This is a genomic window from Actinoplanes campanulatus (assembly GCF_014647795.1).
GTDB lineage: Bacteria > Actinomycetota > Actinomycetes > Mycobacteriales > Micromonosporaceae > Actinoplanes > Actinoplanes campanulatus.
Map to the genome: position 1 here is coordinate 1 of NZ_BMPW01000038.1, position 57671 is coordinate 57671.

Annotated in this window: 50 protein-coding genes and 3 pseudogenes (1 of these 53 running past the window's edge); 22 read left to right on the forward strand and 31 right to left on the reverse strand. The window is 72.4% G+C overall.

Going from position 1 to position 57671, the window contains the following annotated elements:
* Positions 1-97 precede the first annotated feature (97 nt).
* Together IEZ13_RS43300 and IEZ13_RS43305 are read right to left on the reverse strand one after the other, a co-directional pair.
* Positions 98-583: an ABC transporter permease gene (locus IEZ13_RS43300; protein ID WP_183227823.1), complete on the reverse strand. Its 486-nt coding sequence runs from the start codon at positions 581-583 to the stop codon at positions 98-100.
* 601 nt (positions 584-1184) lie between these two features.
* On the reverse strand, positions 1185-1808 hold the full coding sequence (locus IEZ13_RS43305) for a hypothetical protein (protein ID WP_183227822.1): 624 nt from the start codon (positions 1806-1808) through the stop codon (positions 1185-1187).
* Between the two features lie 285 nt (positions 1809-2093).
* Between IEZ13_RS43305 and IEZ13_RS43310 the strand changes: the two genes are divergently transcribed.
* From IEZ13_RS43310 to IEZ13_RS43320, 4 genes and pseudogenes are all read left to right on the forward strand, one after another.
* Positions 2094-2297, forward strand: a complete 204-nt coding sequence (locus IEZ13_RS43310) for a hypothetical protein (protein WP_183227821.1) — start codon at positions 2094-2096, stop codon at positions 2295-2297.
* Positions 2298-3003: 706 nt separating this feature from the next.
* Positions 3004-3182, forward strand: a pseudogene (locus tag IEZ13_RS43315) (IS1380 family transposase); the annotation flags it as partial.
* 3 nt (positions 3183-3185) lie between these two features.
* Positions 3186-3308 (forward strand): transposase, encoded by a 123-nt coding sequence (locus IEZ13_RS47290; RefSeq protein ID WP_221246386.1) that lies wholly within the window; start codon positions 3186-3188, stop codon positions 3306-3308.
* A 406-nt stretch (positions 3309-3714) separates the two neighbouring features.
* Positions 3715-4032, forward strand: coding sequence for a hypothetical protein (locus IEZ13_RS43320; protein ID WP_183227820.1), 318 nt, complete (start codon positions 3715-3717; stop codon positions 4030-4032).
* Positions 4033-4117: 85 nt separating this feature from the next.
* Here the strand turns inward: IEZ13_RS43320 and IEZ13_RS48085 are convergent, their stop codons facing one another.
* Positions 4118-4447: a DUF2716 domain-containing protein gene (locus IEZ13_RS48085; RefSeq protein ID WP_203834161.1), complete on the reverse strand. Its 330-nt coding sequence runs from the start codon at positions 4445-4447 to the stop codon at positions 4118-4120.
* A gap of 146 nt (positions 4448-4593) precedes the next feature.
* Between IEZ13_RS48085 and IEZ13_RS43330 the strand changes: the two genes are divergently transcribed.
* On the forward strand, positions 4594-5295 hold the full coding sequence (locus IEZ13_RS43330) for a hypothetical protein (protein ID WP_183227819.1): 702 nt from the start codon (positions 4594-4596) through the stop codon (positions 5293-5295).
* Positions 5296-5374: 79 nt separating this feature from the next.
* On the opposite strand, the gene IEZ13_RS43335 is transcribed toward IEZ13_RS43330, so the two are convergent.
* Positions 5375-6766: a WD40 repeat domain-containing protein gene (locus tag IEZ13_RS43335; protein WP_183227818.1), complete on the reverse strand. Its 1392-nt coding sequence runs from the start codon at positions 6764-6766 to the stop codon at positions 5375-5377.
* Positions 6763-7302 carry a SigE family RNA polymerase sigma factor gene (locus tag IEZ13_RS43340; protein ID WP_183227817.1) on the reverse strand — a complete coding sequence of 180 codons (540 nt, stop codon included), beginning with the start codon at positions 7300-7302 and terminating at the stop codon, positions 6763-6765. Before IEZ13_RS43340 ends, IEZ13_RS43335 begins: the two co-directional genes overlap by 4 nt.
* 181 nt (positions 7303-7483) lie before the next feature.
* Between IEZ13_RS43340 and IEZ13_RS43345 the strand changes: the two genes are divergently transcribed.
* Entirely contained in the window at positions 7484-8440 is a 957-nt protein-coding gene (locus IEZ13_RS43345) for a hypothetical protein (RefSeq protein ID WP_183227816.1), read from the forward strand.
* Between the two features lie 43 nt (positions 8441-8483).
* Here the strand turns inward: IEZ13_RS43345 and IEZ13_RS43350 are convergent, their stop codons facing one another.
* Genes IEZ13_RS43350 through IEZ13_RS43370 form a run of 5 tightly spaced genes read right to left on the reverse strand, consistent with a single transcriptional unit; the run spans position 8484 to position 14003 of the window.
* Positions 8484-10082, reverse strand: coding sequence for a beta-N-acetylhexosaminidase (locus IEZ13_RS43350; protein WP_229795745.1), 1599 nt, complete (start codon positions 10080-10082; stop codon positions 8484-8486).
* A gap of 5 nt (positions 10083-10087) precedes the next feature.
* Positions 10088-10894, reverse strand: a complete 807-nt coding sequence (locus IEZ13_RS43355; RefSeq protein ID WP_229795746.1) for a carbohydrate ABC transporter permease — start codon at positions 10892-10894, stop codon at positions 10088-10090.
* Positions 10891-11796 (reverse strand): carbohydrate ABC transporter permease, encoded by a 906-nt coding sequence (locus tag IEZ13_RS43360; protein ID WP_229795747.1) that lies wholly within the window; start codon positions 11794-11796, stop codon positions 10891-10893. Before IEZ13_RS43360 ends, IEZ13_RS43355 begins: the two co-directional genes overlap by 4 nt.
* On the reverse strand, positions 11793-13076 hold the full coding sequence (locus IEZ13_RS43365; RefSeq protein ID WP_183227815.1) for an extracellular solute-binding protein: 1284 nt from the start codon (positions 13074-13076) through the stop codon (positions 11793-11795). The genes IEZ13_RS43360 and IEZ13_RS43365 overlap by 4 nt, the downstream gene beginning before the upstream one ends.
* Positions 13077-13085: 9 nt before the next feature.
* Positions 13086-14003 (reverse strand): MurR/RpiR family transcriptional regulator, encoded by a 918-nt coding sequence (locus tag IEZ13_RS43370; protein WP_183227814.1) that lies wholly within the window; start codon positions 14001-14003, stop codon positions 13086-13088.
* A gap of 95 nt (positions 14004-14098) precedes the next feature.
* Here IEZ13_RS43370 and IEZ13_RS43375 point away from each other — a divergent pair, with 95 nt between their 5' ends.
* Both IEZ13_RS43375 and IEZ13_RS43380 read left to right on the forward strand, forming a co-directional pair.
* The gene (locus IEZ13_RS43375; RefSeq protein ID WP_183227813.1) at positions 14099-14992 is read left to right on the forward strand and encodes an N-acetylglucosamine kinase; all 894 of its coding nucleotides are present in this window, start codon (positions 14099-14101) and stop codon (positions 14990-14992) included.
* A gap of 13 nt (positions 14993-15005) precedes the next feature.
* Entirely contained in the window at positions 15006-16181 is a 1176-nt protein-coding gene (locus tag IEZ13_RS43380; protein WP_183227812.1) for a UDP-N-acetylglucosamine--N-acetylmuramyl-(pentapeptide) pyrophosphoryl-undecaprenol N-acetylglucosamine transferase, read from the forward strand.
* Positions 16182-16190: 9 nt separating this feature from the next.
* Here IEZ13_RS43380 and IEZ13_RS43385 read toward each other — a convergent pair.
* Positions 16191-17009 (reverse strand): annotated as a pseudogene (locus IEZ13_RS43385) (phosphotransferase); the annotation flags it as partial.
* Between the two features lie 164 nt (positions 17010-17173).
* On the opposite strand from IEZ13_RS43385, the gene IEZ13_RS43390 reads away from it, so the two are divergent.
* The gene (locus tag IEZ13_RS43390) at positions 17174-17686 is read left to right on the forward strand and encodes a GNAT family N-acetyltransferase (RefSeq protein ID WP_189285782.1); all 513 of its coding nucleotides are present in this window, start codon (positions 17174-17176) and stop codon (positions 17684-17686) included.
* Positions 17687-17691: 5 nt separating this feature from the next.
* Here IEZ13_RS43390 and IEZ13_RS43395 read toward each other — a convergent pair whose 3' ends face one another.
* Complete coding sequence (locus IEZ13_RS43395) at positions 17692-19815, reverse strand: transglycosylase domain-containing protein (protein ID WP_183227809.1); 2124 nt, start codon at positions 19813-19815, stop codon at positions 17692-17694.
* A gap of 51 nt (positions 19816-19866) precedes the next feature.
* A complete protein-coding gene (locus tag IEZ13_RS43400; protein WP_183227808.1) occupies positions 19867-20367 on the reverse strand; it encodes a GNAT family N-acetyltransferase in 501 nt (166 codons plus the stop codon).
* 62 nt (positions 20368-20429) lie between these two features.
* On the opposite strand from IEZ13_RS43400, the gene IEZ13_RS43405 reads away from it, so the two are divergent.
* From IEZ13_RS43405 to IEZ13_RS43420, 4 genes are all read left to right on the forward strand, one after another.
* Positions 20430-20873: a TetR/AcrR family transcriptional regulator gene (locus tag IEZ13_RS43405; protein ID WP_229795748.1), complete on the forward strand. Its 444-nt coding sequence runs from the start codon at positions 20430-20432 to the stop codon at positions 20871-20873.
* A gap of 78 nt (positions 20874-20951) precedes the next feature.
* The gene (locus IEZ13_RS43410; RefSeq protein WP_183227807.1) at positions 20952-21659 is read left to right on the forward strand and encodes a DedA family protein; all 708 of its coding nucleotides are present in this window, start codon (positions 20952-20954) and stop codon (positions 21657-21659) included.
* 15 nt (positions 21660-21674) lie between these two features.
* Entirely contained in the window at positions 21675-22820 is a 1146-nt protein-coding gene (locus tag IEZ13_RS43415) for a sensor histidine kinase (RefSeq protein ID WP_183227806.1), read from the forward strand.
* Positions 22811-23458, forward strand: a complete 648-nt coding sequence (locus IEZ13_RS43420; protein WP_183227805.1) for a response regulator transcription factor — start codon at positions 22811-22813, stop codon at positions 23456-23458. The genes IEZ13_RS43415 and IEZ13_RS43420 overlap by 10 nt, the downstream gene beginning before the upstream one ends.
* A 404-nt stretch (positions 23459-23862) precedes the next feature.
* Here IEZ13_RS43420 and IEZ13_RS43425 read toward each other — a convergent pair whose 3' ends face one another.
* The 7 genes from IEZ13_RS43425 to IEZ13_RS43455 form a co-directional block, all read right to left on the reverse strand.
* Complete coding sequence (locus tag IEZ13_RS43425) at positions 23863-24267, reverse strand: LuxR C-terminal-related transcriptional regulator (RefSeq protein WP_183227804.1); 405 nt, start codon at positions 24265-24267, stop codon at positions 23863-23865.
* 114 nt (positions 24268-24381) lie between these two features.
* On the reverse strand, positions 24382-26361 hold the full coding sequence (locus IEZ13_RS43430; RefSeq protein ID WP_183227803.1) for a class I SAM-dependent methyltransferase: 1980 nt from the start codon (positions 26359-26361) through the stop codon (positions 24382-24384).
* A complete protein-coding gene (locus tag IEZ13_RS43435; RefSeq protein WP_183227802.1) occupies positions 26358-27515 on the reverse strand; it encodes a glycosyltransferase in 1158 nt (385 codons plus the stop codon). The genes IEZ13_RS43430 and IEZ13_RS43435 overlap by 4 nt, the downstream gene beginning before the upstream one ends.
* Complete coding sequence (locus IEZ13_RS43440) at positions 27512-28324, reverse strand: alpha/beta fold hydrolase (protein WP_183227801.1); 813 nt, start codon at positions 28322-28324, stop codon at positions 27512-27514. Before IEZ13_RS43440 ends, IEZ13_RS43435 begins: the two co-directional genes overlap by 4 nt.
* A 4-nt stretch (positions 28325-28328) precedes the next feature.
* Positions 28329-28610: an acyl carrier protein gene (locus IEZ13_RS43445; protein WP_203834162.1), complete on the reverse strand. Its 282-nt coding sequence runs from the start codon at positions 28608-28610 to the stop codon at positions 28329-28331.
* A complete protein-coding gene (locus tag IEZ13_RS43450) occupies positions 28607-32776 on the reverse strand; it encodes a beta-ketoacyl synthase N-terminal-like domain-containing protein (protein ID WP_221246378.1) in 4170 nt (1389 codons plus the stop codon). The genes IEZ13_RS43445 and IEZ13_RS43450 overlap by 4 nt, the downstream gene beginning before the upstream one ends.
* 2 nt (positions 32777-32778) lie before the next feature.
* Positions 32779-39045: a type I polyketide synthase gene (locus IEZ13_RS43455; protein WP_183227800.1), complete on the reverse strand. Its 6267-nt coding sequence runs from the start codon at positions 39043-39045 to the stop codon at positions 32779-32781.
* Positions 39046-39247: 202 nt separating this feature from the next.
* Here IEZ13_RS43455 and IEZ13_RS43460 point away from each other — a divergent pair, with 202 nt between their 5' ends.
* Positions 39248-40102, forward strand: coding sequence for an alpha/beta hydrolase (locus IEZ13_RS43460; protein WP_183227799.1), 855 nt, complete (start codon positions 39248-39250; stop codon positions 40100-40102).
* A gap of 86 nt (positions 40103-40188) precedes the next feature.
* On the opposite strand, the gene IEZ13_RS43465 is transcribed toward IEZ13_RS43460, so the two are convergent.
* Entirely contained in the window at positions 40189-41364 is a 1176-nt protein-coding gene (locus IEZ13_RS43465) for an endonuclease (protein WP_183227798.1), read from the reverse strand.
* Between the two features lie 96 nt (positions 41365-41460).
* Positions 41461-41817: a hypothetical protein gene (locus IEZ13_RS43470; protein ID WP_183227797.1), complete on the reverse strand. Its 357-nt coding sequence runs from the start codon at positions 41815-41817 to the stop codon at positions 41461-41463.
* Positions 41818-41908: 91 nt separating this feature from the next.
* Between IEZ13_RS43470 and IEZ13_RS43475 the strand changes: the two genes are divergently transcribed.
* Positions 41909-42814 carry a LacI family DNA-binding transcriptional regulator gene (locus tag IEZ13_RS43475; RefSeq protein ID WP_229795749.1) on the forward strand — a complete coding sequence of 302 codons (906 nt, stop codon included), beginning with the start codon at positions 41909-41911 and terminating at the stop codon, positions 42812-42814.
* Between the two features lie 7 nt (positions 42815-42821).
* Here the strand turns inward: IEZ13_RS43475 and IEZ13_RS43480 are convergent, their stop codons facing one another.
* Together IEZ13_RS43480 and IEZ13_RS43485 are read right to left on the reverse strand one after the other, a co-directional pair.
* On the reverse strand, positions 42822-43424 hold the full coding sequence (locus IEZ13_RS43480) for a response regulator transcription factor (RefSeq protein WP_183227796.1): 603 nt from the start codon (positions 43422-43424) through the stop codon (positions 42822-42824).
* On the reverse strand, positions 43421-44506 hold the full coding sequence (locus IEZ13_RS43485) for a sensor histidine kinase (protein WP_203834164.1): 1086 nt from the start codon (positions 44504-44506) through the stop codon (positions 43421-43423). Before IEZ13_RS43485 ends, IEZ13_RS43480 begins: the two co-directional genes overlap by 4 nt.
* A gap of 115 nt (positions 44507-44621) precedes the next feature.
* On the opposite strand from IEZ13_RS43485, the gene IEZ13_RS43490 reads away from it, so the two are divergent.
* From IEZ13_RS43490 to IEZ13_RS43505, 4 genes are all read left to right on the forward strand, one after another.
* A complete protein-coding gene (locus IEZ13_RS43490) occupies positions 44622-45233 on the forward strand; it encodes an ABC transporter ATP-binding protein (RefSeq protein ID WP_183227795.1) in 612 nt (203 codons plus the stop codon).
* Positions 45230-45943, forward strand: a complete 714-nt coding sequence (locus IEZ13_RS43495; RefSeq protein ID WP_183227794.1) for an ABC transporter permease — start codon at positions 45230-45232, stop codon at positions 45941-45943. Before IEZ13_RS43490 ends, IEZ13_RS43495 begins: the two co-directional genes overlap by 4 nt.
* A 103-nt stretch (positions 45944-46046) precedes the next feature.
* Positions 46047-47219, forward strand: a complete 1173-nt coding sequence (locus tag IEZ13_RS43500) for a TIGR04053 family radical SAM/SPASM domain-containing protein (RefSeq protein WP_183227793.1) — start codon at positions 46047-46049, stop codon at positions 47217-47219.
* A gap of 11 nt (positions 47220-47230) precedes the next feature.
* Positions 47231-48025 (forward strand): SAM-dependent methyltransferase, encoded by a 795-nt coding sequence (locus tag IEZ13_RS43505; RefSeq protein ID WP_183227792.1) that lies wholly within the window; start codon positions 47231-47233, stop codon positions 48023-48025.
* 6 nt (positions 48026-48031) lie between these two features.
* Here IEZ13_RS43505 and IEZ13_RS43510 read toward each other — a convergent pair whose 3' ends face one another.
* The 6 genes and pseudogenes from IEZ13_RS43510 to IEZ13_RS48100 all read right to left on the reverse strand — a co-directional run.
* Entirely contained in the window at positions 48032-48571 is a 540-nt protein-coding gene (locus IEZ13_RS43510; RefSeq protein WP_203834170.1) for a tyrosine-protein phosphatase, read from the reverse strand.
* Positions 48546-48734 (reverse strand): tyrosine-protein phosphatase, encoded by a 189-nt coding sequence (locus IEZ13_RS48090; RefSeq protein ID WP_203834165.1) that lies wholly within the window; start codon positions 48732-48734, stop codon positions 48546-48548. The genes IEZ13_RS43510 and IEZ13_RS48090 overlap by 26 nt, the downstream gene beginning before the upstream one ends.
* 397 nt (positions 48735-49131) lie before the next feature.
* Complete coding sequence (locus tag IEZ13_RS43515; RefSeq protein WP_203834166.1) at positions 49132-49638, reverse strand: alpha-L-rhamnosidase-related protein; 507 nt, start codon at positions 49636-49638, stop codon at positions 49132-49134.
* 2 nt (positions 49639-49640) lie between these two features.
* Complete coding sequence (locus tag IEZ13_RS43520) at positions 49641-50246, reverse strand: DivIVA domain-containing protein (protein ID WP_183227791.1); 606 nt, start codon at positions 50244-50246, stop codon at positions 49641-49643.
* Between the two features lie 281 nt (positions 50247-50527).
* Positions 50528-50779: a PP2C family protein-serine/threonine phosphatase gene (locus IEZ13_RS48095; protein WP_372441958.1), complete on the reverse strand. Its 252-nt coding sequence runs from the start codon at positions 50777-50779 to the stop codon at positions 50528-50530.
* Positions 50752-50988, reverse strand: a pseudogene (locus IEZ13_RS48100) (MerR family transcriptional regulator); the annotation flags it as partial. The gene IEZ13_RS48095 and the pseudogene IEZ13_RS48100, both read right to left, overlap by 28 nt.
* Before the next feature lie 128 nt (positions 50989-51116).
* Between IEZ13_RS48100 and IEZ13_RS43530 the strand changes: the two are divergent.
* On the forward strand, positions 51117-53141 hold the full coding sequence (locus tag IEZ13_RS43530; protein ID WP_229795751.1) for a PAS domain-containing sensor histidine kinase: 2025 nt from the start codon (positions 51117-51119) through the stop codon (positions 53139-53141).
* Here the strand turns inward: IEZ13_RS43530 and IEZ13_RS43535 are convergent.
* The gene (locus IEZ13_RS43535; RefSeq protein ID WP_183227790.1) at positions 53122-54057 is read right to left on the reverse strand and encodes an LLM class F420-dependent oxidoreductase; all 936 of its coding nucleotides are present in this window, start codon (positions 54055-54057) and stop codon (positions 53122-53124) included. The genes IEZ13_RS43530 and IEZ13_RS43535 overlap by 20 nt on opposite strands.
* Before the next feature lie 64 nt (positions 54058-54121).
* Here IEZ13_RS43535 and IEZ13_RS43540 point away from each other — a divergent pair, with 64 nt between their 5' ends.
* Positions 54122-54751: a TetR/AcrR family transcriptional regulator gene (locus tag IEZ13_RS43540; protein WP_183227789.1), complete on the forward strand. Its 630-nt coding sequence runs from the start codon at positions 54122-54124 to the stop codon at positions 54749-54751.
* 24 nt (positions 54752-54775) lie between these two features.
* On the forward strand, positions 54776-57671 hold the 5' portion of the coding sequence (locus IEZ13_RS43545; RefSeq protein ID WP_183227788.1) for an NACHT domain-containing protein. 284 nt of this gene lie beyond the right edge of the window; 2896 of the gene's 3180 nt are visible here — the first part of the coding sequence; the start codon lies at positions 54776-54778; its stop codon lies beyond the right edge, outside the window.

Sequence of the window (57671 nt, forward strand, 5' to 3'; positions counted from 1 at the left end):
ACCCCTGCCACCGGCCGGTAGCAGGAAAAACTGCTCCATCGAACCGGGGGAAACTCAGCGCCACAGTGACGCAAGGACGTGCCGGACGGAAGGGTGATCAACGAGTTGGACGGCGTCGTCCACTCGGCCCGCTCGCACCAGGCCAATATAGCCGCGCACTACCGACTCGACATCCGCCATTCTGGGGCGTTCCGACCAGACCTTCACAGGCGATGACACTAACGGCCGACGGCAATACCTGAGCACGACCTGGCAGCTGATTCCGCGCTGAGGCCGAGGCGGCACCGGCCAGCGGTGGCAGGGTGGCGACAAGGCCCCACACCGAGCCGATCATCATCAGCAGTCCGGTCTCGCCGATCGCTACGCCGAGCAACTGCCATCGGGTGCCGCCGGCCGATCTCAGCACCGTGAAACCGATGCGCCGCCCGTATCCCGCCATGGCCATGCTGTTGGCCACGGCACGACCACAACCACAACCACAACCACAACCACAACCACCGAGCATCATGGCCAGGCTGTCGGTCAGCTTGGCGTCGGTGTCGTAGTCCTGCGACGCGAACTGTTCGGCGGGCTGCAGCCGCAACAGCGAGCATCGATACGATACGGACGCGACCGTGTGCCAGCCGCGTCACCACCGCGCCGGACCGGGTAACGCTGCGTCACAGCCAACAGGGCACGGGCCTGTCAGACAAGTTCACGGATCTGCCGATGAGAGGTTATGCTGATGCAATTGTTTCAGCGGAGATTCATGGCAATTCTCCTGCTGACTCAGGCGGGCCGCTATTTCGATTCCTGCCAGCCCTGATGCGCTTCTGGATCAGGTGCACAGATCCGTCGCTGCGAGATTTCAAAGTCCAGCCTTCTGGCCAAATGCTCGGCGCACTGCCAACTTCGGGCGATCTGGCGTCACACAGAAGCGACGTGGGATCGGTGGGCTTTGCCCTATCTCGCAGTCGTTAGCGAAACGCTAAGTAGTGGACTTTCCCGTCTGCCTTCGCCCGGCATGCCCCGCTGAGGCTACCTGGACAGTCGCGTGGCAACGGCGCCGAAATGCCTTTCAAGCAGAATTACTCAACTGCCGCGGAGCGCGCATGCTCCGTCGTATCGTCGTCGTGCAGCGGGAGACGCCGCAGTACGGTCTGCACATCGACTGTGCCCGACTAGGCGTCGACCGGATTCACTGATCAGTCCAAATCGTCGAGCACCAGCTCGATAGCGCCCGGGTGTTTGTCGGGAAAGAAGCCCCAGTACGAGGTGGTCAGTGCCCCCGTCGGAAGCCCAAGAGCCTCGAGAATTTCGTAGTGTTGGTCCTCGGCCATGGTGAACGCGTAGGAGCCCTGGTCTCGCAGAGCGGCGGCGATGGCGTCCAGGTCAGGCGGGCCGACCGCGAACGGGGCGAACACTTCGGGATCGTCGCCTCTCGGCCCCTTCGGGAACTCGTGGTCGGCCGGGTAGACGACGCCGTCCAGCTCCGCAACCATCTCGCCGTTCTCCTCGTACCACTCCACCAGCATGTCCGTGTGGGAGAAGTAGGAGTGGATCTTCTCGCCGTCACGGATCACGTAGCAACTGACGAGGTCTGAGTCGAAGACGTACATGGCCAGCGTCATGCAGTTGAGGGCCACGCTCAGCTCCGCGCCGATCCGATCGACCGGAGCGGTGTCCGAGTTCTCGCCCGGTGGAGGCAGCACCGCCACCCGATTCTCGGTCAGCGGCACCACGAACCCGACGACGCCGAGGTCGCACAGCGCATCCAAGGTCGCGTCGAAATCCGCGGCGACCAGCAGAGTTTCGTAGGTCGTTCCCATCAACAGCGAACCTTAGACGACGGCTGGCGTACGTCCCACAGATGCGTCAGAGGCCCGGTCCGTCCGGGCGTCGCTACTGCAGGCGAAATGGCGGAGAGGCCGCGAGTCAGTGATGCACTGACACCAAGATCGATGATGTCGAAGGGCCGGTACCAACATCCTCTACTGCCGCTGCCCGCACGCCGGCTGGCCTCCACGTTGACGCCGACGTTCGGCGCTGCCGATGATCGCCCCACAGGGTGCGGCATGGTCGTACTCTCAGGAGCCCGATCGCAGGAGGCATGAATGGGATTATCAGGCCGGGACTGCCCTGACTGTGGTCGCAGTGTCCGCGAGCCGTTCGAGAAGACGGTCACTGGGCGCGAGGTGTGCCCGGACTGCGCGAACGCCCTGTTCATGGGCTCGGCCGCAGGCGTGATCACCGGAGACGTCGGGTCCGGCTACGGGGTCTGGGCGATGCTCATGCGCAAGATTCGGCGCTCCGGCTGAGCGGGACGGGATCCTCCCTTGACGGCACAGCCACAACGTGATCGCGAAATGAACTCTCCTGCCGCCGAGCGTGCGCGAACTGATGGGGCGATTCGCTCCGTGTGATCCGCGTCCCGCGCATGGGACAGCGACGACCGTGCTGTACTCGCCGGTCGGGAACCCAGCCGGTTCGATGGCGCAGGCGCTGCCTGCCGCGATACGGACATGGCGAGATGTCATCCCCATCGCCGTTTGCCCGCGTTGCGGTTATCGGGTTTGGGCCTGCTCCTCTGCCTGCTCAAGCCATCCGCGGTACCAGCGAGCGAAACTCGTCGGGCTTCTATCCGGTTCGTGCAGTGGTCGATATCCGCCGTCGTCGGCGCTGTCGTCCGCCCACATCTGACCACGTGCAGGCCCGCTGATCACGAGTGCCTCACGGTAGGCGCAACCGAGGTGACGCCATCGGCCGTCGACACGGCGGAGGGGAAACAGGCCGTATGCGGGTCCCGCGCCAACTCATGCTCGGTGACGGGAGGTTCAAGTCGCCAATGATGGTCGTTGGCTCCGAAGACAGAGTTCGCGTTGGGATGGGTGGACAGTGCGGTCAGGCGATCACGTACGTCCGACCAGTCCGAGATGATCACCACGACACCGTAGACCGCTGCTGTAGCAGCCCGGCTCTCGACCTGCCGTAACGCCCTCTCATGCTTGAGTTCAGTGAATCCGACAAGCCCTCACCAGGCTGCGGCAGCGCAGCGCGGGCACGACCCGGGCCGCATCGCCGTGGATCTGGCGGTGATAATCGCCGACGGCGGTGAGGCCATCGCTGACTTGGCGTACTGCGTAACCAGCAGGCCCTGTTCGGGCCGGTCGCCTCCGATACCACCGCGTGGCGGCTGCTGCCGGCTGTTGCGCGCCGCCGCCCGCATCACCCGCCGAACCCGCCTGGCCATCGCCGCCAGCTGGCCCTGGGCCGACGTTCTGACCAGCGCGTTCAGCAACCTCGCCGCACCGCCCCGGCCCACCGGCTGACCTCACGTCCCACACTCCGGCCAGCGTTCACAGAGGAACCCGGCCCCGCGCCGGGGCCTCCAGCATGCCCACAAACGGAATCGACCGCGCATACCGAATTAGTCGAATGATGATTATGGATGTGCGCGTAAGCGAAAAGACCGAGACTGACAGGAGGCGCGGTGGGCCGGCGGCCGCCCGGACGGCGGACATCGCGTGGAATGCGCTGAGAGTCCATGCATGGGCACATATGTCGATGGATAAATTGATACGCTCTCGGCCTCGCGCAACCGCCGCGAGATCCCGGGGGACGGGCGCGGCCATGGGTCGCGCCTGGTGCGCCGCCACTCACTCAGGGAGTCGGCACACCACCCGGCTGGCGCTCGCGACAGACGTCCGGGCGCCGGTCGACGAGCAAGGAGCAACGTTGCGAAAGACCATCAGCTCTACGCTGGCCGTTCTGGCCATCACCGCCGCCGCGCTGGTCGGCACCGGTTCGCCGGCCGCCGCGGCATCCTGCGAGGGAGTGTCGGTCCACTCAGGCAGCGGCGAAGGAGCCCTTGCCTTCTGCCTTTCCGGCGAGGGCGACATCCGCGTCGTGATCCACTGCCTGAGGGAAGCCGACTTCAAGAAGTACACCAAGTTCGGCGTGTGGCGACACGATCGGCCCCACAGCGAGACCTACAGCAGCGCGTATTGCAACGGGGCAGACGCGCTGCGCAGCCACACCTTCCAGGTCGCCTGAGCAGAAGCCCGGTACGGCCGGGTGGTGACACCCCGCCAGCCAGGTGACTGACAGCCAATGATGGCCGCCTCCGCCGAGGCGGCCATCATGTTCGCGGCTGCGGGAGGCGACCCGAGCCGCGAGGAACTTCGGGGCCATCTCGCAGTAGCTGTCGGTGACCAGTCCGTTCAGCGCGTCCCCCGCCGGCGGAGAAGCCGCCGGCACGTTCGAAGACAGAACTGAGGTCGAACGTCACCGAACCGGCTGGCTCCTTGATCGCTGGCCAGGTGGCGGAGTCCGTGCCCGGCCGGAAGTGGAAGCGGTCATCGAACGGAGTCCAGAATTGTTCGTAGTTTCGGATTTGCTGCCATGCAGCGTTGTCCCACCCTGGCCCGCTCACGCGACAGATCGTCGCATCCTGGCGCGCCTCGGTCACCCAGGTTCGGCCGGGCCCATACGGCAGTCACCATGAGCAAAGCACCCATTTGCCGCTGATCGGGCAGCGTTCAGCGCCCCTGGCTGGCCGCTACCGGTTTGCGCTTCCGAGCCCGGCTCGGGCGAGCGTTTTGTAGCCTGGGCCGCGTGGCTGTGATGCGTACGTTCGAAACCGCCGACTACCATCCGGACTACGGAGTTCTGATCCTCGCGGACACGAACCAGGCGTGGGACCCGGACGAGGACCCACAGATACCGCATCATCGCGATCGTGGAGACATGCCGACCGGGGCATTCGCCGGATCAGGCGCCGGCTGGATCGCCGCTCAGGCTTTCGATCTGTCCGACCACACCGTGCGTATTGAACTGCACGACGTGCTGCCCCCTGCCGAGCACGCCGACTTCGATGACGTCCTGGAGACACCGTTCCGATCAAGCTCGGGCGAATTGACCCTGACTGACCTGACCGGCGGTTACGGCGAGGCCGATCTTCACCTCACCGACACCGAGTGGTTCCGTACACGAATCGCACGCCGACCGGCTGACGGTGACGGATTTTACTGGCTGATCCAATTCTGGCCTGACCCCGTCAGAGAGCTGCCCGCCTGGCTTGCCCGTAGTTCCGAGACGGGAGACCGGCCCTCGGATGTGGCCGGGGATATCGCAGCACTGTTGAGATGGACTTCTCGGCTGCCGCTGGAGACCAGCGTCGACGATCTGACCAAGCGGCTTCTCGTCAGCGACACAGCTGTACGCGACGCGCTGGCAGCCGCTGAGAACGAGGGCTTACTGTATCTCGACGGTGACGACCCGCTGCGGCTATCGCTGAATCGTCGAAGCGACTCCTGAACAGGGCGAACCAGCGGAAACAAATCTGGCCGCCGAGAACGGGGCGATGCGGGTTGGGGGCGGTGGTCGAACGCCGAGCTCAGCGGATGCGGCGGACCAGTTCGAACTGCCACCGCGATGGACCGAACAGGATCTCCCAGCGTCGCCGGAACAGATATACGGATGCCAGGATGACCATCGGCAAGCCGGTCCAGAACCAGAATCGCGGGCCGAACCCTTTCGGTGGGTTGCCGTCCCGCATCCGCCCGGTGACGGCGATGTCGTCGGCGACGTCGATGGCCAGCACCCCGTCCTCGGACGACAGCACCGTCGTCGGCGCGGCGCCACCCGGGGTCAGGGCGAGCAGGTCGACGCGGTGCACCTCGCCGTAGTAGGTCCGCTCGTCCAGCGACAACGACTTGTCGAATCGGGTGGTTGATTCCGGACTCGGCTCGAATGCGGCGATGAGCGCGGACCCGTCCTCGCGCCAGGCGAGCAGCCGGATCCCCGTCCTCCCGGTGACGGCCGGGGTCGCCGGGCCACCCGTCGCGGCGCCGGTCACGGGATCGACGTATCGCAGCGTCCAGTCAGCTCCCTGCCGCTCGACGATCGTCAGCGACCGGCCGTCGGGCGTCCACGCGCCTTTGCCGCCGAGCGCCTGATCGTCCGATACGCTGAACGACGTGCCGGCCGTCGAGCCGTCCAGTGCGGCGACGGTGACTGTCCCCGCGATCTGGTAGGCGAACCGCCGCCCGTCCGGTGCGAACGCGACGCTGAAACCGTCCATCGTCGGGCCGGAGGCCAGTCTTCGCCACTGTCCGCTGTCGAGGTCAACGATGGACAGTATCGACTCGGGGACGCCGTCCTGGTCGGCACTGATCACGTCCCGCACGGCGATCCATCGCCCATCCCGCGACCAGCTGACCGGAAAGGACCCGCCGCTTCCTTCGATCGCGCTCGGCACGTCCCGGGTCTGTCCGGTACGAAGTTCGATGATCCTGACATACGGGTCGTCGATGTAGCCGCCCGAGTGGGCGACGCGCCGTCCGTCGGCCGCCAGGACGACCTCCTGCCCTGCCGGGGCCTCCGGGATGCTGGTGAGAAAGAGGCGGTACCGGTCGGTGTGCGCGTCGACGAGTGTGAGCGCATCACACTCGTCGACGAACGGGCACGTTCCGGCGGAGTAGCCGCCGCTGAACAGCACGGCCGCCTGCTCGAGCCGCGGTCGGTCCGTGACACGGAGCGTCCCGGGTGGCGGCACACCGATGCGGTCGGGCAGCGCGGCGGGCTGCTCCGCGGTCCGGTCCGGTCCCGGCGCCCGATCGATCGGGCTCCACAGCACCAGCAGCACGCCGATCACCGCGACGGCCGCCGTCGCGGCCAGCGTCCGCCGGCGGGTACGCCGCGCTGCTGCCCGGGCCCGGTCGTGGACGGCGTACGTGGGGACGTCCTGCGCCGCCGCCCGCATCACCTCCCGCAGTCGCGCTGTCATCCTGCCCTCCACCCTGTGCTGACATCCGATTCCGCCCGGTCCGTCGCCGCCTCGATGAGTTCCGGCGCGATCGTCCGCAGCCGGCTCAGGCCGTCGTGCCCGTGCCGTTTGACAGTGCCCACGCTGAGCCCCAATTCCCTGGCCACCTGTGCCTCGGTGAGATCCTCGTAGAACCGCAGGACGAGCACAGCCCGCTGACGCGGGGTCAGCCGGCGCAACGCCGCCGCAAGTGTCAGCCGCAACGCGCTCGCTTCGGACGAATCGGCCCCCGCCGGATCCAGCCCCTCCCAGCCCTGGACCTCGACCACCCGCCGGCGCCGCCACCACGAGATGTGCTGGTGGTACATGACCCGCCGGACATAGGCCGCCGGGTCTCCGTCGCGGATCCGCCGCCAGCGCGGAAAGGCCCTGGCCAGAGCGGACTGCAGGAGATCTTCGGCGAGGTGGTGATCCCCGGTGAGCAGGTAGGCGACCCGGGACAACGCCGGCGACCGGTACACCACGAACTCATGGAAGTCGTCGTCGACCTCGCCCATGCATCACCCCTCTCTCGCTATCCATAACGCCGGGCGCCCCCTGAATGGTTGAGACGCCCGTAGCCTTCATCGGGGCGGAGCCTGAGCCGACGTTCGGAGGCGTCGAGGCTTCCGTCCGGGGGTGCGTATGCTGCCCGCCGTGCCGCTGACATCGCCTGTACCACCACTTGACCTCGTACGGATGTTTCCCGGGGTCGAGGCGTTCGCGCGCACGGCGACGCGGCTGCACCCGCGGCCGGGGACGCCCAGCGTTTCGGACAGCCACGTCGGGGGGATGCTGCTGTGGCCGAGGGATGAGCCGTGGCCGGCCTGCCCTGGGCCGCACGTGGTGCGGACCGAGATCCCGGTACCGCCTCACCTCGCCGCCTTGCTGATGAGGCCGAGCGCCGAGGTGATGATGGGGCTGGCGGAGCGGGTTCCCGGGTTCCGCGGGACCATGACGACCGAGGCCGGCACCGTCATTCTCGGCACCGAGGTCGTGTCGGAGCCGACCGCGAGTCCGCTGGTGGCGGTGGCGCAACTCCGGGCCGCCGATGTTCCCGACCTTCGTTGTCCCTCCGGTGCTGATGTGCTGCAGGTGCTGTGGTGCCCCAACGATCACCCCGCCGACGCCCCGACGGGTCTGCCGATGCTGCTGAAATGGCGCACCGCATCGAGTGTGGTCGACCCGCTCGACGTGGCTCCCGCGCCTGTCGTCGCGAGGGACCAGGATCGTCTGCCGCGTCCGTGTGTGCTGCATCCCGAACAGGTCACCGAGTATCCCTGGTGGCAGGAGCTGCCGGACGAGCTCGGACGCCGGATCCGCGACTTCGACGACACCCGGGGCTTCGGTGAGGACAGCTACTTCTCGGTCTCGCAGGCGCCGGGATGGAAGGTCGGCGGCTGTCCGAGTTGGGAGGTCAGCGATCCACGCCCGATGGACTGCCCGCGCTGCCACCGGCCGATGGAACTACTGCTGACGATCGACTCCACCGAAAACCGTGGCGGCGATGCCTGGCTGCCCGTCGAGGAGTCCCATCTGCGGACCTCGCACACCGACCACACGCCCACCGGCGTCACCGTCGGCCGCTTTGCCCGGCTGCGCATCTTCGTCTGCCTGATATGCCCGGACACCCCCATGCGGCAGAGCCTTCAGTAGGTCACACTGGGGCGCCCAGGGCGGGGCGCGTCGGCGTACCGGATCATGGGTTTTGGAAGGCTGTCACCAGGCGGGCTATGTGGGCGGCCCGTTGTTCGCGGGTGGCTGGGCGGCCCGGGATGCCGGGGCGTTGTTGCCAGGGGTGCGGGCCGTCGGGGTGGCGGTATTCGACGCCGAAGGCGGCGAGCCGTGTCTCGTGGTGGGTGAGGCGGCGGTCGAAGTCCGCGTAGTCGCCGCCGGGTGGGCTCCACAGGGCCTCGGCCACCGCGCACAGGCGGGGGAAGAGCAGGTAGTCGACGGTTCGTGGGGAGTCGGCGTGTTCGGTCCACAGGTTGGCCTGGCCGCCGAGGATGTGGCGGGCCTCGTCGGCGTTCAGTGCGGGTGGGACCGGGTCGAAGGCGTAGACGTCGCGCACGGTCAGGGGGATGGAGACCGGGATCGGCTCGGTCGGGAGCTCCGACTGGCGGTAGTCGAGGTAGACCATGTCGTCGGGGCAGGAGACCACGTCGTGGCCGCGGCGGGCGGCGGTCACCGCGCCGGCGGTGCCGCGCCAGGAGGCGATCACGGCGCCGGGGACCGGGTCGCCTTCGAGGAGTTCGTCCCAGCCGAAGGGGCGGCGGCCGGCGGCGGTCAGGTGTGCGCCCAGCCGGCCCACGAACCAGGCCCGCAGGTCGGTGACGCCCAGTTCGGCCATCCGCTGCCGGCTGCGCGGGTCGGCCAGCCACTGGTCCTGCGGGCATTCGTCGCCGCCTACGCCGATGTGGTGGGACGGGAACAGGTCCATGATCTCGTCGAGGACGCCGGTGAAGAACGCGACGGTGGACTCCTCGGCGTTGAGGACGTTGCGGTTGACGCCCCAGCGGGTCCACACCTCCAGCGGCTCGCCGGTCACCCCCAGTGAGGGGTAGGCGGCCAGCGCGGCCTGCACGTGACCCGGCGTTTCGATCTCCGGGACCACGGTGACGAACCGGTCGGCCGCGTAGGCGACGATCTCCCGGATGTCGTCCTGGGTGTAGTAGCCGCCGTGCGGGCGACCGTCGGGCCGGCCGCCGGACGCGCCGGCCTGGCTCTCCCGCCGCCACGACCCGACCTCGGTAAGGCGGGGGTAGCGGCGGATCTCGACCCGCCAGCCCTGGTCGTCGGTGAGGTGCAGGTGCAGGGTGTTGAGGCGGTGCAGGGCCATCAGGTCGATGATCCGCAGCACCTCGTGCTTGGGCAGGAAGTGCCGGGCCACGTCGAGCATCAGGCCGCGCCAGGGGAAGCGCGGGTGGTCGTACACCTGAATCGCCGGAAGCGACCATCGGACGCCGGCCACCGGGGCACGACGGTGGATGGCCGGCGGCAGGAGCTGGAGCAACGCCTGGCAGCCGTGGAAGACGCCGACCGGCGCGCCGCCGGTGACCGTGACCGACGACGGGGTGACCCGCAGCCGGTATGCCTCGGCGCCGAGCGCGCCGTCGAGAGTGAGCCTGATGGTGGCTGAGGAAGCCTCGCGAAGCGGCAATCCGGTGGCCGGGCGCAGCGCCGCCTGCAACGAGGCGAGAACGCCGGCCAGGGAAGCCGGGGCGCCGAGGGTGGTGCGGTGGTCGAGGACGAGCTCGCCCTGACCGGGGACGACGGTGAGCGGACGGGGAAGGAGCAACGGACTCAGCCCTTCACGGCGCCGGCGGACATGCCGGCGACCAGGTTGCGCTGGATGAGCAGGAAGAACACGATCACCGGTACGGAGAAGAGCACCGACGCGGCCATCTGCGCGCCGAAGTCGGTGCCGGTGTGCGGGTTGGTGAACGAGGCCAGCCACACCGGCAGCGTGTAGCGGCTCTCGTCCTGCATGAACGTGTAGGCGATCAGGTAGTCGTTCCACGCGGCGATGAACGCGAAGATGCCGGTGGCGATCACGCCCGGCGCGACCAGCGGGAACAGGACGCTGACCAGGATCCGCCAGGTGCCCGCGCCGTCGATCTGGGCGGCCTCCTCCACCTCCGCCGGGATGGCGACGAAGAAGCCGCGCATCACCCAGATCGAGAACGGCAGCACGGTCGCCACGTAGGCGAGGATCAGGGCGAGGTACGTGCCGAGCAGGTCGAGGCTGTTGAACATGGTGAACAGCGGGATGAGCATGGCGGTGGCCGGCAGCATCTGCACCGCCAGGATCACGACCATGATCGCCCGGCGGCCACGGAACCGGAACCGGGACAGCGCGGCGGCCGCGAAGATGCCGAGCACGATGGACGCCAGCACGGTCGCCGCGACCACGACGACGCTGTTACGCAGATCGGTCAGGAACTGCGGTTGGGTGACGGCGGCGGTGAAGTTGTTCAGGGTCGGCTCGTGCGGCCAGAAGTGCGGGGTCGGCGTCATCACCTCGGGGCGCGGTTTGAGGGCGGTGTTGACCATCCAGTAGACCGGGAAGAGCCACACCAGGCAGAAGACGGCGGCGACGGCGTTCTTCACAGGTCCTCGCCCGCTCTCAGGAGGTTGCGGATGTAGACGGCGGTCAGGGCGAGCAGCAACACGGTGGTCACCACTGAGATCGCGGCGCCGTGTCCGATCTGGAAACCGACGAAAGCCGTCTTGTACGTGTAGACGCCCAGCGTCGACGTGGCGTCACCGGGGCCGCCCCGCGAGATCAGCCAGATCTGGTTGAACACGTTGTAGTCCCAGATCACCGACAGGATGGTCACCAGCAGCAGGGTCGGGCGCAGGAAGTTCAGCACCACGATCCGGTAGACGGCGAACTCGCTCGCGCCGTCGAGGCGGGCCGCCTCCTTGTACTCGTGCGGGACCTGGGTCTCGGCGGCGTACAGGGTGAGCGCGATGAACGGCACCGCCTGCCAGACGATCAACAACCAGATCGAGACGTACGCCAGTGCCGGGTCCTGTGCCCAGTTGAGGCTGGTGGTGTCGCCGAAGATCCGGAGCTGGGCGAGCATCCAGTTGGCTACGCCGTACCCGGGCTGGAAGAGCCAGTTCCAGACCAGCGACGACGCCACGTTGGGCATCGCCCAGGCGACGATCAGGACGACGGTCACCGTGTGCCGCCAGGCTCGCCCCAGGCGGGTGAGCAGGTGGGAGACACCCATGCCGATCAGTACGCTGCCGGCCACCATCGCCGCGGTGAACAGCACGGTCCGTACGAGTGAGGCCCAGAACGCGGGGCTTGCCAGCAGTTTGGCGTACTGGTCGGCGCCGACGAAGGTGTAGACGCCGGTGAACAGGGTGCGCTGGTTGTAGCTGGTGAACGAGGTGAAGACCAGGAAGCCGATCGGTGCGAGCGTCACCACGGCCAGGACCAGGCCCGCCGGGCTGAGCAGCCACAGCGGAGCCAGGTCCCTACGGTCGAGCCGTGCGGTCACTGACCGGTGGCCAGGGTGGATTCGAGGTGGGCGTCGAACTCCTTCGCGGCGGCCTCGGGGGTCTCGGCGCCGGAGGCGACGGCGGAGAACACCTGGTTGATGCTCTTGTCGCCCTCGATGGTGGGCCACTGGGCGGCGGCGGGGGTGGCCTTCGAGGACAGGGCGCCGCCGAAGAAGCCCTGCTGCTGCTCGGTGAGGCCCTTGGCCTGGGCGGCCTGGATGCCCTCGGTGCTGTTCGGGATCCAGCCGTCATTGCCGAAGACGAACTCGTCCTGCACGGCCGGGCTCGCGGCGATCTTCACCCATTGCAGGGCCAGGTCGTGGGCGTCGCTCTTGGCGGCGATGCCCCAGTCGGAGCCGCCGAGCATCACCGGCTGCGTCTTTCCGGAGGTGCCGGGGAACGGGAAGGTGCCGATGTCCTCGTTCTTGATGGCCGGGTTGGCCTTCTGGATCAGGCCGATCGAGCCGCTGGTGGCGAGGATGGCGGAGGTCTTGCCGTCGGCGAACAGTTGCGTCTGGTCGGGCGTGATGGTGTCCAGGGTCCGGGACGCGGGAGTGGAGTAGGTGTTCTGGAAGGTCGTGAACTCGGTCAGGCCCTTCTGCCCGGCCGGGGTGGAGAAGCCGCCCTTCCAGGCGCCGCCCTCGTGGGTGGCGATCTCGCCGCCCGCGTCCCAGAGGAACTGCAGGCCGGCGAACCAGTACTGGCCGGGCAGGTAGAACGGGGCGAAGTCGGCGGCCGGGTTCCCGGCTTCGATTTTGTCGAGGGCGGCGGTGAGCTCGGCGTACGTCTTCGGCGTGGCCGTGATCCCGGCGGCGGTCCACGTCTTCTTGTTGTAGATGACCGCCCGCGCTCCGGCGAAGCCCGGCGCCGCGTAGAGCGCGCCGTCCACCGTGGCCGGGTCCTCCAAGCCGGCCAGCCAGGTCCGCCCTTGTTTCAGATCATTCCGGTACGGGGTGAGGTCGAGCAGCCCACCGCTGGCCGCGAAGCCGGGCACCTGGGTGTTGCCGAGGTCGAGGATGTCCGGGGTGCCGGTGGTCGACAACGCCGTACTGATCTTGGTGGTGATGCCTTCCCACTGCTGGATCTGGAGGTCCACCGACGCCCCCGTGGCCTCGGTGAACCTCTTGTTGATCGCCTGGAGGGTGGTGTCGGTGTAGTCACCGTCCATCACCCACACGGTGATCGTCTTGCCCTCGCCTCCGCTGTTTCCGCCGTTACCGGAACAGGCGGCCAGGCTCAGCACGGTGGCGACGGCGACGGCGATCCTTTTATGTGACATGCGCGCTCCTCATGAGGGGTTCTGCCGGCGCGGCCGCCGTCGCGTGGGCGACTTCTCGGGGAGGCGGTGGGCCTCGACCGCGCGGACGGTGAGTTCGAGGGCTTCGGCGGTGCGCTCGTAGGTGCGCTGGGCGACCGCCACGTAGATCAGGTCGAGGATCAGGAGCTGGGAGTGCACCGAGGAGAGGGCCGCCAGGCGGAAGGTGGTCTCCTGCACGACCGTGGAGAAGACGACGTCGGCCACCTCGGCCAGCGGTGAACGGCTGAAGCTGGTGACCGCCACGGTGAGCGCGCCGTGGTCGGCGGCTTCGGCGAGGGTCTCGATGACCTCCCGGGTGCGGCCGGAGTGCGACAGCCCGATCGCCACGTCACCCGGCCCGAGCAGGGCGGCGTTGGTCAGCGCGGTGTGCGAGTCGGTGCGGTGCCACACCGGGACGCGGATGCGCTCCAGCCGGAACGCCATCTCCCGGGCCGACGTGCCGCTGCTGCCCAGGCCGAAGATCTCCACCCGGCCGGCGGCGGCGATGGCGCCGGCGACCCGTTCGACGGCGGCCACGTCGATGCCGGCCGCGGTGTCCTGGATGGCCCGGGTGTCGGCCGCGGTGACGACCCCGAGCACGTCGGTGAGCGCGTCGCCGGGGGCGATGTCGCCGCTGATGTCGGTGTCCCACCGGGCCTGCTCGGCCCGGCCGGTCTCGGTGGCGACGGCCACGCGCAGGTTGGCGTAGCCCCGGAACCCGAGCGTCCGGCTGAACCGGGTCACCGTCGCCGTCGAGGTCCCGGAACGCTCGGCCAGGTCGACGATGCTCAGGTGGGCGGTCGTCTCCGGGTCGGCCAGGATCGTCTCGGCGATCCGGGCGAGCGCCTCGGGCATGCCGGGTCCCTCGATGCGCAGTCGTCCGAGCAGTCCGCCGCTCTCACCCGTCACGTCGATCGTCCTTTTCATCGATTGCTGTTGCCGATGAAAATTACGACCACCACGAGGGCTAGTCAATAACTGTTGCCTATGTTTCGATTTCCGCCATGGAGCTGGTGGCAGGGGTCGACGCGGGCGGCACGTCGTCGCGCGCCGTGGTCGCGACCGTCCACGGCGAGATCGTCGGCCGTGGACGGGCCGGGCCCGGCAATCCGCTGGCCCACGGGCCGGAACGGGCCGCCGCCGAGGTCGCCGCTGCCGTCCGGCAAGCGCTCGGCGGGCACTCCCCCGCACTCGTCCGGGCCGCCACGCTCGGCATCGCGGGACCCGCGGCGGCCTGCGCGTTCGGGGCGGCGCTCGGCGTCGGCGGGCCGGTCACCGTGGTCGGCGACGCGGTCACCGCATTCGCCTCCGGCACACCCGCGCCGGCCGGGGCGGTGCTCATCGCGGGGACCGGCGCGATCGCTGCCGCGATCAAGGACGATCAGGTGGTACGGACGAGCGACGGGCTCGGCTGGCTGCTCGGTGACGAGGGATCCGGGCGGTGGCTGGGGCTGCGGGCGGTCCGTGTCGCGGTGCGGAACTGGGACACGCCGTTCGCCGCGCTGATCGCCGCGCAGGCCGGGGTGGGCAGCGCCGACGACCTGGTCTACTGGGCGCAGGCGCTGCCGTTCCCCGCGATCGACGGGCTCGCGCCGGTGGTGTGCGCGGCCGCGCGGGACGCCGACCCGCATGCCACGGCCATCGTCAGCGAGGCCGTCGCCTGTCTGGTGCGCACCCTCGACGACCTGGCCGAACCGGGGCCCGTCGTGCTCGCGGGCGGGCTGCTGGCGGCGGGCACACCCGTACGCGATGGGGTCCTGAAGGTTTTGTCGGAACGTGGGCGAGAGCCGCGGACGAGCCTGGACCCGGCAGCCGGCGCGGCGTGGCTGGCCGCCCGGCCGATCAGCCCCCTGAATCCGGCCGACCTGCACCGTGCCATGCTCGGCGGTGTCGCATAGGGTAGGCGGCCTGATGTCTCTCTACAGCACCCAGCGCCTGCAACGGTTCCGCATGATCGTCACCGGTGGTGGCACCGGCGGGCACACCTACCCTGCCCTCACCACGGTCAACACGCTCCAGGCCCGCCTCGCCGAGACCGGCACCGCACCCGAGCTGCTCTGGGTCGGGGTCGCCGACGGCCTCGAAGCCAGGATCGCGGAGCGTAACCAGATCCCCTTCAAAGCCGTCACCACCGGCAAACTGCGGCGCTCACCGAACCCGCGTGAGCTGGCCCGCAACGTCGTCGACGCGTTCCGGATCCCGCTCGGCATCCTCCAGGCCGTGTTCACGGTCGCCCGCACCCGGCCGGCCGTCGTGTTCAGCACCGGCGGGTACGTGTCGGTGCCGATCGGGCTCGCGGCGTGGTGCCTGCGGGTGCCCTATCTGATGCACGAGCAGACCCTCGCGGTCGGGCTGGCCAACCGGATCCTGGCCCGGTTCGCCAGCCGGATCCTGCTCAGCCACGAGGCGTCCCTCGAACACCTGCCGGAGTCGGCCCGGCGCCGGGCCGTGGTCACCGGCAACCCGGTGCGCTCGGCCATGCTCCAGGGTGATCCGGCGAAGGGCCTCGCGGCGTACGGGCTGGACCCGGCCCTCCCGGTCGTGCTCGTCACCGGCGGCGCGACCGGCGCCCAGCAGGTCAACCGGATGCTCATCGGCGCGCTGGCCGACCTGCTGCCGCACTGCCAGATCGTGCACCAGTGCGGCAGTCACGGGTACGCGGAGATGCAGGAGGCCGCCGGTCAGCTGCCGCCGCATCTGGTGCAGCGCTACCGGCTCGTCGAGTTCATCCACGAGGAGCTGCCCGACGTGATCGCGGCCGCGACCGTGGTGGTGGCCCGCAGCGGCGCCGGGACGGTGGCCGAGCTGACCGCTCTCGGCAAGGTCTGCGTGCTCATCCCGTACCCGCACTCGGCCGGGGACGAGCAGCGCATCACCGCCCGGCATCTGGCCGCACAGGGCGCGGCCGTGATGCTCGACGGTGACACGGCCGTGCCGCAGCGGCTGCACGCCGAGGTCGTCGGGCTGCTCGCCGACCCGCACCGGCGGGCCGCCATGGCGCAGGCCGCGGCGGCACACGGAAAGCCGGGCGCCGCCCAGCACGTGGTCACCGAGATCCTCACCGTGGCCGCAGACCGGGGCCGTTGACCCGCGGCCTCACGCTGCGGTGATCGCGGCGTCCAGGTCGGCGCGGTGGGTGGTCCACCAGCGCAGCAGGCGGGACGAGCGGTGGAACAGGTGGTCGAAGGTGTGGTCGCCGTGGTCGTGGTGGCGGCGCAGGAAGAACGTGTCGGTGGCGTAGTCCCACCAGCGGCGGTGGGCGGCGGCGTGCAGGGCGGCGTCGGAGATCGTCGCGCGGGAGCGGTAACCGGTGAGGAAGGCGGTCACCCGGGGCAGGTCGAGGCCGTCTCCGGTGTCGAAGAGGATCGCGGCGGTGCGGATCAGCTCGAAACCGTAGGGGCGGACGGCGAGGCGGTCCCAGTCGAGGATGCCGGTGAGCCGGTCGCCGGTGAACAGCAGGTTCAGGTCGGTCAGGTCGCCGTGGGTCCAGCCGGACGGGCCGGGCGTCGCGGCCGGTGGGCGGTCGGCCGCGATCTCCGGGAGCAGGCGCAGCCGGTGGGCTATCTCGGTCGCTCCGAACCCGTCCGCGGGGAGGCGCGACAGCACGGCGAATGCGGTGGGGACGTCCGCGGGGGCCGGCAATGAGGACGGTTCCTCCGGCAGGATCTCGCGCAGACGGGCGTGCATGTCGGCGAGCACGGCGCCGAGGTCGTGGCAGGTGGGTGGGGGCAGGTCCGTACCGGTGCGGTGGGTGCCGGGGAGCAACGGTGCTTTCGCGTACCAATGATGATCGAACTCGGTCAGGTCGATGGGTGACGGGACCGGAAGGCCGTGGGCCGCCAGGATCGGGAGGATTCGCCGCTGGCGGCGGACCGCCGCCGGGGTGACGTCGCGCAGGCGCTTGACCACGAACGTGCCGGACGGGGTCCCAGCGCCAGTTCGGGTTCATCAGGCCGTGCGTGAGCGGCGTGCAGGAGCTGATCGGCCCGAGGCCGAAGCGGTCGGCGAGCGCTGAGTGGTCGATCGATTGAGGGTACGGGTTAACGCGGCCTAATGTTGCGGGCGTGCCTGGATCATCGTTGACCGCCGTCGTCCGTCCCGCCGTCGAGGCCGATGTGGCCCGCATCGCCGCGATATGCTCCAGCGGGTATCGGGACGCCTACCGTGAGCTGCTGCCCGAGGGTTACATCGAGCGCAGCGTCGTCGAGTTCTACAGCGCGGAGCGGGTGGCGAAGGAGATCGCGCCCGCCCTGCCGGGGTGGTTCGGTTATCAGGTCGTCGAGGAGGACGGCCTGGTGCTGGGGGCGGCCGGCGGCGGGATGACCGGGCCGGCGGCCGGCGAGCTGTCCCGGGTCTATCTGGACGCCGCCGTGCGGGAGGGTGAGCTGGGCACGCTGCTGCTGGACCGGATCATCGAGCAGATCCGGGCGGCGGGCGGCACCGAGCTGTGGGTGTCGGTGTTCCTCGGGGACCGGGCCGGGATCGGGTTCTACCGGGCTCGCGGCTTCCAGCCGGTGGAGACCGTGCGGGCCGCCCTGTCCCGGGTCGACGACCACATCTCCAGCCTGCGGATGTGCCGCAGGCTGGAGTGAGCTTGTCACGGGGTGGGGAACTCCTCCTCCGGCTTGCCCTCCATGTAGTCGGCGAGCGTCTCGTACACCGCCGGGTTGACGATGCTGTGTGACATCCGGTCGGTGTGGCCGGCCCAGTCGGGGTTGGCCAGGTAGCCGGCCACCACCAGGGAGCGGGTGCCGACCACCAGGGCGGCGGTCTTGTCGTTGTCGGTAGTGCCGGTCTTGCCGAAGACCGGGTGGCCGACCACGTCGCGCACCTGCGGGGCCGTCGCGCCGGCGCAGTCGCCGAGCTGGGCCTGGTCGCCGACCGGGCAGCGGGCCGCGTCGAGCGCCTTGCGGGCCACCTCCTTGGTGGTCGCCTTCGTGCAGTCCGGCTGACCGGCGTCGATCTTCGTGCCGTCGGCGGTGGTGATGCTCTCGATCGGTGTCGGCGCGCAGTACTCGCCGTCGGCGGCCAGCGTTGCGTAGGCGCTGGCGATGTCCAGCGGGGTGGACATCGAGACGCCGAGGGTGAAGGCGCCCCACTCGTGGGCCTGGTCGGGGTCGTTGGCCCGGGTGGAGTCGTCGGCCGAGCGGAACTGGATGCCGAACCGCTTGGCGACGTCGACCACCTTCTCCGCGCCGACCTGCTCCTGCAGCGGGACGAAGTAGGTGTTGACCGACCGGCCGAACGCGGTCCACATGTTGAAGTTGCCGGACTCACCGGCCGAGGCGTTGCTCGGGCAGTAGTAGCCGTCGCAGCCCTCCGACGAGGAGTCCAGGTAGCCGGACTTGTAGCGCTGCGGCGAGTTGATGGTGGTGTCCAGCTCCTCGCCGTTCTCCAGGGCGGCCACCAGGGTGAACATCTTGAACACCGAGCCGGCCTGGTAGCCGGGGACGTCCGCGCTGCCGGTGATGATCGGGTTGGTGGTGTTCGGGTAGGTGCCGCGGATGCCCTTGCTCGCCGACTCCGGGTTCGAGGACAGCTCGTTGCGGGGATCGTCGGCGTCGTCGATCCTGTACTTGCGGTTGGCGGCCAACGCCCGGACCGCGCCGGTGCCGGGCTCGACGGCGGCCAGCATCAGGGCGTTCCTGTTGTCGTCGCTCTGCCGGTCGGTGATCTCCTTGCGAGCGTCCGACTGGGCGTCCAGGTCCAGGGTGGTGACGATGCGGTAGCCGCCGTTCTTGAGCAGGCGCTCCCGGTCGTACGAGGTCTCGCCGAAGGCGCTCTGGCTCAGCCACCACCGGTAGAAGTAGTCGCAGAAGAAGCCCCAGTGGTTCTTCGCCACCGACACGCAGCCCCGCGACGGGCGGGTCGCGGTCTTCGGTACCTTCGCCTTCTTGGCGGCGGTGGCCTCGGCCGCGGTGATCTGTTTGAGCTCCCGCATGTTGTCGATGATGTAGTCGCGCCGGTCCACCGCCTGCGGGTAGCCGGTGGCGGTGGTCGGGTCGAACGCGGTCGGGGCCTTCACCATGCCGGCCAGCAGCGCCGACTCGGCCACCGACAGGTTCGCCGGGGACTTGCCGAAGTAGACCTGGCTGGCGGCGCTGATGCCGTACGCGCCGTTGCCGAACGGCGCCATGTTCAGGTAGCGCTCCAGGATCTCCTGTTTGGTGAGCTGCTTCTCGACCTGGACCGCGTACTTCATCTCGGACACCTTGCGCTGCACGGTGTCGTTGGTGGCGTCGACGACCTGCTGCGGGTCGGTCGCCGAGTAGGCCAGCGCCATCCGCACGTACTGCATGGTGAGGGTGGAGGCGCCCTGCTTGCCGCCGCCCTGGTTGTTGTTGACGAAGGCGCGCGCCACACCCTTGAGGTCGACGCCCCGGTGCTCGAAGAACTTGTGGTCCTCGGCGGCCACGATGGCGTCCTGCATGTTCTGCGAGACCTTCGCCAGGGGTACGTCGCTGCGGAACTCGTCGTACATCAGCGCGATCTGGGTCTTACCGTCGGACGCGTAGACCCTCGTCACCTGTGGTGACGCCTGCACGGTCAACTCGGTCGGGAGCTCCTGCAGCTCCTCGGACCCGACCTTGGCGGCAAGGCCGGCCATCGCGACGGCCGGGAAGGCGGCGGAGGCGACGGCAAGGCCCGCGAGCAGGCCACATAGGCCGAGCACGCCGGCGCTGCGGATGGTCCGATGGTCACCGAGAGGCTTGCCATTCACTCTGACCAGGTTAACCAGCGAGATCGCAAGCTACACCGTTCGCGAGTTTCGTCACACCAGGTAACCCAGAGGTTTGACCCAGGTCTGGCCGGTGACCTGCTCCGCTCCGCCGAATCCGGGGTGCGGTTCCTGCGCCCGCAGCGTGAAACCGGCCGCCTCGTAGATGCGCCGGGCCGAGACGCACAGATCCACGGTCCAGAGTGTGATCTCGCGGTAGCCGGCCTTTTCGGCGAACGCCAGGCACTCCCCCACCAGGCGGGAGCCGGCACCACCGCCACGGGCCGCCCCGGTCACCAGCAGGACGCGCAGCTTCGCCGTGCCCGGCTCGTCGCCGGCCGCCAGCATGACGCAACCGCTGCGCTCGCCGCCGGTCTCGGCGATCCAGGCCGCCTCGCGGTCCGGGTCGTGGCCCGCGGCGTAGTCGGCCACGATGCGGGCGACCAGTGCCTCGAACCCGGCGCCCCAGCCGAACTGGCGCTGGTACTCCTCGCCGTGGGCCATCACGATCCAGCCCAGATCGCCCGGCCGGTCGGCCCTGCGCAGCACGGTCATCCCACTTCCCCTCTCACCTGTCCCTGCGGCCGCTCGCGGCGGCGATCGGCTCCAGCCCGCGGGTGCTGCTGTTCCTCTTCGGCAGCAAGGACGGGCTCGTACGGGCGCTGCTGGCCCGCGCCCGCACCGACGAACTGGCACTGCTGGAGGGCGCCGGAGACGATCTCGGCGACGTCTTCGCCCGGGTGTGGACCTGGCTGGCGGCCGAGGAGCACCGGCCGCTGCTCCGGCTGTGGACCGAGGCGTACGCCCGCTCGCTCACCGAACCGGACGGGCCGTGGGCGGGCTTCGCGCGGGCGACCGTCGACGACTGGCTCGGCGTGCTGGCGGCCGGGCAGCCGGCGGCCGAACGCGACAGTCCGGACGGCCTGGCCCGCCGCACCCTGGCCCTGGCCGTGCTGCGCGGGGCACTGCTCGACCTGCTGGCCACCGGTGACACCGAACGGGTCGGCGCCGCCGTCCGGCAGCAGCTCGCCGTACTCCGGGGGTGTGGTTCTCCGCAGTAGCGGCACTGCGGAAACGTCCGTCCAGGTCGGAGGGCCGTCCTCATGGTCGCCGGGCCCGCGGATTCATAGCGTCGGGGCATGACTTTCGGTGACGTGGAAAGTGGTGTCGTCGGCCTGGTGGAGACCCTCGGCGCACCCGGGGCGGGTCTCGCGGTGGCCCTGGAGAACCTGTTTCCGCCCATTCCCAGTGAGGTGATCCTGCCGTTGGCCGGGTTCGCGGCCGGGCAGGGGCGGATGAGCCTGCTCGCGGCGATCCTCTGGACGACGCTCGGCTCGGTGGCCGGCGCCCTGGCGCTCTACCGGGTGGGTGCCCTGCTCGGGCGGGACCGGTTGCGGCAGATCGTCGTACGGCTGCCGCTCATGAAGGTGGAGGACTTCGACCGGACCGAGGCGTGGTTCGCGCGGCACGGGGCGAAGGCGGTGTTCCTCGGGCGGATGATCCCGATCTTCCGCAGCCTCATCTCGGTCCCGGCCGGGGTGGAGCGCATGCCGGTGGGCCGCTTCCTGCTGTATACGACGGCGGGCAGCGCGATCTGGAACGTCGTGTTCGTGCTGGCCGGCTACCAGCTCGGGGAGAACTGGCATCGCGTCGAGGAGTACGCGGGGCTCCTCCAGAAGGCCGTCATCGTCGTGTGCGCGATCGCCGCCGCGATCTTCGTGGCACTCCGGCTGCGGCGAATCCGGCGCGAGCGGGCGGCCGGGCAGGTGGCGCGGCCGGCGGCGGACCCGGCTTTCGGCGAGCGTGGCACCGTGTACCGAACCGCTCGCCGGCCCGGCGAGCGCTGACGCCGAGGGGGACGGATGTCGATCGCCGTGCTGCGGAAGTGGGCGCGGGTGCCGGCCGCTGTCACGGCCGGGGCCTTCACCGGCCTCGCGGAGCTGGCCTTCCTGCTGGTCACCGGCCTGACGTTGGGCCTGGCCGCGGTCGCGCCGGTCGCGCGTCGCCGAGTGGCCGCGGCGTCCACCCGCGCGGCGCGGTGGATCGCCGGCCGGGAACGGCGCCGGCTGGCGTGGGCTGGCGGCGAACCCGCTCCCCCACCCCTGCCGCCGGCCGGGCCGCGGGTGTTCGGCTATCTCGCGGCCCGGGCCCTGCCCGCGCTTCTCGGCGGCCTCGTCACCGCCCTGCTGGCCACCGGCGTGGCGCTCGCCGGGATCGTGGCCCGCTCGGTCCTGGCCGGGACCATGACCGTGCCGCACCTGCTGGGTCAGGTGCTGCTCGGCGCCGCACTGCTCACGCTCAACCTCCAGGGCTTCGTCACGGTCGCCGGGATCGACGCCCGGCTGGCCCGGACCCTGCTCGAGTCGAGCACCCGCGAGGAGCTGGAACGGCGGATCGGCGAGCTGGCGGCCAGCCGGGCCGAGGTGGTCGCGGCCGTCGACGTCGAACGGCAGCGCATCGAACGCGACCTGCACGACGGGTTGCAGCAGCGGCTGGTCGCGCTCGGCATGCTGCTCGGCCGGGCCCGCCGCAGCGCCGACCCGGAGCGGACGCGGGCGCTGCTGGACCAGGCGCACGCCGACGCCCAGCGGGCCGTCGAGGAGATGCGCGAGGTGGCGTGGCGGGTGTATCCGTCGGCGCTGGCGCACAGCTCCCTCGACGAGGTGCTGGCCATGGTGGCGCAACGGTCCGCCGTACCGGTGCGGATCGACTTCGCGCCACACCCGCGACCGAGCCGGCCAGTCGAGACCGCGCTCTACTTCGTGGCGTGCGAGGCCGTGACCAACACCGCCAAGCACGCCGCGGCTACCGTGATCACCATCTCGGTCGGGCCGAACGCCACGGGGGTGGAGATGGTGATTACCGACGACGGGGTGGGCGGCGCCGACCCGGACGGCTCCGGCCTGCACGGGCTCGCCCGCCGGGTCGCCGCCCTGGACGGCCGCTTCGAGGTGCGCAGCCCGTCCGGCGGGGGCACCACGATCCGGGTGGAGCTGCCGTGCGGATAGTCCTCGCCGAAGACTCCACCCTCCTGCGGGAGGGCCTGGTCCGGCTGCTGGCCGAGGAGGGGTACGACGTGGTGGCCGCGGTGCCCGACGCCGACCGGTTGCTGGCGGCGGTCGCCGAGCACCGGCCCGGCATGGTGGTCACCGACGTCCGGATGCCGCCGGGCGGCACCGACGACGGACTGCGGGCCGCCGTCGAGATCCGCCGCCGGTGGCCGGGCACCGCCGTCGTGGTGCTGTCCCAGTACGTCGAGAAGCGGTATGCCGCGCACCTGCTCGCCGACCGTTCCGACGGCGTCGGCTACCTGCTCAAGGACCGGGTGGCACACGTCGGCGACTTCCTCGACGCGCTGGAACGGGTCGCGGGCGGGGCCACCGCGCTCGACCCGGAGGTGGTCCAGCAGCTGATGTCCACGACCACACACGGCGACCCGCTGCGCGCCCTCACCCCACGCGAGCGGGAGGTGCTGCACGAGATGGCGCAGGGCCACACGAACGCGTCCGTCGCGGCCCGGCTGCACATCTCGCAGAGCGCCGTCGAGAAGCACGTGAACACCATCTTCGACCGGCTCGGCCTGTCCCACGTCACCGGCTACAGCCGCCGGGTGCTGGCCATCCTGCGCTATCTGGGCGCGGGCTGAGGGGTCCTTCTCCGCGTTTCGCTTCCGCTCCCTTCTTCTTGTACGCGTGTCCTCGTCCCGTCGCTATCAGGGCCGTCCCGTCCGCTCGGCGCGCGCTTACTGCCCACTCCGGCCTGTGCCGCGCCCGCCGGGCGTAGATCGGTGGCCGGGCAGGCCGGGCAGACCGCCGCTACCTCAAGTGCCGCCGCCCCTGCTCTCGGTCGGCTGGCCGCCGTGCTTTCGGTCGCCCTGGGCGGATGGCCGCGGTTCCACATGGGTGGGGTGGGCGCGCACGGTGGCGGTGTCGTGGTCACCCACGTGGCCCATAGCCGGCGTGGCCGCGCACGCGGAGTCTTGGGTGGGCGGCCACCCCGGCTTTGGCCGCCCGAACGTGTGCACCCGCCCGGGCCTCGACCACAAGTTCTCTAGGGGTCGGCCAGGCCGGCACGCCATGCCCAGGCGGCGACGGCGACCCGGTTGTGCAGGCCGAGTTTCGTCTGGATGTTGGCGATGTGGGTCTTGGCTGTGCCGGGCGAGATGAACAGCTCGGCGCCGATCTGGGCGTTCGTCAGGCCCCGGGCGACCAGCCGGACGATGTCGGTCTCGCGGTTCGTCAACGGGTTGGGCGCGTCCGGCCGGGGCGCCGCCGTCACGGCCCGCAGCAGCCGGACGGTGACCTCCGGGCTGATCAGGGCGTCGCCGGCGACCGCCGCGCGGACACCCTCGACCAGCAGCGCCGGGCCCGACCGTTTGAGCAGGAAACCGCACGCGCCGTTGCGCAGCGCGCCGTCGACGTACGCGTCGTGGTCGAAGGTCGTCACCACGACCACGCGCCGGCCGCCTCCGGACGGCCGGACGCCTGCCGCGCCTGCGGCCGCGGTGGATGGCCGAAACCCGTCGAGGGTACGCGCGGCGGCGCGCCCGTCACGGCCGCCGGCTGACGGTCAGCCCACCGCTGGTTTGCGGGCCAGCAGGCGGTAGCAGTTGCCGCCGGAGGTGGGCGCGATCGCGGCGCCCAGCAGCCGGTCCGCCACGGCGGCGAGGACCATGGCCGGGCCGGCCACGCACCAGGCCACGGCGTGCCGGGCGCGGGCCAGGCGGGTCGCGGGCCGCGGCGCCCACGGCCGGTCCGGGTCGGGGAAGTTGGTGTTCACCCAGAGCAGGACCGCGGCGGACAGATCGCACGGCTGGTGGGCCCGGCCGGTGTCGGTGGCGACCACGGTCAGGCCCCGGGCGGTGATCGCCTCGGCGAGCCGGGGCAGCGAGATGAGGTTCAGATGCTGTGGCTGGAAGTACGGCATCCACAGGCTGCGCATCAGACGGGCCGGGCCGAACCGCGGGTTCGGGACCTCGATGAGCAGGTGGCCGCCGGGTGGCAGGGCACGGGCCGCGGCCTCGATCTCGGCCCGCGGATCGAGGGTGTGCTCCAGGTAATGGTGCATGCTGATCACGTCGTAGCGGCCGACGAGACGGTCCGCCGACTCGGGGAACATGCCCTGGTGGGCGGTGTCGATCCAGCCGCGGCGCTGGGCTTCCAGGACGCCGTCGCCCATGTCGAGGCCGTCGAACACGGTGCCGGGGGACGCGGGCGCCGCGTACCGGCAGAAGTGGCCCCAACCGGTGCCGACGTCCAGCCACCCGCGCGGGGTGGTGTGGGCGCGAACCATGTCGACCCGGCCACGGTAGGAGTCGGCGTGGCCGGCCAGGAGCTTCTCGGCGGAGGATTCGCCCAGTCCGTCGTAGACGTCACGGTAGTAGAACTCCAGGCCGGCGGCGTTCAGCCGGGGGTTCTGGAAGATGTGCCCGCAGTCTGCGCACCGGTCGAGCGAGAAGGACCCGGGCTTGCCCACCATCCGGTCCGGGGAGGTGAGACGGCGCCGCAGGCTGGTGCCGCCGCACCAGGGGCAGTCGTCGCGGCGGGGCTCGAAGAAGCGGCCGGTTCCGTCGGCCAGATCCCGGGCGTAGCCGATCCGGGCGCGGGCGCGGCGTTCGTCCATCTCCCGGTCGTACGGTGACCGCCACCTTCCCCGGGCGCATCGCCACCAGCGCAGCGGATCGCGGACCGGGCGCAGCCAGGCGGCCCGGAGGCGGTCGGCCGGGCGCAGGGCGGTGCCGGCCGTCACCAGGTAGGGCTGGGCCGCGTAGGCGGTCAGGGCGAGCAGTCCCCACGCCGGGTCGAGAGCGACAACGGCGGCCAGCAGCAGGTAGCCGTACAGGCGGACGGCCAGGGTGGCGTGCACCGACGTGGTGGAGGCGCGCAGCCGGGCGGGGAACGTCGCCGGGCCGGCGGGAACGGCGGTGACCGCCGGGGTCACGAGCAGGCCGGCGCCATCCGCGGCGTACTTCTTCAGCCGGTCGGTGATCCGGATCATGGTGGCCGGGTCGTGGCCGTCACCGGCGTCCACACCGGCGCGGGCGGCCAGGGCCGCGTCGACCAGCAGGGCCTGACCGGCGCCGCGGCCGGGCGCCAGCGGGTCGGTCCGGTAGGTGGCCGGGTCGACCTGGCGGACCAGGGTGAACGTCTCGGACATCGGCAGGTCGGCGGGGACCAGGTCCAGTACGGCGAGGCCCTCCCGCTCGGCATGTGCCACCGCCTCCCGGCGGGTCCGCTCGTCGACGGCGACCCCGGCGGCGGTGATCAGGAGGAAGCGGTCGGCCGCGTCCTCCGGCGCGGCGTCGGCGCCGGGCCGGATGCCCGGTTCCCGCGCGGCCGGAACGTAGATGGCCTCGCCTGATGGCGGCTTTCCATCGGATGAGGCGGGCACGGCGACCGGCATCCGGGCGGGCCTGGCCGGCACGGTGACCGGATTCCTGGCGGGGACCGGGGGCAGGGACGGGATGGCGCGCAGACGGGCGCGCAGGCGCAGCCCGTCCAGCAGCAGGACGGCGGCCGCGACGGCGGCGGGCAGCATCGACCCGTTCAACGGGTGGCCTCCGGGATCAGAGTCGTGGAGCGTGCGAGAGATTCCAGGTGGGTGACCGCCTCGTCCGCGCCACCGGCGGCGTGGAAGGCCGTGCGGATCCGGGCCGCCGCGTGGGCGTACCCCGGATCGCTGTGGATCGTGTCGACGGCCGCGCCGATGTGGGCGGCGGTGGCGTGCGCGAACCGCAGCCGGACGCCCGCGCCGGCGCTCACCACCTGGCCGGCGACGATCATCTGGTCGTCGCGGATCGGGGCCACCACCAGCGGCCGGCCATGCCACAGCGACTCGGTGACGGTGTTGTGCCCGGCGTGACAGATCACCAGGCCGGCCCGTTTCAGGACGGCCTGCTGCGGCACCCACGGTGTCACGTGGATGTTCTCGGGGCACGGCCCGACCACCCCGCCGGGGTCGACGATCACCGCGTGCAGTTCGGGGCGCGCGGCCAGGGCCTCGGCGCAGGCCCGCAGGAAACGGGCCCCGGTCTCGGTGGACTGGGTGCCGAGCGTGACCAGGACCAGCGGCCGGCGGGCGGGCCAGGGTGGGGTCCAGGCGCCGGGGTCGTCCTGCGGGGCCGGGCCGACCCAGCGCACCGAGGCCGGCGCGGCGATGGCGGGGCCGGTGAGCTCCGGGGTGGTGAACGCCAGGATCAGGTGCGGTGACAGGCGTGGATCGGCGACCGGCCGCGGATGGGCGATCGCGGCGAGACAGCCGGACAGCCAGTCGTGCAGGGCCGGCGGGTACGGGTCGAGCAGCTCCGCCGATGTGGAGGCGGAGGTGGCCCAGGGCAGTCCGGCCTCGGCGGCCGCGTAGGCGCCGGCCCACGCCTGCTGGTCGGCGACGACGACGTCGGGGCGGTGCCGGACGATCGCGGCGCGGAGCCCGGGCAGCATCGCGGTCGCCAGCGGCAGCAGGAAGTCCTCGACGAGGAACCGCAGCGCGGCGAGCCCGCGCAGGCCGGGTTCGCGCTCGCCGACGGTGAAGGACGCCGGGACGCAGTCGTGGACCTCGGCGGTGGGCCCGAGACGTTCCCGCAGCCACGGGCCCATCCCGGCCCACACCACGTGGTGGCCGCGGGCGGCGAGGCGGGCGGCGACCGGCCGCAGCGGGGTGAGGTGGCCGGTCAACGGCGGCACCACGATCAGGAAACGGCTCACGGCGCCACGGCCCCGGCGAGGGCGCCCCGGCGGGCGGCCAGCCACGGCAGGACGGCGGCGGCCACCTCCTGCGGCGCGAAGGCGAGCAACTGGTGGTGCTGGCCGGGCACCACCACGACGTCGCACGGCGGCAGCAGGCCGACGATGCTGTCCAGGCGGGAGTGCAGGCGGGAATCGCCACCGACGATCAGCAGCAGCGGGCATCGCAGCCAGCCGTCCGGATAGACGTCGACCAGACCGGTACGGTCGATGATGTCCTCGACGAGGGTGGTCGCGACGGCGAGTTCGCGGGCCCTGCTGGTGAGCCGCCGGGCCATGGCGGGCACGAGAGCCCCGAGTTCGGCCCGCGCGATCTCCTCGGCGTCGGAGAGGTGAGCGGACAGTTCGCGCAGTCCGTCGGTGGCCCGGTCGGCCCACGCCACGGTCGGCGGCTCGGATTCGATGACGATCAGGGAGGCGACACCGTCCGGGAAGCGGTGGGCGTACCGGAAGGCGACGGTGCCGCCCCAGGAGAAGCCGATCAGGTGCACCGGGCCGGCGACGCCGAGTTCCGTCAGCAGTCCGGTGAGGTCGTCGGTGGCGTCGTCCACCCGGTACCCCCGCGGGGGCCGTTCGCTGCGGCCGTGACCGCGCAGGTCGTAGGCGATGACGTCGAACCCGAGGCCGGCGATCGCCGCCGCGATGCTGAAGTAGTAGCTGGCCATCGTGTCGAGCAGGCCGTGGATGAGAACCAGCGGCGGCGCGCCGGGATCGGCCGGCCGCATCCGCTGGACGTGCAGGCGTACCCCGTTGGTGGTGATGTGGGCCATCGGCTCAGGCGTGTTCCAACCGGGCCGTCACGTACCCGGCGAGGTCGCCGACCCGCAACGTGATGATCTCCGGGAGCGTCCGGGTGGAGAGGAATCCGGCCACGTCGATGCCGGGTCCGTAGCGTTCGGTGAGCAGGGTGCCGAGCACCACCAGGTCGATGCTCTCGAAGGCGAGGTCGGCGTCGAACGACGTGTCCGGGGTGATCGGCACGGCGCCGAGGTCGTACCCGTCGAGGACCTCGCGGATCAGGTCACCGATCTCGGCGAGAACGGTTTCGGTGGTCACGGCAGCACCTCTCGGTCGGTGGTCCAGGCGACGACGTGCCGTCGTCCTTCGTGATGCAGATCGGTCAGGCGTACGCGCAGATCGCCCGCCGTGGTCGCGACGGTCGCCTCCGTGTCGCTCGCGGCGATGACGCGCAGCGTGTGCGGGTTGCCGCCGAGGCCGGTGCCGAGCGCCTTGCCGGCGGCCTCCTTGGCGGCGAAGAAGCGGGTGAACCCGACGGCCCGGTCGGCGCCGAGCAGCTCCCGTTCGGCCGGGGTGAGCGCCGCGGCCACGGTGGCGTCGTCGCGGTCGGCGACCTCGAGGACGTCGATGCCGACCGGTCCGTACGGGCGGGCCAGGGCGACGCCGATCGATCCGTGGTGGGCGATGGACACGGCCAGTGGCGGCAGCCGGCGCCCGTGCCGTCCGGTGATCCACGGCCGTCCGGCCTCGTCGTTGCCGGTGTCGAGTTCGATCGGGAAGACCTCGGGGTCGGTGAGCATGGTGCGGACCGCGTCCTTGAGGGCGATCCGGCCGAGCAGCCACGCGTTCCGGCCGCGGGCCGGGCGCCGCTGGTAGAGGGCCCATTCGGCGGGAGTGAGATAGGTGCGGGCGATCAGGTCGCGGCTGGCCTGGTCGGCCCAGTGGGTGGTGGCCCAGTGCCAGCCGGCCTCGTGGCGGCGGGCCAGCCGGGCGGTGCCGGGCGAGCGGTCCACGGCCCGGACCGCGTCGTCGCTGGTGAACCGGTGCAGCCGCCAGCCGTGCATCTCGGCCCACACCGTGCCGTCGTGGACCAGCTGGAGGTCGGCGGTGACCGTGCCGCCGGTGACGGCGACGATCCGGACGTGGCAGGTGAGCGTCTCGCCGGGGGCCGGGTCGGGGCCGTACAGGCGCAGCGCGGTGAGGGCGACCGGGAAGGCGCGGTTGTCGCCGTCCAGCTCCTCCGTCATCCAGTAGCCGACGAGTTGGGCGGCGCTGTCGAGCAGGGCGCCGCCGGCGGCCGGGGTGGTCAGGGTGCCGTGCACGTGCCGGGCGCCGATCCCGTCGATGCCGGTCACGCCCTGGTAGGCGGGGCCGTGGAACATCCAGCGACCGGCGTACATCTCGGTGGCGGTCAGGCGTGGCGCGCGGCCCGGTTCGGCGGGTTGCGGCCACACCGGCGGAGCCGGCGGGTAGGCGCCGCTGAACGCGACGGTGGCGCGGGCGTACCCCTGTGCCGTGACGCGGCGGCGGTCCGACGTGTCGGTGTCGACCGCGAAGGTGACGGTGACCGGCGGCGCGACCGCGAGCCAGCGGTCGAACCCGGCGTCGTGCACGCCGGTCACCACGCCGCTCGCGGTGGGCCGGGCCGCGTCGCACAGGTGCCGGATCAGGTCGGTGGCGGGGACCACCGGAAAGCCGTCGCCGGGTTCCGGCCAGCCGGGCGGCAGCTGCACGAACGTGTGGTCGCGCAGGTAGGGCAGCCGCTCCAGGGACAGGTGGCGGCGCGTCGTGGTGGTGGCGGGGGCGGCACGCCGCCGGACGGCGGCGACGACGTCGGCCGCGGCCCGGGCGGTCTCGGCGGCGACGGCGGCGGCCCGGTGGTCACCGGATCCGGCGGGTACGGCGGTGCGGCCCAGAAGTGCGGCGGCGTCCTCGCCGAGCGACACCACGGGGTTGCCCAGCGACAGCCGGACCGTCGCCCCGGAGGACGACCGCGGGTTCCGTGGCGCGAGCAGGTCCCCGCCGGGCTCGGCGCCCTCGGCCCACAGCGCGGCGAGCACCCGGGTGAGCCGCCCGAGCCCGGTCTGCCGGGGGGTGGTGGCGGCGATCGCCAGGTGGTCGTGGCCGCGCAGGACGTCGTGCACCAGCGAGGCGAGCCCGCCCGGACCGACTTGGACGAAGGCGCGGACCCCGTCGGCGTGCAGCCGTTCGACGAGCGCCCGGAACCGGACCGGTTCGAGCAGGTGACGGACGAACAGCTCGCGGATCGCGCCGGGCTCGTCCGGGTAGGGCGCCAGCGTCGTCGCCGACCACAGCGGCGTCCGCCACGGCCGCGTGTCGAGCAGTTCGGCGGCCGCGGTGAGCCGGTGCACGTACGGCCGCAGCCGGGGCGTGTGGAACCCGGACCGGAACGGCAGCACCTGCCCGGTGATCCCGTTCCCGGCCAGGGCGAGCAGCAGTTTGCCGACCTCGCCGGACGGGCCGCAGACCACACACTGGTGGGGCGCGTTGTCGTGCGAGACGGTGACGCCGGTCCCGGCCAGGAACGGTTCCACGGTGCCGGTGCCGGCGCCGATCGCGGCGAACACCACGTCGGGCACCTGCCGGACGGCGTCGGCGAACTCCTCCAGCACGGGTTCCAGTTCGCCGTCGTGGTAGCCGGCCGCCACCGCCATGGCGGTCCACTCGCCCAGCGAGTGCCCCGCCAGCACGTCCGGGCGTACCCCCTGGTCGCGCAGCGCGGCGTCGAGCAGCCGGCTGACCCGGTAGACCGACACGCCGTGTGCGTGCAGGCCGTCGGCGCCGGGCAGCGGCAGGTCCCGGCCCATCCGGGCGGCGACGTCGGCGACCCGCGGCTCGAACTCACCCTCCAGGCCCGGGTAGAGGAACGCGATCCGGCCCTGCCCGCCGGCCAGCAGCGGCCGTGGGCTGAACCAGATGTCCTGGCGTCCCCGCCACGGTTGCCCGGCGGCGACCACCCGGCGGGCGGTGGCCAGGGTGCGGGCGGTGGGCGCGACGATCGCGAGCCGCATCCGGCCGGTCCCGGACGGCACGGCCGGCGGCCGGTCCAGCAGCGCCGCCAGTTCGTCGGTGGTGTCGGCGGCCAGCCGCAGCACCGGCAGCGGCTCCCGGACCCGTGGCGGGCGGCCGGCGGCCGGGGCCGCTTCCAGGACGGCGTGGGCGTTGACGCCACCGAACCCGAACGCGTTGACGGCGGCCCGCCGGGTGTGGCCGAACCAGGCCCGGGCCACCGGGATCGGCCGGAACCGGGTGGCGGCCAGCCCGGGGTGCGGGTCGTCGCAGGCGGGCATCGGCGGCAGCACTCCGTGGTGGACGGCCAGGGCGGCCTTGACGAATCCGGCGATCCCGGCGGCCGGCATGGTGTGGCCGATCAGCGCCTTCACCGAACCCAGCACGGCCGGGTTGCCGGGCCCGAACACGTCGCGCAGGGTGGCCAGCTCGCAGGCGTCGCCGGCCGCCGTGGCGGTGCCGTGCGCCTCGATCAGGCCGACCGCGTCCGGGTCGGTGGGGTCGAGTCCGGCGGCCGACCAGGCCTGGCGCAGCGCGGCGGCCTGACCGGCGGAGACCGGGTTCATCAGGCTGGCCGCGCCGGCGTCGCCGGACACCCCGGTGCCGCGGACCACGGCGTAGACCCGGTCGCCGTCGCGGCGCGCGTCGGCCAGCCGTTTGAGCACCACGATGCCGCTGCCCTCGCCGATGACCAGGCCGTCGGTGGCGCCGGTGAAGGGGCGGCTGCGGCCGGTCGGGCTGACCGCGCCGAGCCCGGCGAAGACGCTCCACAGGGTGGCGTCGTGGGCGTGGTGGACGCCGCCGGCGAGGACCACGTCGCAGCGGTCACGGGCGAGTTCGGCGACGGCCTGGTCGACGGCGAGCAGCGACGAGGCGCAGGCGCCGTCGACGGTGTACGCGGGGCCGCCGAACCCGTGCCGGTGGGCGATCCGGGCGGCCGCGAGGTTGGGCACCAGGCCGATCTCGGCGCCCGGCGACACCGGGCCGAGCCGGTCGGCGAACGCGTCCCGGATCCGGGCCGCGGTGTCCGGGTCCAGGTCGGGCAGCAGCTCGGTGAGGGTGTGGGCGAGCTGGTGGGCGCCGCGTACCCGCTGGTCGAACCGGGACAGGGCGGGGGTGAGGTAGCCGCCTCGGCCGAGGATCACCCCGATCCGGCCGGGGTCGCACGTGCCGGGTTCGAGGCCGGCGTCGGCGAGCGCCGCGTTCGCGACGTGCAGGGCGATCAGCTGATCGGGTTCGGTCAGCGGCAGCGCGGCCGGCATCACCCCGAGGGCGGCCGGGTCGACGGTGCCCAGGTCGCCGAGGAAGCCGCCGCGACGGCTGGCGGGCAGCCCGTACCCGGGTGGGGCCTCGGTGACGCTGTCGGTGCCGGTGACGATGTTGCGCCAGTAGGTGTCCAGGTCGGGGGCGCCGGGGAACAGCACCGCCATGCCGACGACGGCGACCGGTTCCACGGTCACCAGCCCGGGGCCGCGTAGACGACGCTGGTCAGCACCGGGTCGCCGTGGGTCAGTTCGTCCAGCAGGGCGGCGGCGCCGGCGGCCGGATCGATGAGCTGGACGCCCTGTGCGGCGTACCGGCCGGCCAGCTCGGCGGTCACCATGCCACCGTGCCGGCGGGCCGGCGCCCACGGCCCCCAGTGCACGGTGAGGCAGCGCCGTCCGGTGCGGGCCGCCCAGCGGCGGCCGCAGTCGTCGAGGGCGTCGTTGGCGGCCGCGTAGTCGCACTGGCCCCGGCTGCCGCGGACAGCCGCGACGCTGCCGAACAGGGCCACGAACCCGGGGGCGTCCGGCAGGTGGTCGAGGGCGTCCAGGACGTTGCGGGCGCCGTCGACCTTGGTGCCGAAGACGCGCCGGAACGAGTCGGTGGTCTTGTCGGCCAGCAGCCGGTCCTCGATCACCCCGGCCGCGAACACCACCCCGTCGAGCCGCCGGTACGCGGCGTGCACCGATTTCACCAGCGCGTGCACCGCGTCGGCGTCGGTCACGTCGAGGGTGTGGTACTCGACGGTCCGGCTCACGGCGCGCAGCTCGGCGACGGTGGCGGCCACCTCCCGCCGGGCCAGCACGGCCCGGGCCCGCTGGTCGACGCTGGCCGGGTCGCGGCCGGCCAGGACGCGCCGCAGCGCGTTCAGGTCGGTGGCGGCGGCCAGTTCGGCGTCCTCGGGCTCGGCGTCCGGCGCGGTCCGCCCGGCCAGCACGATCCGGCAGCCGGTACGGGCCGCGAACTCGCCGGCCACGGTCGCGGTGATCCCGCGCCCGCCGCCGACCAGCAGCACCACGGATTCCCGGTTCAGTTCGGTGGTGGCCCGTCCCCGGGGCGGTGGCACCGGCCGTACCGACGGCGCCAGCCGGTTCGCGCCGTGCCGGACGACCGGCTCACCGTCGCGGTCGCCGAGTTCGGCGGTCAGCAGCGCGGCGACGGTGGCCGGGTCCGCCCCGGACGGCACGCTGACCAGCCGGGTCAGGACGCCGGGCCGTTCCTGCCGCATCGACCGGATGAAGCCGGGCAGCCCGTCGGCGCGGGGGTCGCCGTCGACCGCGGCGACCAGCACCCCCCGGCCGGTCGCGGCGGCCGCCCGCAGCTTCTCGAACAGCACCGGCAGCCACGGCTGCTCGTCGTCGCCGTCGCCCAGCGCCCCGGCCAGGAGCAGGTCGTCGCCGCCGTCGGCCACGACCGGGACGCCCCGCTCGCGTAGTGCCCGGGCCAGCTCGTCCGGCCCGTCGACGGTGACCGTGCGCCCGGCCGGTACGGCGTCCGCGGCCGGCGGGGCCGGCGTCCACTCGCGGAGGAACCGTTGCGGTGCGGCGGCCGGCGGCCCGCCGTCGAGCAGCGCCGCCATCTCCCCCGCGGTCCGGGCGCGGCCCAGCCGCTCCAGGGCGGGCCCGGCGCCGCCGGTCAGCTCGCCGACGATCTCGGTGCGTTTGATCGAGTCGATGGAGAGGTCGGCTTCCAGGTCGACGTCCGGGCCGATCAGGTCGACCGGGTAGCCGGTGCGGGCGCTGATCACCGCCCGGACCCGGTCGAGGGTGTCCACCGGCTCGATCGCGGCCGGGGCGGCGGCCGCGACCGCCGGTCCCGTCGTGGGCTCCGGGGTGTGGGCCGGCTCGATCGCGGCCGGCGGTGGCGCGCCCAGGTAGGCGAGCATGACGTCGCGCTGGGTGGCCACGAACTCCCGGGTGGTGCGCAGGTAGTCCTCGATGAGCCGGTCGGCGTCGGCGGCCGGGGCGGCGACCGGAACCTGCCGGGCGGCGGCGATCCCGCCGGTCAGGTAGGCGCCGTCGCCGGTCCGGACCGCGTGCCCGTCGACGGTCCAGCGCGGCGGTGGCGCCGGGACGGTGTCGGTGAGGTCGGCGGCGTCCCGGCCCCGATAGAGCGGGTCGAGGTGCACCGGCACCCCGGCCAGGGCGAGTTCGGCGACCGCGGACAGGGCGCCGGCCAGGCCCCCGCCGGCCTGCTCGAAGTTCACCACCCGGTGCGGTCGGTCGGCCAGGATGGCGCCGACCAGGTTGCTGAGGGTGGTTCCGGGGCCGCATTCGGCGAAGACGCGGGCGCCGGCGGCGTACATCGCCTCGATCTGGTCGGCGAAGCGGACCGGGGATCCGATCTGGTCGCCCAGTTCGACGGCGATCAGGGCGGGCCGGTCCGGGTACGGCCGGGCGGTGCGGTTGGCGTAGACCGGGATCCGCGGCGCCCGCGGTGACAGTCCGGCGACCGCCGCGGTGAACCCGGGCCCGGCCGCGGTCACGAGCGGGCTGTGGAAGGCGCAGGCCACGTCCAGGGCGGTGACGGTGTGGCCGAGCGCCCGCAGCCGGGCGCCGGCCTGTTCGACGGCACCGGGAACGCCCGCGATGACCGTCTGGTCGGGGCTGTTGTGGTTGGCCAGCACCACCCCGTCGACGGCGGCGATCTCGGCGGCGATCTCGGCGGGCGGGCCGGTGACCGCGGCCATCGTGCCGGGCTGGGATCCGGCGGCCGCGAGGATCTCCTCGGCCCGCCGCAGGCTCAGCGCGGACAGGGCGGTGTCCGGCAGCGCACCGGCGGCGGTGAGGGCGACGAGCTCGCCGTAGCTGTGCCCGGCGGCCATGTCGGCGGTGATGCCGAGCATCGTGAGGAAGCGGTGCGCGGCCAGGCCGGTGAGCCCGAGGGCGGGCTGGGCGTTGCGGGTGTCGCGCAGCCGGTTGCGCTGGCGGTGGGCGCTGTCCGGGTCGAAGGCCGCGCCGGGGTAGAGGGCCCGCACCCAGTCGCCGCCGTGCTCGGCCGGTTCCCGCAGCTCGGGGAAGGTGATGAGCAGCGACGCGAACATGTCGACGCGCTGGCTGCCCTGGCCGGGGAAGAGCAGTGCGAGTTTCGGGCGCTCGGCCGCCCGTACCCCGTCGTGGTCGAGGTTCTCCAGGCGGGACCGCAGGTCGTCGATCGAGGTGGCGAGCACCGAGAGGGTGGGCGCCGCCGCGGTGCGCGACAGCCGGGCGGCCGCGGTCCGGGCCAGGTCCCGCAGCCGGGCCTGTGGGTGGGTGTCGAGCAGTCCGCGCAGCCAGGCGGCGTCGGCCCGGCCGGTGAACAGGAACAGCTCCACCGGCCACTGGTCGAGGCCGTGCCGTGGTTCCGGCCCGCGGTGGCCGGTCAGCACGGCGTGGAAGTTGGTGCCGCCGAACCCGAATCCGCTGACCGCGCCCACCCGTCGTTCCATGGTGTCCGGCCAGGGTCGCGCCACCCTGTCGAAGGCGAACGGGCTGTCCTCCGACCAGTCGTCGTGCGGGCGGGTGAGGTGCGTGGTGGGCGGGCGGATGCCGGTGTGGATGGCCAGTGCCGTCTTGATCAGACCGGCCATGCCCGCCGCGCACTTGGTGTGGCCGATCTGCGACTTCACCGAGCCGAGCGCCGCCGTGCCGGGAGCCGCGCCGGCCTCGGTGTACACCACGGTGAGGGTGGCCAGTTCGGTGCGGTCGCCGACCACCGTGCCGGTGCCGTGCGCCTCGACGAGCCCCACCTCGGCCGGTGACACCCCGGCCTGCCGGTAGGCGCGCAGCAGCGCCGCCCGCTGGCCCTCCGGGCGGGGCGCGGTCAGCCCGCGGGCCCGGCCGTCGCTGGCGCTGCCGACGCCGCTGATCACCGCGTACACCCGGTCGCCGTCGCGTTCGGCGTCGGCCAGCCGTTTCAGCACCAGGCAGCCGACGCCCTCGCCGAGCGCGATGCCGTCGGCCGCGGCGTCGAACGGGCGGGACCGGCCGGTCGGCGACAGTGCACCGGCGGCCGCGAAGTGCCGGTAGTCGAGCAGGCTGTTGTGGGTGTCGGCGCCGCCGCACAGCACCAGGTCGGCGCTGCCGGTGATCAGTTCGCGGCAGGCGGCGTCGAGGGCGGCCAGCGAGGAGGCGCAGGCGGCGTCCACGATGTAGTTGGCGCCGCCGAGGTCCATCCGGTTGGCGATCCGGCCGGTGATCACGTTGGCGAGCACGCCGGGAAAGGTGTCCTCGGTGAAGCCGGGCAGTTGCGCGTCCAGGGTCTCGGGCACCCGGTCCAGGTAGGCGGGCAGCACGGCCCGCAGGGTGAGCGCGTGCGCCAGTTCCCCGCCGGACTCGGCGCCGAAGACCACCGCGGTACGGGACCGGTCGAACGCCCGCCCGCTGCCGGCGGCGTCCGGGAACGGCTGGTATCCGGCGTCGGCGAGGGCCCGGCCGGCCGCCTCCAGGGCGAGCAGCTGCACCGGCTCGATCGCGGCCAGCGACGCCGGCGGAATGCCCCAGGCGACCGGGTCGACCGGCACCCGGGGCAGGAATCCGCCCCACCGCGACGGCACGTCGTGCCGCTCCGGGTCCCACCGGTCGGCCGGCACCTCGGTGATCGCGTCGGCGCCGGCGACCACCCGCGACCAGAAGGCGGCGGTGTCCCCGGCGCCGGGGAAGATGCCGGCCAGGCCGACGATCGCCACGTCCAGCGGTGCGGCGACGCGCTCCGGTTCCGGCCGCGCCCCGGCGTCGGCCGATGGCACGGCCAGCCACGCGGCGGCGCCGGCCGTCACCTCGGCGTGCAGCTCGGCCACGGTGGTGACGGCGTCGCGCAGCACCGCCACCTGACCGGCCATGAACAGACCACCGTCGCGCTGCACCCGCTCGTCGACCGGTTCCAGATCCCCGCCGGTACGCCGCAGGCCCTTGCTGGCCAGTCGCAGCCGGCCCAGGTTGAGCCGTTCCAGCGCGTCCCAGATCTCCCGGTCCGGTGTTCCGGCGGCACGCAGCCGGTCCCGGGCCGCGGTGAACTCGGCGGCGTACGGGCTGTCCACGCAGCGGGTCAGGTGGCCGGGCGCGGTCTCCAGGACGGTGGTGGCCCGGGCCCGCAGGATCTCCTGCTGGAACACCGGCCCGATCGCGCCCGAGCCGACCGCCTCCGCGGTGAACAGGTACGCCGTGCCCATGAGCAGCCCCACTCCGGCGCCGCGGGCGGTCAGCGGCGCCGCGGCGGCGGTCGCCATGGCCGCCGAGCGGGCGTCGTGCACGCCACCGGCGAACAGCACGTCGAGGTGGTCGCCGGGGTGCTCGTCCAGCCAGTCGAGCAGCACCGGGATCTGCGCCTGCCAGAGCGCGAAACTGCTGGCCGGGCCGATGTGCCCGCCGCATTCGGCGCCCTCGAAGACGAACCGGCGGGCCCCGGCGCCGAGGAACTGCCGCAGCAGGCCGGGCGACGGCACGTGCAGGAACGCGGCGACACCGGCCGACTCCAGCCGGTCCGCCTGGTCGGGGCGGCCACCGGCGATGATCACGGCGGCCGGGCGGGCCGCGAGGATGGCGTCGAGCTGGGCGGCGCGGGTCTCCTCCGGGGCGAAGCCGAGGATGCCGGCCGCCCACGGCCGCCCGGCCACCGCCCGCGCCGTCGCCCGCAGCAGGGATTGGCTGGTCTTGCCGTCGGCGAGCGACAGCGCGACACAGGGCAGCCCGCCGCCGGCGGCGACGGCGGCGGCCAGTTCGGGACGGTCGCTGACCCGGGTCATCGGTCCCTGGACCACCGGGAGGGTGGTGCCGAGCCGCCGGGCGAGCGGGGCGCCCGGGCCGAGGGCGGGCGCGGTGCGCCCGGATTCGACGGCCGCCCGGATCGCCCGGATCACGCCGGGCACGTCGCGGTGGCGGCGAGCGAGATCGGCGGCCAGGTACGCGTCCAGGCCGGCGCCCGAGGTGGGCCGGGTCAGCGCGGCGGCCATCGCCGGCGGCGGGCAGGCTTCCGGCAGCAGCGCCAGAGCCGTGTCGAGGACGACGCCGGCCGCTCCCCCGGCGACCGCGGCCGCCGCGGTGTGCGGGCCGATGCCGCCCCACGCCCACACCGGCACGCCCAGTTCGGCGAGCAGTTGCTGGAGCAGGACGAAAACCGACAGTCCGGCGTCCGGGTCGCCGGTCTCAGCTCCCCGGGCGAGCAGGCCGTCGGCGCCGTCGGTGATCGCGGCGCGGGCCTGGACGAGGCCGGTCACCTCGGCCAGCACGGTCCGGCCGCCCCAGGCCGCGGCGCTGATCCCGGCCGGCACGACCACGGTGTCCACCTGTTCCGGCAGGTCCGCCGCCGTCAGGGTGGCGTTCACCCGTACCCCGAACCGGCCCGGCACCCACCGCGCCGCCCGCCGCAGTTCGGCGACCGCCGGGCCGTCGTGTCCGCTGAGATCCAGCACGCCCTGCACCCCGGCCCGGCAGCAGGCGGCCAGCAGCCGCCCGTCCGGGAGCCCGAAGGGGGTGACGGCCATGATCGTTGCAGTGTTCACTCGGTGCAGTCCCCCCGGCTCACCCGGTGGTGCCGCCCACGACCACCGATACTGCACTCAACGATCTTAATTTTGTCCAGTTATGCCCCGATTTGACATGGTTTCTGATTACGGGTAGCCGCAGGCCACCGGCGCGGCCTAGGTTCGATGCACGCAACGACGTACGTCGAAGGGGAAGCGCCGGATGTCGAAACAGGTCACGTTCACCGCCGACGGGATCACCCTGGCCGGAAACCTGTCGGTCGCCGCGGACGGAGCGCCCGGCGTGGTCCTCACCGGACCGTTCACCGGGGTGAAGGAGCAGGTCGTGGGTACCTACGCGGCACTGCTGCGGGAACGCGGGTTCACCACGCTGGCGTTCGACCACCGCGGGTTCGGGGAGAGCGGCGGCCGCCGGGCGCATGAGGACAGCCAGGGCAAACTGTCCGACCTGCGGGCGGCCGTGAGCCTGCTCGGCGAGCACACCGACCGGGTGGCGGTGGTCGGGGTGTGCCTCGGCGGCGGCTACGCGGTGCGGGCCGCCGCCACCGATCCGCGCATCCGGGCGGTGGCGGGGATCGCCGGGGCGTACAACAGCCCGGCCCGGTTCAGCGCCGGGACTCCGGAGGGCTACCGCGCGGCGATCCGGTCCTTCATCGACCGGTACGACGAGGAGCTGCCCGCCGTCGCCCCGGACGGTGGGACGGCGGCGATGGGCGGCGACGAACCGTACGCCTACTACGGCACCGCCCGGGGCGCCGCCGAGCGCTGGGAGAACCGGGTCACCTACGGCTCACTGCACTCGCTGATGACCCTGGACGCCCTCGGCGCCGCCCCGCTGCTGGGGACGGTCCCGCTGCTGATCGTGCACGGCCGCGCCGACGCCTACTGCTCCCCGGAACTGGCCGAGGCGGCGTACGACGCGGCGCCCGGCCCGAAGGAGCTGGTCTGGCTGGACGCGGCGGAGCACATCGATCTGTACGACGTGGAGCCGCACGTCACCCGGGCGGCCGAGGCGGCGGCGGCGTTCCTGCACCGGCATCTTTCCTCCCCGGCATGATCGGGAAGCGGCCACCGCCGGGGCACGACGGTGGCCGCTCGGGGGCCGGGCTCAGCTCTCGGATCAGCTCTCGGCCAGCTCTCGGCTCAGCCGAAGATCGAGGCCGCCCACTCGGGGTGGTCGATGAACGGGTTCCGGTTGTGCTGGTAGCTCGCGTAGATGACCTGGTTGCGGGCGCGCTCGGCCGCCGTCGGCGGGTCCTGCGTGTGCCACGCCAGCAGGGTGGAGAGCTTTCCGAGGTACGGGTTGGAGCCGTTCGCGGTCGAGTTGTTGAGCTCCAGGTTCGCCCAGGAGTCGCCGCCCTCGTAGCGCACCGCCATGTAGAACACCATCCGGGCCACGTCGCCCTTGATCGCGGCGCGGGGCTCCCACGAGTCGGCGTCGGTGTAGTTGCCGGTGGCGCCGGAGACCGCGGTTCCGCCGGTGTCGAAGTCCTTGTTGCCGCGCAGCGCGTTGATCGTGACGTCCTCGGGCCGCAGGTGGTGCAGGTCGGTGCCGGGGCCGTTGGCGGTGCCGAAGTCACCGTGCGACTGCGGCCACACGTGCTCCCGGTTCCAGTTGCCGGTCGCCCCACCGTTGAGCGTCTTCGACCGGCTGATCCCGGAGTACAGCAGGATCACGTTCGCCGAGTTCGCCGGGTCCTGGTCGGTGACCTTCAGGGCGTTCCACACCGCGTCGTACGAGATCGTGGTGACCCCGGTCGAGATGATCGTGTGCAGCGCCGACTTGAGGCTGGACCCGGATTTGCCGAGTGCCGCCGCGTAGTAGGTGTCGGTGGTGCTGGAGGCCGTGGGGCCGGCCGTGGCGGTCGGGCTGGTCGTGGCCGTGCCGCCGAACGTCATGGCGGTCGGCGACTTGAGCCCGGTGTGCGAGAAGTAGGCGGTCAGCGTGCCGGTGACCGTCAGCGCCCGGCCGACGTTCGACGGGTTGCCGGCCAGCCCGAACGCCGAGCGGTAGGAGCTGGTGATCTGGACGTACAGCATCCGGCTCGTGCTGGTCTCGGCCGCGCTGTCGGCGATGGCCAGTGCCGTGTCGCCGGTGAAGGAGCTGAACCGGACGGTGTCGGTGGCGGTGGGTTCGCCGACGATGTAGCCGACGACGGTCCCGGTGCCGCTCTGGCTGCTGATCGCCTGGGCGACCGTCAGCGGCGCGGCGGCCGCCGCCGACGGGGCCCGCAGCACCGTGACGGAGGCGACCAGCAGGCCGGCGAGGACCGGTATCAGCAGCGCCAGGAGGCGCCGATGGACTGTGGGAGCGGGCATGGGGGGAGCTCCGTTCACCAGGCTGTATAGACAGCTTTAATTGTGAACGAACGGGCGCCCGGCGGAGTCATACCACTTCGGTCATCCTTCGCGCCGCTACCCGAACACCCGGGTGAGGATCAGAGCGACGGTCACCCACACGAAACCGGCGATCAGGCCGGGGCGGCGCAACGGGCGACCCGCGGCGGAACCGGCCAGTCCCGCCAGCAGGCCCAGCAGCACGGCCCACCCGGGGACCGGGCGAATCCAGTCCGGACCGTCGATCGGGCAGACGATCTGGTCGGTGGCGTCGAAGCAGTGGTTCGACATCATGTGGCTGCCCTCGAACAGCGTGAAGCCGGCGAAGATCAGCAAGCCGAGGAAGGCCAGCGCGGAGACCCCCACCGCCGCGGGGGTGCCGTAGCGCTCTCGGGTGAACCAGCCGGGCTGCGCCGGTGCGGTCGGTGTCGTCACAGCCCGGGATCCAACCACACATGATCAACACAGCCGGGCGAGCGTGACCAGAACTTCGCTGATACGAATAAGTGACCGGTACGGTAGCCCGGTGACCGGGAAGACGCGAGTGACGATGCGGGACGTGGCCGCGGCCAGCGGGGTGTCCCAGGCGACCGTGAGCTTCGTGCTCAACGACGCGCCCGGCCAGACCATCCCGGCTGCCACCCGCGAGCGGGTGCGGCGGGCCGCCGACGAGCTGGGGTACCGGCCACACTCCATCGCGCGGGCGCTGCGCGAGGGCGCGTCCCGGATCGTGGTGCTGGAGGCGGGCGGGCTGCCCCGCGGTCACCACCTGTCCAGCTTCATCGCCGGGCTCGACGAGGAGCTGGGGGCGGCGGGCTTCGGCCTGCTCGTGTCGTACGGCGAAGGGGTGTCGGCGCGAGCCGCGATCACCGCGATCGAACCCCGCGCGGTGATCGACCTCCCGGCCGTCTGTGCCGGCCCGGACCACGACGTCGCCGACGGCGGCTGGATCGACGGCATGGTCGCGCACCGCCTCGTCCAGTTGCGGCACCTGGTGGCGCGCGGGCACCGGGCCGTCGCGGTGGCCGTGCCCGCCGGCGACGATCCGTTCCTGGCGCTGATGGCCGGGCAGGTGCGCGACGCCGCCGAGGAACTGGGCCTGCCCGAACCACTCCCCCTGGTCGTCGACGGCGACCCGGAGAAGCCGGTCGGTGCCCTGAAAGCCGGGGTCACGGCGGTGGCCGCGCTCACCGACGACCTGGCCCTCGGCGTGCTGGCGGTCCTCGCCGACACCGGCCTCAGCGCCCCCGGCGACCTCGCGGTGATCGGTTTCGACGACACCCCGCACGGCGCCCTGTGGCGGCCCGCGCTGACCACCGTCCGGCTGGACGCCCGCGCCTACGGCCGCCGCACCGCCCGCACCCTTCTCGGCCTCCCGGTCGGCGACGCCCGGCCGGCCCCCGCCCGCGTCATCGAACGCGCCTCCGCCTGAAGCGGCTTCAGATCCAGCCCTGCTGCCAGGCGTGGTGGGCGGCCGCGTGGCGGGTGTCGGCGCCGAGCTTGGCCATCGCCGCGGAGAGGTAGTTGCGGACCGTGCCGGGAGCCAGGTGCACGGTGGCGGCCACCTCGGCGATCGGCGCGCCACCGCGGACCACGGCCAGGATCTCCAGCTCACGGTCGGTCAGGGGGCACTCGTCCTCGGTGAGGGCGCTCGCCGCGATCTCCGGGTCCACGTAGCGGCGGCCGGAGTGCACCGTCCGGATGATCTCGGCGAGGCGAGCGGCCGGGGTGGTCTTCGGGACGAACCCGGCGACCCCGGCGGCCAGGGCGCGGCGCAGCACGGCCGGGCGGGCGTGGCGGGTCACCAGGACCACCGGGACGCCGAGTCTCGACCGGATCTCGGTGGCCGCCCGTAGACCGTCACCGGGCGGCATCTCCAGGTCCAGGACCGCCAGGTCGGGGCGCTCACGCAGGGCCACCTGGACGGCGGTCACGCTGTCGGCGGCCTCACCCACCACGGTCAGGTCCGGTTCCAGGGCGAGCAGGGCGGCGAGAGCACCCCGGATCAGGCTCTCATCGTCGGCGAGAAGCAGGCGGATCACCGGGCCGCCACCGGGAGGGCCGCCGTCACGGTGAACTCGCCGTCCGTACGCCGGAATCGCAGGCTGCCACCGGCGGCCGTGAGCCGGTCGCGGAGCCCGGCCAGGCCACCGGCCGGTCCGTCCGGGCCGTCGAACGGGTTGTCGTTGACGAAACGCAGCGCCCCTTCGCCGGTCAGCGTGATCTCGCAGCGGGCGGCCGTGCTGTGCCGCAGCACGTTGGTCGTGCACTCGCGCACGACCAGGCCGAACAGGTTCTCCACGGCCGGCGGGAGAACCGGCGGATCCGGCGGCAGCGAGATCGACGACCGGATCCCGGCCGCGCCGAGGACCCGGGCCGCGTTGGCGATCTCGGTGTCCAGGGACACCGACCGGTAGCCGCGGACCAGCTCCCGGGTGTCGCCCAGCGCCTGCCGGGCCAGCTCCTGCACCTCGCGCATCTGTGCGGCGGCGCGGGCCGGATCGGTGGCGGCGAGCCGTTCGGCCAGTTCGCTCTTCAGCGCGATGACCTGGAGGTTGTGGCCCTGGATGTCGCGCAGCTCGGCGGCGAACCGGCGCCGCTCGCCGGTGACCGCGGTGGTCCGCTCGGTGTGGCGGGCCCGGTCGAGGCGTTCCGCGACGACGCAGATCCAGATCTGGGCGTAGACCGAGGCCGTGCACAGGGCCGTGATCGCGGTGTCGGAGAGGGCGCCGCCGGGGTCGTGCTGGCCGCCGGCCAGGGAGGCGGCGAACGCCAGCGCCAGGCCGGCCGGCCACAGCTTCCGGGGAACGCCGGCGAGCACGACGGCCAACGGCAGCACCCACGGGAATCCGCCATCGCCGTCGATCCGCTCGCCGTCGATCCGTGAGTACAGCAGAAGGCCCGCCGCGGCCGCCGCGGCCGCGATCGTCAGGGCGGCCGGAGGCGGTGGCGTGCCGAGGACCGGTACGGCCAGGAGCCGGCCGGCGACCAGGCACACCGGCGCCACCACGGCGAACACGGCGGCCCGGGCCGTGGCGCCCGGCGGTTGGACGGCGACGATCAGCACGACGCCGGCCAGGCAGACGAGCAGGGTGTACCAGGTGAAGCGGCGCAGCGATGTCACGCCACCATGATGCGGTTCGATCCGGCCGGGACGCGAAAGTCGATGACATCTGTCATGCGGGCTCGTGTGCGCCTGACACTACGAACCCGGCGGGCCGGCGCTGATAGTCGACGGCATGAATGCTGTTTCGTGCCGGGGGCTGCGGTTCGCGTACGGCCCTCGCGGTGTTGATCTCGAAGTCGCCGCCGGGGAGATGGTCGCGCTGGTGGGCGTGAACGGCGCCGGGAAGACCACCACCATGGAGCTGCTGATCGGGCACCGGCGGCCGGCCGGTGGCACGATTCGGGTGCTGGGCCGGGATCCGTACGCCGAACGCCGCCGTCTCGCCACCGAGGTGGGCGTGGTGCCGCAGGACAGCGGCCTGGCGCCGGACCTCACGGTGGCCCAGACGCTGCGGCTGTGGCTGCGCCTGCACCGCCGCCCGGTCGGCGGGGACCTGCTCGGCGCGGTGGGCCTGGAGCACCGGGCCGGGATGCGGGTGCGGCAGTTGTCCGGAGGCGAGCGGCGGCGCCTGGATCTGGCCGTCGCCCTGTGCGGACGGCCGCGGCTGCTGCTGCTCGACGAGCCGACCTCCGGGCTCGACCCGGATGCCCGGGCCCGGACCTGGAAGCTGCTCCGGGAACACCGCGACGCGGGCACCTCGATCCTGGTCAGCACCCACTACCCGGAGGAGGCGGCGGGGCTCGCCGACCGGATCGTGGTGATGGACGGCGGGGCGCTGCGATGAGGGCCTGGCTGCTGATCGCCGGCGCCGAGTTCACCATGCTGCGCCGCAGCGCGTTCACGCTGTCGATGGGTGCGGTGCTGCCGCTGGCGCTCGGCGGGCTGATCCTCCTCGCGGAGGCGGACACCGGGCGGGCCGGTCCGGGAACGGCCGCCGGGTTGCTGCTGGTCACGCTGGTGACGCTCACCGCGTACGTCTCCGGCACCACCACCCTGGCATCCCGCCGCCAGCAGAACGTGCTGCGCCGGTTGCGCGGCAGCGGCGCCTCCGACGCGGCGATCCTGACCGCCGTCCTGACCCCGCCCGCGGTGCTGACCCTGGCCCAGGCGCTGCTGCTGTCCGTCGCCCTCGACCTGCGCGGGATCCGGCCCGGCCCGCTGCTGCCGGCCGTCCTGGCCGGAGTCGTGACGGCCTGCGCGCTCGCCGCCCTGACCGCGGCCTTCACCTCGGCGCCCGAGCTGGCGCAGCTGACGACCACGCCGATCGCGCTGGCGTTCCTCGGTGGCGCGTTGTGGGTGGCCCGTACCCCACCGGCCGGGGTCGACCGGGCGATGCTGCTGCTGCCCGGAGCCGCGATCACCCAGCTGACCCGGATCGCCTGGCGGGTTCCCGGCGCGGACGGGTCACCGGTGGCGGTGGCGCTGCTGCTCGTCACGGCGGTGGCGGCGGTCGCGGCGGCCACCCGGGTCTTCGTCTGGGATCCGCGCCGCTGAGCCCGGCGGGTCCCGGCCGGAATGTGACCTCCGGCCCTGACCGGACCGGCGGCGCCCGGCGCAGAGTGCACCGGAGCCGGTCATCAACCCCGGGGAGTCACTCATGCGGCCGAGCACGGCAACCGGTGTCCGGATTCCCCGGCAGGACAGCACCGACCGCCCCTTCATCGTGATCTGGGAGGCCACCCAGGCCTGTCCGCTGGCCTGCCGGCACTGCCGCGCCGAGGCCCGGCCGCAACGCGACACCGGGGAGCTGTCCACCGCCGAGGCCGTCGGCCTGATGCGCCAGGTGGCCGCCTTCGGCCGCCCGTCACCGCTGTTCGTCATCACCGGCGGCGACCCGTTCCAGCGCCCGGACCTGAACACCCTGGTCCGCGAGGGCACCGCCCTGGGCCTGGCCGTGTCGGTGTCGCCGTCCGGAACCCCGACCCTGACCCGCGACGCCCTGGCCGGTCTGCGCGAGGCGGGCGCCCGGGCGATCTCGCTCAGCGTCGACGCGGCCGGGGCAGGCGGCCACGACGGTTTCCGGGGCGTGCCCGGCGTCTTCGCCTCGACGCTGCGCGCCTGGGAGGACGCCCGGGAGCTCGGGCTCAAGGTGCAGATCAACACCACGGTCACCGCGGACACGGTGACCGACCTGCCGGGCGTCGCCGCCCTGGTACGCGACCGCGGCGCCCTGCTCTGGAGCGTGTTCTTCCTGGTCCAGACGGGCCGCGGAGCCACCCTGCGGGCCCTGGGCGCGGACGCCACCGAGGACGTCCTGCACGCGCTGTACGACATCGGCGAGACCGTGCCGGTCAAGACCACCGAGGCACACCACTTCCGCCGGGTCTGCATCCAGCGTGGCGGCGGTCAGGGCCCGGACGGTCGTGGCGACCTCTACCGGCGGCTGCACCGCGATCTGGCCGCCCTCGGCCTGCTCGACGGCGGCCGCCGGTCCCGCCGCCCACCGCTGCGGGTGAGCGCCGCCAACGGTTTCGTCTTCGTCTCGCACCGCGGCGACGTGTTCCCGAGCGGCTTCCTGCCGATGGCCGCCGGCAACGTCCGCGATCAGCCGCTGACCGACATCTACCGCTCATCGTCGCTGTTCACGGCCCTGCGCGACCCGGACCGGCTGGGCGGCCGGTGCGGGGTGTGCGAGTTCCGCACGGTCTGCGGCGGCTCGCGGGCCCGGGCGTACGCGATGACCGGTGACGTCTTCGCCGAGGAACCCACATGTTCGTACCGGCCGGAATCCTGGCATGATGGGAATCCTTCGATGATCACTGTGGACTGAAGGAGCCGCTCGTGGCGGACAGGGCCGGGCAGAACCTGGACACCAGCACCCCGCACTCGGCACGGCTGTGGAACTACTGGCTCGGCGGCAAGGACAACTTCCAGCCGGACCGGGAGGCCGGTGACGCCATCGCCGGGATGCTGCCGTCGATCGTCACCCTGGCCCGGGAGGACCGCCGGTTCCTGCGCCGCTCCGTCGAGCACATGGTCCGCGACGGTGGCATCCGCCAGATCCTGGACATCGGCACCGGCCTGCCGACCGCCGACAACACCCATCAGGTGGCGCAGGAGGTCGCGGCGGAGACCAAGGTGGTCTACGTCGACAACGATCCGCTGGTGCTGGTGCACGCCCGGGCGCTGCTGTCCGGCACGCCGGAGGGTGAGACCAACTACGTCGAGGCCGATCTGAACGACCCGGAGTCGATCCTGCGGGCCGCCGAGCAGACCCTCGACTTCTCCCGGCCCATCGCGCTGACCCTGCTCGGCATCGTGCACTTCCTGCGCGACGACGACCACGCGTATGAGGTGGTCCGCCGCCTGGTCGACGCTCTGGCGCCCGGCAGCTACCTGGCGATCGCGCACGGCTGCTACGACATCAACACGGCCGAGGCGAACCGCATCGTCGAGTTCTGGAACGAGCGCGGCACCCCGAAGATCAAGTACCGCAGCGCCAAGGAGATCACCGCCTTCTTCGACGGCCTGGAGCTGCTGGAGCCGGGCGTCGTCCCGTGCAACCGGTGGCGCCCGGACGCACACACCGGCGACGTCGACGTGAACCAGTACTGCGGCGTCGCCGTCAAGAAATGACCGCACTCAATCGGTGAGCAGGCGCTCCCGGAGTGCCGTGAGGTCGCCGGGCCTGAGCCCGGCGGCCAGCAGGCACGCCTCCACGTCGACGTCGCCGAGCAGCTCGTTCAGTGCCTCGGCGATGGTCGTGCCGCGCAGCGCCAGCCGGGCCGCCACCGGATCGTCGTCGGCCTCGAAATACCGCCGCAGCCGCTCCTCACTGACCGTGTAGTCGGCGATGATCGCCTCGGCGCCGACCCCGGCCAGCGCGAGCAGCAGCAGCGAGACGAGCCCGGTCCGGTCGCGCCCGATCCCGCAGTGCACCACCACCCCGCCGGGGGCGGCCCGCGCCACCGCGGTCACCGCGGCCACGCAGCGTGCCGCCTTGCGCTCGAGGAACGGCCGGTAGTAGAGCGGCGTCCCGTCCACGTCATCGTCGAGGATGCTGTACCAGAACGCGGCGTCGTCGTTGTCGTCCAGCGGCACCCGGATCACCGTGATCCCCTGCGGACGGGTCACCGCCGCCGTCCACTCGTCGGGCTCACGGAGGTCGACGACCGTACGAATGCCGTGGTCGTGGGGGGGAGGCCCACCCGGCGGGAGAGAGCCGGTCGAGGCTGTCGGCCCGGACGACGGCGCCGTGCCGGACGGCGCGGCCGCCGCGGGCCGGAAGTCCGCCTAGGTCACGGACGTTGCAGCAGCCGTCCCAGTCCAGGTGCCGATCGATCATCGCCACAGTCTGCCACCTATGCGGCGGCCGGAATCGCCGCCGACATCACTGAGGGCCTGAACGTGTGCGCCCGCCGTTCTGTGGTCGAGGTCCGCGTTTCGCTTCCGCTCCTTCTTCCGGTACGCGTGTCCTCGTCTCGCCTTTCAGGGCCGTTCCGCCCGCTCGGCCCCCTCGCTGCCCACTCCCACCTGTGCCGCCCCCGCCGGGCGTAGATCGGTTGGACACCCCCGCATCTGCTGCCTCTCACTCCAGGTGGATGGTCGCGGTGGTGCTCGCGAGGCATCCGGGATGGTGTTCCCGGCCGTCACCCCGACTCGCCGCCGATCTTGGGTGATTGCAGCCGTCGGGCCGATCTTGATTCCCGGTCGCCACTCGGCAGGAGGCCATCACCCATGATCTATTTCCCCTGATACGGGGTGCCGACGTGGGCGCGCACCCACTCGACACCGCACGAAAGGTCGGGGTCGATCGTCACGGTGCGGTAGCCGGGTGAGGTGGGCCGGATGCCGGCCACCCGCCGGTACAGCCAGTCGTCGACGCAGCCGAAGGCGTAGTGGTTGAGCGACACCGGCCGGACCGTCCCGTCCGGGGCCATCGCGTCCCACGACTCCCGGACGGTGGTGGCGCCGCGGTCCACCTCGTACAGCCAGGACGGCATCTCGGACTGCCACAGCACCCGCCGGGCGAGGTCGCGGTAGCCGTGGTCCCAGAGCACGTCGAGCAGGTACGGCACGGACAGGAACCCGGTGTCCAGGCGGCCGCCGCGGGCCTCGACGAGGGTGGCGAGCCGGGCCGCCGCCCCGGTCCGCAACGGTGGGGGGAGCATGTCGAAGGCGAGGGCGAGCACGTACATGCCCTGGAGGTCGAAAACCGAGAAGACAAGGTTTTTGTACGGGCGGCGCACGGTCAGTGAGTGCCGTCCATTCGCCGCATCCGATAGGCGACGTCCCCGGCCAGATCCTCGCGCCGTCGCCGGGCCTCCTCGCCGAGCTCCTCGATCCGGGCCAGCGCCTTGGCCCGCTTGTCGTCCAGGCTGTTCACCCGTTCGGCGTACGCGTGCCGGGCGTCGGCGACCACCGTGGAGGCCCGCAGCTCCGCATCGCTGACCAGCAGGCTCGCCTCGACGGATGCCTTCTTCAGCAGTTCGTCCGCCTCCTGCCGGGCCTCGGCCAGGCGCTCGTCGGCGGTGCGCTGGGCCAGCCGCAGCAACTGCGGCGAGACCGGGGTGGGCGACGCCCGTGCGGCCGCGGCCCGCGCCTGCTCCAGTTCGGCTCGCAGGGCGGCGGCCCGCTCCTGCGCCCGGGCGCACTTGCGTTCCAGTTTGCGCAGGTGCCCGGCCAGGTCGTCGTATTCGAGCCGTTCCGCGAGCGCCCGATTCTCGGCGGCGAGCCGCTGCATCTCCCCGGCCACGTCGTCGAGGAACCGGTTGACCTCACCCTCGTGATATCCGCGCGCGCCGGCCGGTGGCTCCCGGAACTCGACCTTGCCGACATCGGCGGGAGTGAATGACACGGAGGGGTCCACCTTTCTCACCGGAAGCACGTGGACGACAGTCAGATGCGGGGTGTGCACGTTCCCATAGGACCTTTGAACGGTCGCTTCAGGTCGTGCGCAACTCATGCCTCCGGAGGGGCGCCAAGGTGTCCGAACGACGCGTAGTGACGAATCCCACCACAACGCGTCGTCAGGAAGTAGACGCGACCCTCCCATCAATGTCAACACCACGTATCCGGAAGAGCTCCTCACAGTGATCGCGGGCCGAACCGGTTCCGCCCTTCGGGCCAGAACGGAGGTCAGCGGGTCAGATCGGCCACCACGCAGGCGATGTTGTCGGACGCGCCGGCCGCGTACGCCAGCTCGATCAGCCGGTCCACCGCCGGCCCGCAGCCGGGCTCCGCGGCCAGGGTGTCGCGCAGCGCGGCCGGGGACACGACGCTGGACAGGCCGTCGGAGCAGAGCAGATAGCGGTCGCCGGGCAGAGCGGTCAGTGTGGTGGCCGGCCGGTCGTCGCCGACGCCGAGCCCGCGTACCGGTCCCGGTCGCACACCGTGCGGATGGCGGCCAGGGGCATGCCCAGCCGGCGCAACCGGGCGATCAGCAGCGCCCGTTCCCGCTGGTCCGGGTGGTAGAACCGGTAGCCGGACTCGGGGTCGACCGCGGCCGGCGGCAGCAGGCCCAGCTCGTCGTAGAGCCGCAGCGCCTTCGGCGTCATCCGGACCGTACGGGCGAACGCCCCGATCGTCAGCAGGCCCACCCGTCCTCCTCTGCACAGCGGCCCTTCCCGGCCATCTTTTTCCCTCTCCCGGCGCTTCCGCTTTGACAAGATTGTCGTGGACACTCGTGCGCCCGCCGCGAGTGCCGAGACGACAGAGGTGAGCTGCGGTGGCGGACCGGAACGACGACCTCCCCCCGCTCACGATCCTGGACAGCGCGGCTCTGCTGGACAGCGTTCAGGAGGCGTTCTTCGCCATCGATCCGGAGGGCGTGGTGCGCGGTTTCAACCGGGCCGCCGAGGAACTGCTCGGGATGACCGCGGCCGAGGTGTGCGGCCGCCGCCTGGACGACACCCCGTTCCGGCCGGAGTACGGTGACCAGCCGATCAGCGCCGCCCTGGGCCGGCTCTTCAGCGCCCGGCCGAAACGCCCGGTGGTCCGCAAGCTCACCGTCCGGCACAGCGACGGGCGCCGTCTGGAGACCCGGGCCGCGATGTCCGTGGTGCATGGTTCGGCCGGACCGCTGGCCTGCGTCTTCGTGACGGATCTGTCGTCGCTGGCGGCCGCCGAGGACGCCGTGGAACGGCACAACGCGTTCCTGACCGCCCTGCTCGACAGCCTCTCGGTCGGGGTGGTCGCCTGCGACGACATCGGCCGGGTCATCCTGGTCAACCGGGAGATGCGCCGGGTGCACAACGACCCCGAGGACGGTCCGGTGCCCGCCGATGTGTCGGTGACCCACCCGAAACACCTCTTCGACATGGACCTGAATCCGGTGGTCTGGGAGCAGACGCCGCTCATGCGTGCCTGGCGCGGCGAACGGCTCGCCGCCGAGGACGTCGTGATCCGGGTTCCGGGCCGGCGCAGCCGCGTCTTTGCCACCACCGCCCAGCCGATCACCGGCCGCGACGGCCGCCGGCTCGGCGCGGTCACCGTCGCGCACGAGATCACCGAACAACGGCACGCCGATCGGTTCCGCGTCTGCCACCGCGAGGTGGAGCAGGCGCTACGCCGCTCGACGTCGATCGCCGAGGCGGCGCCCGCCATCCTGCGGGCCGTCACCGGCGCGCTCGGCTGGCCCCGGGCCGAGCTGTTCCTGATCGACGAGCCGTCCGGCAGCCTGCGGTCGGTGGGCGGCTACAGCACCACCGGCACGGACACCGACGGCTTCTTCGGGCACGACCCGGTGCGTGGCCGCGGCATCACCGGCCGGGTCTGGGAGTCCGGCGAGGCTCTCTGGGTCGCCGACATCAGCCGGTCTGCCGACCTGGTCACCGCCCGGGAGCGGGAGCTGGTCGAGATCTGCGTACGGCACGGCATCCGTACCGTCCTGGCCGTCCCGGTCCGCGACGGCGGCATCGTGCTCGGCGTGCTGACCTGCTACGCCGTGTCGCCGGAGGTGCACGAGGACCTGTTCACCCTGCTGCTCGACGGCATCGCCGCGCAGATCGGCGTCTACGTGGCCCTGCGCCGCGCCGAGGAGCTGGCCCGGCAGCTCACCCGCTCGCAGAACGACTTCCTCGACCTGGTCGGCCACGAGCTGCGGACCCCGCTCACCTCGATCACCGCCAACGCCACGATGCTGGCCGAGGAGGCGACCGGGCTCGACGACGAGCAGCGGCAGATGCTGGCCGTCGTCGCCCGCAACACCACGGTGCTCCAGCACATCGTCGACACCCTGCTCGACCTGGCCGCGCTGGACTCCGGCCATCACGAACTCCACCGGGCGGCGATCGACCTGGTGACGGTGGTGACCGAGGCGGTGGCGGCGTACCGGCCGCGCGCCGTCGGCACCGGGGTCCGGCTGTACGCCGACCTGCCGGAGCGGCTGCGGGCCGACGGTGACGCCGTCCGGTTGCGCCAGCTCGTCGACGACCTGCTCTCCAACGCGCTCAAGTTCAGCCCGGCCGGCGGCGACGTGCAGGTGACCCTGCGTGCCGTCGACCACCTCGCCGAGCTGTGCATCGCCGACAACGGCATCGGCACCCCGGAACCGGAACGGGACGAGGTCTTCAACCGCTTCTACCGGGCGGGCAACGTCCGGCATCAGGGCATCCCGGGCTTCGGGCTGGGACTGGCCCGGGCCCGGACCATCGTCCGGCTGCACGGCGGCGAGATCAGCCTGCGCCAGCGCCGGCCCACCGGCACCGTCGTCTGCGTACGCCTGCCGGCCCTCAGCCGACCAGGGGCTTGAGGGCCGCTCCGACCTGGGCGACCACGCCGGGGCGGTGGCCGTTGCGGATCAGGTTGATGGTGATGCCGTCGATGCCGGCGCCCAGCACCCGCTCGTGCAGCTGCTCGGCGACCTGCTCGGCGGTGCCCAGGAAGGCGCGGTTGCGGCGGTCGTCGGGGATGCTCTCGGCAAGCTCCTTGACCTCCTGCTCGGTCTCGCCGACCATCCCCATCACCAGGTAGCTGGTGGCCAGGGTGGCCGGGTCGCGGCCGATCTCCGCGCAGCGCTCGCGCAGCACGGCGACCTTGCGGGACAGGTCGTCGACGTCGCAGATGATGTTCATGTGGTCGGCGAACCTCGCGGCCAGCCGGAACGTCTTGCGCTCGCCGCTGCCACCCAGCATGACCGGGATGTGCGGCCGGACCCGCGGGTTGTTCATGGCGCCCCGGGCCGTGTACCACTTCCCGTCGAGGCTGGCCGGCTCGCCCTTCAGCATCGGCGTGATGATCCGCAGGGCCTCCTCGAGCCGCTCGAACCGCTCGCCGAAGGTGCCGAACTCGAAGCCGTAGTCGTGGTGCTCGCGCTCGAACCAGCCGGCCCCGATGCCGAGCACGGCCCGGCCCTTGGAGACCACGTCGAGCGTGGTCACGGTCTTGGCGAGAAGAGCGGGATTACGGTACGTGTTCCCAGTGACCAGAGTGGACAGCTGGATCGTGGAGGTCGCCGTGGCCAGCGCGCCGAGGGTCGTGTAGGCCTCCAGCATCGCGTGCTCCGCGGGGCCGATGCCCGGCAGCTGGTAGAGGTGGTCCATCACCAGAACCGTGTCGAAGCCGGACGCCTCGGCCTCGCGGGCCTGCGCCACGACCGTGTCGAACAGCTCCGCGGCCGGGCCGGGGTAGGTGAAGTTGGGGATCTGGTAGCCGAGCCGGATGCTCACGCCGTCTCCAATGTAAGTGGTCTCTTACTTGCTAATGTAAGAGCCTACTCACATGGAGGCAAGGGTGTCGGCGAATCGCGGTTACCACCACGGCGATCTCCGCGCGGCCCTGATCTCCGCCAGCTTCGAGGTGCTCGCCGAGTGCGGGCTCCAGCGCTTCTCGGTCGCCGCCGTGGCCCGCCGTCTGGGGGTCAGCTCGGCGGCGCCGTACCGGCACTTCCCCGACCGCGGCCACCTGCTCAGCGCGGTCTCCGCCGCCGCGGCACGCGACCTGCGTACCGCGATCGTGGCCGCCGCCGACGACGCCGGGATCGACCCGGCCGACCGGCTGGCCGCCGCGGCCGGCGCCTATGTGCGGTATGTCGCCCGCACCGGCGCCGGCCTCCAGGTGATCTACGCCCCCGAGCTGTACCCGCTGGCCGACGACGAACGCCGCGAGCACACCCGCGCCCTGATGACCACCATGCTCGACCTGGCCTCAGCCACCGGCACGACGTCGTACGCGGACGCCGTCCTGCTGGTGGAGGCGATGATCGCGGTGGCGCACGGCTACACCACGCTGTGGTCGGACGGCTTCTTCTCCCGCAACGACATCGGCGCCGGCCAGATCGCGGCCCGGGCCGTCGAGGCCGCCCGGATGGTCTTGACCACGCCGGAAACCGGGTGTTCGAATCAGATCGTCCAGATCGACTGATCTCACTGCGGCGGACGGGGTCGGATGGCTGCCTCTCCCTACAGTCTGGAAGGCGCGCGCACGATCCTGTCCGGCCCGGACGACGCCTGGACCGGCACCCTCGGCGCCCTGCTCGGCGTCGGCGTGATCGCCGCCGGCCCGGCCGGGCTCGCCGCCTGGGGCTGGGTCGACCAGAAGAACGAGGTGGTCGGCCTGCTCGCGAAACTGGTCGCGGCGGGCCGCGAGCGGCTGCGCGCCGGCCGCTCCCCGGAACGCGCCGACGTCCTCGCCGCGACACACACCGCACTGGTGTACGGGGCGTTCTTCGCCGCCGTCCGGGAGACCGTCGGCCCGGTGTACGACCGGATCGGGCTGACCGAGCAGGACAAGCACCGCCTCACCGACCGGGCCGCCGCCGGACCGGCCCAGGAGCAGCTGACCCAGATCGTCACCACCGTCCCGGTCGCGCTGCCGTGGGCCGGCTGCGGATTCCGGGCCACCCGGGACACCGTGATCGCCCCGCGCTACCGGGAGCTGGCCGTGCTGTGCGTCCGGTTCTTCCAGAACTTCGCCGTCTGGGAGCGCGCCGAGGTGCTGAGCCCCGTCCAGCCGCTGATCGAGGACATCGTCGGCCGGGCCGTGCGCCGGTACGACGCCGAGTACAAACTGCTGGCCGCCGACGTCCGTGAGTTCGAGATCTGGGCGATGCTCGGCGAACACCAGGCCACCCAGGCCACCGCCGGGCAGGCCGTGGAGTCGCTGGCCCGGCTGGAAAGCCTGATGGTGTCGCTGGCCGGGGCCGGCCGGGAGCAGGCCGGTCAGGTGCGCCGGTTCGTGACCGATTTCAACCGGGCGGCGCTGCGCGAGCCGCTGGTCGCCGCCGGGGTGTCCGACGACCTTCCGGCGCTGCGGGTGCCGGCCATCGAGGACGGATACCTCAGCCCGGCGTACCGGTGGATGGTGATGACCGACGCGGCGGCCCCGGCCGACGAGTCGTGGTGGGAGAAACGCACTCCGCTCGGCCGTGACCTGGACGCCTTCCTGGCCGCCTATTTCTCCTCCCCGCGCAGCCACGAACGGCCGCTCGTGGTGCTCGGCCACCCCGGCTCGGGCAAGAGCATGTTCACCAAGGTGTGCGCGGCCCGGCTCTCCGGCAGCGACGCCTTCACCGCCGCCCGGATCCCGCTGCGACAGGTGCCGGACCCGAGCGCCCCCGTCTACCAGCAGGTCGCCGCGGTGCTCGGCAAGGCCACCAACGGGCGGGTCTCCTGGGCCGAGCTGAGCGACGCGTCCGCCGACGCGACCCGGGTGCTGTTCATCGACGGGCTCGACGAGTTCATGCAGGCATCCGGCACCGCCGAGTCGAACTACCTGCAGAACGTGGTCGAGTTCCAGCGCATCGAGCGGCTCGCGTCCCGGCCCGTCGCGGTCATCGTCACCTCCCGCACCCTGGTGGCCGACGTGGCCCGGATCCCGGAGGGCTGCCTGGTCATCAAGCTGGAGGATTTCAGCACCGGGCAGGTCGGGGCGTGGCTGGAGATCTGGGAACGGGCGAACCCGTACCTGGGGCACAGCGGGCTGGCCGGCATCCCGTCGGCCGCGTCCGTGCTGTCCTACGGCGACATCGCCCACCAGCCGCTGCTGTTGCTGCTGCTGGTGCTGCACGGCGCCGCCAACGGGCTGCCGCCCATGCAGCGGGACTCCACCCCGGCGCAGATCTACGGCGCCATCCTGCGCCGGTTCATCGAGCGGGAGCTGAACAAGCCGGACAGCCCGGCGCGCGCCGGCGACGAGGCCGGGATCCAGGCCGAGCTGTGGCGGCTCGGCATCGCGGCGTTCGGCATGTTCAACCGGGGCAAGCACTACATCGAGGAGCAGACCCTGCTGGAGGACCTCCAGGCCCTCGACCCGGCGCCCCGCCAGCGGCAGAACGTCCGGCGCGGCGGGGCGCTGAGCGCGGCCCGGCGGGTCCTCGGCAGGTTCTTCTTCATCCACGCCTCCGAGGTCGACGAGGGGGTGGAGGGGCGCAGCTACGAATTCCTGCACGCCACCTTCGGCGAGTACCTGATCGCCTACTTCGTGATGACCGAGCTCGCCGAGCTGTGGCGCTCCCGGGACCGCCCGTCGTCGCAGAACTGGGACGACGACCGCCTGTACGCGCTGCTGTCACATCAGACGCTGAACTCCGGCGGCTCGTCGGTGCTGCCGTTCATCGAGCAGCTGCACGCGAGCCCGGAGAGCGCCCGGCGGGCCGGCGACATCCTGCGCGTGCTGCTGCGCGAGGCCGAGGACCGCTGGGACCGCGGCCGCTACGGCACCTACTCGCCGTCCACCGGCACCTACATGGAGCGGTACGCGATCTACACGGCCAATCTCCTGCTGCTCCTGCTGCACGTGGAGAGCGACCCGGTGACGCTCGCCTCGATCGTGCCGCCGCCGGAGGACTCCAACGACTGGTGGACCCGGCTGGTCCGGCTCTGGCAGGGCTACCTGGACGTCGACTTCCTGGACACCATCTCCCCGGAGAGCGAGCCGGACTGGGCCGTCACCCGGGGCGGCGCAACCGCCGCGCAGCCCGCCGTGCACACCGAGTGGCTGGCGCTGTCCCGCATCGACGCGGTGGTCCTCAACGCCGGCCACGGCGCGGTCGGCAACGAGTACGCGATCGCCAGCTCGGACCGGGAGATCGAGGCGCTCGGGCAGGCGGCCCGCGCCTACGTCGACCCGGAGGCGTTCTGGGACGGCCGCCGTACCGTCGGCGACCTGATCCACGCCGACGAGACCGGCCGCGCCCACCACTACAGCCGGGCGCTGCTGGCCGCGCACGTGGCGCACAGCCCGGAACTGTTCCGGGTCGCCGACGTGACCGCGCTCGACCCGTTCGCCCTGGAGGCCCGGGTGTCGCCGGACTGGTGGCCGCGTTCCCTGCTGGCCGCCCAGT

What these genes read in the sequence shown, in the direction of transcription:
- IEZ13_RS43345 (WP_183227816.1), top strand. Translation starts at nt 7,484, where the DNA reads ATGTTTCCCGGGGTCGAGGCGTTCGCGCGCACGGCGACGCGGCTGCAC.
- IEZ13_RS43440 (WP_183227801.1), bottom strand. Translation starts at nt 28,324, where the DNA reads ATGGCCCACATCACCACCAACGGGGTACGCCTGCACGTCCAGCGGATG.
- IEZ13_RS43305 (WP_183227822.1), bottom strand. Translation starts at nt 1,808, where the DNA reads ATGGGAACGACCTACGAAACTCTGCTGGTCGCCGCGGATTTCGACGCG.
- IEZ13_RS43500 (WP_183227793.1), top strand. Translation starts at nt 46,047, where the DNA reads ATGCGGCCGAGCACGGCAACCGGTGTCCGGATTCCCCGGCAGGACAGC.
- IEZ13_RS43415 (WP_183227806.1), top strand. Translation starts at nt 21,675, where the DNA reads ATGTCGATCGCCGTGCTGCGGAAGTGGGCGCGGGTGCCGGCCGCTGTC.
- IEZ13_RS43465 (WP_183227798.1), bottom strand. Translation starts at nt 41,364, where the DNA reads ATGCCCGCTCCCACAGTCCATCGGCGCCTCCTGGCGCTGCTGATACCG.
- IEZ13_RS43310 (WP_183227821.1), top strand. Translation starts at nt 2,094, where the DNA reads ATGGGATTATCAGGCCGGGACTGCCCTGACTGTGGTCGCAGTGTCCGC.
- IEZ13_RS43495 (WP_183227794.1), top strand. Translation starts at nt 45,230, where the DNA reads ATGAGGGCCTGGCTGCTGATCGCCGGCGCCGAGTTCACCATGCTGCGC.
- IEZ13_RS43340 (WP_183227817.1), bottom strand. Translation starts at nt 7,302, where the DNA reads ATGGGCGAGGTCGACGACGACTTCCATGAGTTCGTGGTGTACCGGTCG.
- IEZ13_RS43490 (WP_183227795.1), top strand. Translation starts at nt 44,622, where the DNA reads ATGAATGCTGTTTCGTGCCGGGGGCTGCGGTTCGCGTACGGCCCTCGC.
- IEZ13_RS43460 (WP_183227799.1), top strand. Translation starts at nt 39,248, where the DNA reads ATGTCGAAACAGGTCACGTTCACCGCCGACGGGATCACCCTGGCCGGA.
- IEZ13_RS43375 (WP_183227813.1), top strand. Translation starts at nt 14,099, where the DNA reads ATGGAGCTGGTGGCAGGGGTCGACGCGGGCGGCACGTCGTCGCGCGCC.
- IEZ13_RS43365 (WP_183227815.1), bottom strand. Translation starts at nt 13,076, where the DNA reads ATGTCACATAAAAGGATCGCCGTCGCCGTCGCCACCGTGCTGAGCCTG.
- IEZ13_RS48090 (WP_203834165.1), bottom strand. Translation starts at nt 48,734, where the DNA reads ATGATCGATCGGCACCTGGACTGGGACGGCTGCTGCAACGTCCGTGAC.
- IEZ13_RS43410 (WP_183227807.1), top strand. Translation starts at nt 20,952, where the DNA reads ATGACTTTCGGTGACGTGGAAAGTGGTGTCGTCGGCCTGGTGGAGACC.
- IEZ13_RS43380 (WP_183227812.1), top strand. Translation starts at nt 15,006, where the DNA reads ATGTCTCTCTACAGCACCCAGCGCCTGCAACGGTTCCGCATGATCGTC.
- IEZ13_RS43400 (WP_183227808.1), bottom strand. Translation starts at nt 20,367, where the DNA reads ATGACCGTGCTGCGCAGGGCCGACCGGCCGGGCGATCTGGGCTGGATC.
- IEZ13_RS43455 (WP_183227800.1), bottom strand. Translation starts at nt 39,045, where the DNA reads ATGGCCGTCACCCCCTTCGGGCTCCCGGACGGGCGGCTGCTGGCCGCC.
- IEZ13_RS43335 (WP_183227818.1), bottom strand. Translation starts at nt 6,766, where the DNA reads ATGACAGCGCGACTGCGGGAGGTGATGCGGGCGGCGGCGCAGGACGTC.